Genomic DNA, 57,671 nt, shown 5'->3' on the forward strand with positions numbered 1-57,671 from the left:
TTGGGTAAAATGTTCGGCGGGTTCACCATACTGGCCATCCTGATCGCTTCCCTCGGCTTATTCGGACTGGCAGCGTATACCACGGAACAGCGCCGCAAGGAAATAGGAGTGCGGAAGGTGCTGGGAGCTACCGTCACCAATATCGTCGGACTGCTGAGCAAAGACTATATCAAACTGGTATTCTTCGGTTTTATTATCGCAGTGCCGGCCGCCTGGTACATCATGGACAAATGGCTGGAAGATTTTGTGTACCGCATACAGATACAATGGTGGATGCTGGCGCTGGCAGGCCTGCTGGCTTTGATCATCGCCTTGCTGACAGTAAGCTATCAGTCTGTGAAAGCAGCTTTAATGAACCCGGTTAAATCGCTGAAAGCGGAATAACCGTCAGTTAACCTCTTTTGAATGCGCCGGGCATGCAGCGGCCGGGAGCGTATAGGGGTGACAGTGAGCCGCCGTTTTTTTCATCACATTAAATCTTAAAATTGGTGGTAATAGGTTATCTTGGCGGAACAAACTGCAGGCATGAACACGCAACCATTCCTTATTACCGCCCTGTCTAATTTTAAAGAGCGTGGCAAATTTTCCTATTCCGCATACATGGACAGAGGGCTCAACCCTTCTGATGATGAAACCCGTGACGGACTTGAAAGGTTCTTTAACCATTTCGCTGACAAGCTGATGACGGCAGCCCGGCAAGGCGCCACAGAGAAAGATTACAAGAAGCTGTTGATGGATGCGCTAAACATGTTGAACAAAAATGTTTTTGATACAGAAGACCGCGAATTTATCTGCGACACTTTTTATGAGCTGGCAGGCATTGTAAGGGTGGACCTTAAAGATGAGTTGAGTAAATGGCTCTACGGCAGCTTTTTTTTCAACCTGATGAAAGTGGTAAATTTTATAAGAGGAAAGAAAAAGGAACAGGTCGTGGAAATCCGTTCACAGACATGCACTGGCTGTGGGCAATCGCTGGAAGCGCTGGTGCTGGAGAAAAAGCGCGGCATACCAGATACAGACTGGTGGATCATCCAATGCAATTCCTGCCGGGAATACAACCTGTACAGCATTGGGCCGGATGTGAAAGAACTGCGCCTCAACGGTTTCCACCAGGTGGAAAGCCTTCCCCGGCAAGAGTTCACAGAAGAACAGGCCCTTATCAGGCTGGAGCAGATTAAATATTTCAGACAACGATAGGGCCCAATGCAGGGTACAGCCTGCAAAGCCTGATCACCGCAAAGGACAACCCTATAAGAAAGACTGGTATTGGCAGATGCGTTAAAATTGCGATATTTGTTCCCGTTTGTTAACAGGAACAAATATCATCTATGCAAATTACAATCACTGACGACCGCTTCGCACTGAACGGTACGGACCTGCGCTTTCCACTGGATATAGAACAGTTGAAATCCTTGTTGGGAGAAGCCCGGCATGTGTCCAAAAAATATAACCATATCTATACCTGGGATACGCTGGGAGCCTTGGCCTATGCTAAAGACGGCCGTAAGGTAGAAGGGCTCTCCATCGACTATATATCCGGTTTCCTGGATTTTTCTCCCGCATCAGTTTTTCTCGGCACCTTTACGATCAACGGGATGGACTATCGCGCTTACATTGATAAAAACATACAATCAGCGAGGAAGGTCAACAAATGGGATGAAGGCGGAACGCTGACCATTGGTGATTTGGATGTATGGATAGATATGGAAGACAAGCAGCTGAAGAGCATTGTTATCAGCCAGCACGAACCGCCGGCGCCCAAAGTCTACTCAGACAAATATAAATACCAGCCCATTGCAGGAGAAAAAATAGAGTTTAAGGACTTTAACTTCAAACTGGCCGTGATACAGGAGCTGATGTATAATAAAGAACTCCTGAAGCCTGCATTCGACCTGTATGATTTTGTGAAGAACTACGCCGGCCGGGAAATAGATGTTGAAGAAGAAGGCTACGAATTTATACCGGAGGTCACCGCTTATTTTGAAGCCCTGGAGATCGATAAAAAATATGCACCAGAGATCACCGAGATCTCGCAGGACGGCGGAGATGATATATACCTTCACCTGTTGCGGTTCTGGGATGGGGAAGATGATACCTTCAATATCCGGGATTTTGAAGATGTCAGACATTTCCCCAACCTGAAGCGGATGAATCTTTTTTATGCCGATAACCTTGCGGAAATACAGGTGCAACTGGCGGAAAAAGGTATCACGGTGGAATCCATTTAAATTCCGCTGTCAACGTTAGCGTTGCGCCCATTCCTTTAACCGTGCGTCTGCATCAAATTTAAAAGGAGCATCTGTATGTTCTTTCATGAAGGCCTTGCATTCATGGAGTTGGTCAATGATCCATTGCCGCATAGGCACCGGCACCTCAGCTGACCAGGGCCGGTATTGGTACTGTTTCCCGTCCTGGCTGACAATAAACTGCATGTTGTCTTCTTTACGTTGCTGCGTATAGCCTTGCACGGTATAATACGGAAAGCCCGGTGCAGGCTTTTCCGTTATTTCGAATTGAAGTAGGCGGTCTTTGCGGGGACCGTCTTCATAGTGGTTAACGAGGTTGATATCGTTGATGACATCCAGCTGTTGCAGGCTGTCGATGATTTTCTGCTCCAGGGCATTGTATTGGAACGGGTACGGGTAGTACCGGTCTGCATCTTTGTAATCCTTTGGGTGCCGCTGTGCGCCCGGGTTTACCCGTTCTCCTTTTTTGTTGATCAGATAGCTGACAGCTTTGTTGGATGTTGCTGATATATACCAATGCTCACCGCCTTGCTCATATTTTTTCTGCCATCCGCCTTCATATACCGTAGCATAACCATAGTTGAATGGCGACACGAAATCCCATTTTGCCGGAATTATCTTGTGGCCGCTTCTGTCTGCAAATCCAACCTTCCCATTCTCCACATAGCGGCGCAGCCCTTCTTCCCAGTAATCCGGGCCATTGTCGTACATCAGCGGGTAATAAAGGAATTTCCCTTTTCGGTCAAACACTTCTCCGCATGGCACTGCGGGCGACAGCTTCGGGGTTTTTACAGGCGTGGACACATCATAGAACTCTACCGTAGGGCCGGTAATGGCCTGGTCAAAGTCGTAGTTGATAATGCCGGAAAACTTAGCCGGGATGATAATCTTTCCCTGATCATTTTTTACGCCAACACGGGCGCTGTCGGCCGTCGGGAAGTAATACAGTTTATTCTGGGCACAAACAGTTATCGTTGCACATAACAGGCCGAGGGTCACAACACGCTTTCTCATTTTCTTTTACTGGTTTTTCAGCTGAAAAAATAAAGAAAAATGTGGACCCGGCCTTTTATTTTTTTATTTGGTTATTTAACAAAATATACTTTTTTTATTTTCTCTTTTTCCACCTGGTAAATAGCGGTGCCACCACGTGTGCCGTGGTCGTCTACAATATGCTCTTCGTCGATAACGTAGTTGCCTTCTGTAATTCGTTTCACAATACGGCAGTGCAACAAACGGGCGATGTCGAAAAAGAAATATGCCTTGCGTAAGTCTTCCTTTCCCTTGCGAAGCAGTTTGTCAGGGAAATTGAGCAGTTCCGCGTCTTCGGCATACGTCGAGAGGAAAGCCTCCATATTGCGGCTGTTATAGGCGTTGAGCTGCCGCTGCACCAGCGATGCAGACGTATGATGTATCACCGTGTCCGGGTCAATCACCTGTCCGTTCCGGATAACGCGGTGAATATGCTCCAGCTGATGAAGGTCGGCGATCGGATCACCATCCAGCAGCAGCATGTTGGCCGGTTGTCCGGCCGTGATATTGCCGGTATAACTGGCACGTTTCAGGATGGCGGCAGTATTGACAGTCGCCGACTGCAGCACCTGCCAGCTGCTCATCCCGCTTTGCTGCATTTGCAACAGCTCCGGCAACAGGCTGACAGCATGCAGCGTACCGATATTGCCGGCGTCTGTTCCGCTGACGATCGTCACCCCCGCATCACTGAGTTTTTTGAGGTTCAGTTGACTGATACGGTTGATGGCTGCTGTCTGGGGCGTATGTTCTGCTGCTTTTATTTGGTAGAGGCGCGCGATGGCGGTATCCGGCAGCTGTTTCAGGTCATAGAGGCTGCCAAGGGCAAACGGTTCAGCGTATGTCAGCTCGCGGGCTGTAAACACGCGCGACTGGTCAAACGTGTGCAGGTAGCCATCTTCCATTAACAGGGTAGGGCAAATCACTATCTTTTTCTTTTTGATCAGTGCCACAAAGGCGTCATCCAATACTTCATCTCCCACACTGTGTACGAGAAAATCTGCACCTGCTTCCGCCGCCAGCTGTGCGGCGGTCCGCTCGGTGGCATGCACGGCCACCCTGAGGCCATGAAGATGCGCCTGGTCAATGACTGCCTGCACAACGGGCAGGTAATCGGCTGCTTTGCCTCTGGGCCTGAACACCAGCTTGATAAGGTCCGGTTTGTAAGGTAATTGCTCCTCCACCAGCCTGCGGCCTTCTGTCGCGGTAGTGGCCCTTGCAAACGGTGCGTCGTCTTTCAGGCTGTCATATGCGGGATTGGCCGCCGTCGTGATAATGGGGCCGGCCATGTATACCTGTGGCGCTACGGCCCATTCTCCCATTTCTTTTCTCCGGTTGAGCAGGTGATAGGTGGTACCTACGTCAAAGACCGTGGTAATGCCATTTTGCACATAACGACGCAACTGCTGTTCAAGTCCCTTATGCACTTCTTTTATTTCCTCTTCATAGGGCCGGATTTTGCGCAGGTCGATAAAATCCGGCCGGGTATACAGTCCGCCGCTCTGAAAAAAATGTACATGCGCATCCGTTAGGCCGGGCATGAGGTATTTTCCGCCCGCATCAATGACCACTGCATTTTCAGGAGCTTTCCTTTTATGGACGGCGGTGATCAGGTTTTCTTTAAAAACCACGGTCATGCCGTGTTGGATGGTCTTCCTGGCCGGGTCAACCAGGCTCGCGTTGGTAATCCAGGTTTCCTGCTGCGCAAACACAGTCGTTAACGGCAGACAGGCTGTCAACATCAATATCAATATCGTGAATCGTTTCATAGAGCGCGAAAATATACGCTGCCCGGCGACGCGTCTATGCCAAAATGCTCAATTTTCCGTTGCTGTAAAAGTTTAACTTAAAGTGCTAACTTCATCATGACGATTTTTGTACAGGTCACATGTATTTCACCCGTTTACCAGATCATACGCAGCCTGGGTTTGATGAGGCCCTGCATTTTAATAAATTCAAGAAGCACAATATTATTTTCCATGCGGAGAGTAAACAAAGCCATTGCGACGACCATGTGGGCTGCCTCTCCATTAAAACCGTGCTGAGCGGGGAAGAGACCTATGGTGTTGATGGCCGGCAGATAATTATCCGTCCGGGCCAGTTTCTGCTGCTGAACAATGAACAGCGTTATTCCTGTCGCATTAGCAGTAACGAGAAAGTACGGAGCCTGTCTATCTTCTTTAAAAATGATTTTGCAGCATCGGTGTTATTTGATACGCTTCACAGCGACGAGCTATCGCTGGATTGTCCCGCCTCAGGCGGTGGCTGTGTGCCCGAATTTTTCCAGACGCTTCGTCCCATCACCCCGGATATGGCCAGGCAGTTGGCTGGTCTTGTCGGCCAGCTCGAAACAAACGGCTATAACGAGGCTATGACCGATGAGTACCTTGTTTTCCTGCTGCGTTACCTGATAGGGGCACATCAGCGGGACATAAGGGACACCGTACGCGTCAGCGCCGTGAAAGCCAGCACGCGGAAGGAAGTATACAGACGTTTATGCGTTGCCAGGGATGTACTGCATTCCTCTCACGGGGAGCCTATCGACCTGGGCGGTATCGGCGCGCTGGCAGGACTGTCTGTGCCGCAACTGGTCAGACAGTTCAAGGCGGTATTTCATACCACGCCTTATCAGTACCTGACAACTATCAGGCTTCAGCAGGCTGCCAGCCTGCTGCAACATTCAAATGAGCAGGTACAGGACATTGCCTGGAGATGCGGATTTGAAAATGCAGCGGCATTCAGCCGGGCGTTTAAAGCCGCCTACGGGATGCAGCCTACGCGCTTCAGAGGCAGGCCAATATCATGATAAAAAAGCAATGGCTGTCTTTTCTGAGAGACAGCCATTGCTTTTTATTTTTGGTCAGATGCCTTTGCATCATAGATCACCTTTCCTTTTCGGATGGTATAGGCTATCGCCGCGAAGTTCCTGACGTCCGCATGAGGATCGGCTTTCAGCAGTACCAGGTCCGCATCCAGCCCTTTGGCTATGCGCCCGGACTGTTCCGCCATGCCAAAGCGTTTGGCCGGGGCGGTGGTCAGCGAGGTCAGTATCTGGTCGAAAGTGAGGCCTGCAGCGCCGAGAAAACGAAATTCATCTTCTGTGCTGAAATCTGATATATAACCTACGTCCGTACCGAACAGGATCTCGCCGCCCCCTTTGGCAAACACGCCAATCTGTTCTATCGCAGTTTTCACGAGTTTGTGTTCTTCCGGGTTGGGTACTTTGTTCCTTTCCAGTTCCCATTTGTACAGTTTCAGGGTGGGGATAACGGCCACATGATGCTGCCGTAACATATCCACGTCCGCCTGTTTCCACGCTACATAGCCATCCGGCGACACATGGGCCAATATGTCCACGCCACCGGCGACGGCTACACGCATTCCGGTATCAGAGGTAGGGTGCGCGAATACCGGCTTGTGGTACTGGTGCGCGGTAGTAGTGGCTGCTTTTATGATATCAACCGGCATCGCCACTATCTTGTTGTCGCCTATTGGGGAGGCAGACCATATTTTAATAGCATCAGCGCCGGCATCGAGCTGCTTTTTAACGTAAGCCACAGCGTCCTCGGGCGTACTGATTTCGGGCAGCTTGATAGGGCGTACATAAAAAGGACTGCCATTAGGTGGCACAAACGGTTCGCCGGCACTTAGAATAGCAGGCCCGTCCACTTCGCCAGACCGTACCCGGTCCCGCAAGGCACGCAGATTACGGAAGTTGAGCGTGGCCAGGTCAAATGCATGGGTAAACCCATGACTGGTCAGCATTTCAGTCAGCTGCGCGGTGAGCTGCGCCGCAGGCAGACTGTCGGCATGTTCCCACACCGGGCTCATAAAATGCACATGCGAATTCCAGAAGCCTGCCAGTAACACCAGCCCTTTGCCGTCTACGACACGCAAGTTGGCCGGTACTTTCACCCGCTGCTGGTCACCCACGGCGACGATCTTTCCGTTTTTGATGAGCACCACACCATGTTCAATAGGCGGCGCTCCCGGTGACGGATATACGCGGGCGCCTACAACGGCCAGATCAGACTGCGCATGGGCAGCCAGGAAAAAACAAGAGAACAACGCTAAGAGATACGTTTTCATATGGAAGAGTTGTGCATTTAAGGTACGTTTTTATTCTTTGATTTTCTTAATTTTGAAGTCATGGGAAGAAAGGAAACGATAGCGGCATTTTATGACGACAGAGGCATCATAGGAGAGGGAAGCCGCTTGTTTAATGTATTTGAAAACGGCGACCACTGTACTGTACCTCATATCTACAACCGGCGCGATTATTATAAAGTTTCCCTTCTGCAGGGGCAGTCCCGCCTGAGCTGGCATGACCGGGAGACATTGATCGACCGCCCGGCCCTGGTATTTTTTAATCCGCATACGCCCTTTGGCTGGGAACCGGTGTCCATTGAACAACCCGGCTTTTTCTGTATGTTTCAGCAAGCATTCCTGCAAAACGGGGAACGGAATGAAAGTATGCAGCAGGCGCCGCTCTTCAAACCCGGCAGCAGTCCGGTGTTTTTCCTGGATGCAGTGCAGGAAAAACGCATCACGGGCATCTTTCAGCACATGCTGGAAGAAATGCAGTCAGACTATCTTTATAAATATGACCTGTTGCGCAACTATCTCCAGCTGCTGGTACATGAAGCATTGAAGATAACACCCCATACCATCAGTATCCGTCAGCAGAATGCAGCGGAACGCATTACGGCCAATTTTTTCGAGCGCATGGAGCGTGAGTTCCCGATAGATTCCCCAGGGCGGCAACTGGCGCTACGCGCTGCCGGCGACTATGCCCAGGCCCTGGCGGTACATGTCAATCATCTGAACCACGCGGTGCGGGAAGTGACCGGCAAATCAACGTCCACGCATATTGCTGACCGGATATTACAGGAAGCGAAAGCGCTGTTACGCCATACCGATTGGCCGGTGGCCACTATCGCCAACTGTCTTGGATTTGAATCCCCTAACTACTTCTCTGGTTTCTTTAAAAAACAAACAGGTCACGCTCCCAGGCACGTGCGTGCGCACGCCCTTTGATTTTTATACTTTTTCCATTGATAAGATGAACTTTCATGCCCGTCTGCCCGATAATTTTACGGTCTGAAAAATTCTTATTGTATGACGAAAGTTAGCGGCTACGCAGCCAAAGCGCCTCACGGAAGGCTGGAAAGATATGAATATGAACTGCCTGAGATCGGTGCTGAACAGGTGGATATCAAAGTGGCTTATTGCGGGCTCTGTCACTCAGACCTGAGCATGATCAATAATGACTGGGGTGTTTCACGTTATCCGCTGGTGCCGGGGCATGAAGTGGTGGGAGAAGTAATTCGCACCGGCAGCCATGTGAAAGGCTTACGGGTAGGCGATAAAGTGGGCCTTAGCTGGTTCTCGGAATCGTGCATGCATTGCCATCATTGTCAGGAAGGTAATCAGCAATTGTGCGCCGAGGCAGAACAGATGTTGATAGACCGCCCCGGAGGATTTGCGGATATCGTGCGGGGCCACCGGTCATGGGTGATCCCGTTGCCTAAAGATATTGATATGGCCAAAGCCGGTCCGCTGCTCTGTGCGGGGCTCACTGTCTTTAACCCGTTGCTGTTGGAAGGCGTGAAACCCACAGACAGGGTAGGCGTGATCGGTATCGGTGGTCTCGGGCACCTGGCGTTGCGCATCCTGCAACATTGGGGCTGCGAGGTGGTTGCCTTTAGTTCTAATCCCTCCAAGTACGACGAAATCCGCAGCATGGGCGCCACCCGCGTGATCGATTCCACAGATGCTGCCGCACTGAAAAGTGTGCAGGGACAACTGGATTTTATATTGAGCACCGTGAACGTGCCGCTGGAATGGAATGTATTCCTGAGTTGCCTCGCACCCAAAGGAAAACTGCATATGGTGGGCATCACACAGGAGCCCATCGCCGTTCCTGTTTTTGATATGATCGCCGGACAGAAATCTGTTGCAGGAAGCCCTGGCGGCGGACCGGCAACGATCCGGAAAATGCTCGATTTCTGCGTGCGCCACAACATCTATCCCATAGTAGAGGAGTATCCTATGGAACAGGTGAACGAAGCCATCCGCCACCTGGAAGCAGGCAAGGCACGCTACCGGATTGTGTTGAAAAACAGTTGATTGAACAGAAAAGGAAGTGGTGAATGTGTTTAGTTTTCGTAAATTGACAGCACTATTAACCACATGCTATGTTAAACCAGTCGGCTTCTGCGCGCACGGAGGAAATGGAATATTTCCGCAAGTTTTTTCTATTGTCCAATGATCTGTTCTGTCTGGTAGGCAGCGGCGGCACCTTTGATTTGGTGAACCCCGCCTTCTCAAAGGTGCTGGGCTGGAAACCAGAGGAAATACTGGGCCGCCCGGTGTTTGATATCATTCATCCGGAAGATGCCGACAGTTCAGCGGAACAACTGAAAGGCCTGAACGAAGGCATCAATACGGTCAACTTTGTCAACCGTATGCGTAAGACAAACGGTGAATATGTATGGCTGCAGTGGATGGCTTCTCCCGAAATGGCGAACGGCAATATCTTCGCCGTAGGCAGGGACATCACACAGGAGATCCAGCGGGAACGCCAGTTGCAGGAAAGCGAACACCAGTTCAGGGTGTTTTTTAATAACTCCAGGGGTATGATGTGTATGCATAACCTCGAAGGAAAACTGCTGGCGGTAAACCGCGCGAGCGCTGAAAGCCTGGGTTACCAGCCGGAAGAAATCATCGGCGGTACGCTCTGGGATATCGTCCCCGCTGCATTTGCGGAAGGCGTGTATGAATATCTCGAGGCCATCAAAAAAGAAAAACAGGTCAGCGGTATCATGCATACACGCCATCGCGATGGCAGCATACGCATTTGGCTGTACAACAACGTGCTTGAATACTCTATCGACGGAAACCCTTACGTGATAGCTAACGCGCTGGATATAACGTTGAGGCATGCACTGGAAAAAGACCTGAAGCTGACCACCCAGATGCTGGAACAGACCAATAGCGTGGCCAGGATCGGCTTCTGGCAGTTTGATGTCATGAAACAACTGCCTTACTGGTCGGATGTGACCCGCCATATTCATGAAGTAGATGACGATTTTGTGCCAACGCTGGAAGGCGCCCTCCACTTCTATAAAGGCGCCAACCGTACCGCAATGGAGGAGGTGGTAAACAGAGGAATAGAATTTCATGAGCCGTGGGACATTGAACTGGAGATCGTTACGGCTAAAGGCAGAAATATCTGGGTACGCTCTATCGGCAGCCCTGAAATCAGAGATGGCAAATGCATCCGCCTGTACGGCACATTCCAGGACATCGACCGGCAGAAGCGGCTGGAAGAAGAAATACAGCGGTCACGCAAACTGTTGGAAGACGTTCTGCAGTCCGCCATCGATGTCAGTATCATTGCTACGGCGCTGGATGGCACTATCACCCTGTTCAATAAAGGCGCGGAAAATCTCCTGGGCTATACTGCCCGGGAGATTGTCGGTAAACAAACACCGGCCACGTTTCACGAACCGGCTGAATTGTCCGAAAGGGCCGCGGCGCAGCGCGTCGCCCCCATGGAAATATTTGCAGTGGCGGCTGCCCGGCATCGGCAAACAGCTCAGCAGGAATGGACTTACATACGGAAAGATGGTTCTGCTGTAAACGTGTCCCTCGTCATATCGGCCATCTATAACATGGACAACGAACTGACAGGGTATCTGCACATCGCCACCGATATTACCGACCGCAAGAAAGCGGAACAACTGCTGCTCGATGAAAAATCAAAGCTCTCTGCTTTTGTGGAACATACCCCTGCGGCGGTGGTAATGCTGGACAAAAGACTGCGGATCATCGCCTGTAGCAACGCATGGGAAGAAGACAACCAGCTGAAAGGCCAGGCGCTTTACGGGAAAACCGTCTATGAACTGTTGCCCAACATACCGGAAGGTTTCAAACAGATCTACCGTGATACGGTTGCCGGCAAAACACACAAAAACGGGGAATTCATCTGGCGGCCGCCGGAATGGAAACATGACCAGCATCTGCGCTGGGAGATAAGACCATGGTTTAATCATGATGGCGGCGTAGGAGGGATTACCATTCTGACGGAAGATGTGACCGCCATCGCGCTGCACCAGGAAGAGCTGCGGCAGGCCAAACTGCTGGCGGAACAGGCGAGTGTGGCCAAATCTGAGTTCCTGGCCAATATGAGCCACGAAATCAGGACCCCGTTGAATGGTATCATCGGCTTTACCGATCTCGTACTGAAAACACAGCTCAATGATGTACAACACCAGTACCTGTCTATTGTAAACCAAAGTGCCGGCACCCTGCTGAACATTATCAACGATATCCTGGATTTTTCGAAGATAGAAGCCGGTAAACTGGAACTGGACGTGCAGAAGCTCGACATCTTCGAAGTGAGCGGCCAGGTAAGCGATATGGTGAAGTTCCAGGCGCAAAGCAAAGGCCTCGAAATGATTTATGATATATCCGCTGAGCTGCCCCGGTTCATCTGGACCGACCAGCTGCGGCTGAAACAGATATTGGTCAACCTGCTCTCCAACGCGGTCAAGTTTACGGAAAAAGGCGAAGTAGGCCTGAAGGTATATCCCGTTTCGCCGGCTGATACGGCCTACCGCCGCACCATCCGGTTCGAGGTGTCCGACACTGGTATCGGTATCCGGAAGGAGCGCCAGGAAAAAATCTTTGAAGCATTCTCCCAGGAAGATATCTCCATCACCAAAAGATATGGTGGTACGGGCCTTGGCCTCACCATCTCCAACAAACTGCTGGCATTGATGAACAGCCGGTTGCAACTACAGAGCGAACCGGGAAAGGGAAGCACTTTCTTTTTCGAAATAACGGCGGAAACAGCCGATGGCCCGCCCATGACATGGCAGCATATTGAAGCGGTGAAAAAAGTACTGGTGACAGATGATAATGAACATAACCGCACTATCCTGCAACAGATGCTGCTGCTGAAAGGTATTGAGACAGACATGGCCAAAAGCGGCTTTGAAGCCTTGCAGCTGCTGATGGAAGGCCGCACTTACGACGCTGTATTGATGGACTACCACATGCCGGTCATGGATGGACTGGAAACGCTTCGTAAAATGCGGAAGATGGCCGACCAGCTGGGCACCTGGACCCCCGTGGTACTGTTGTACAGTTCTTCAGATGATGAAACGGTACAACGGGTTTGTGAAGAACTGAAAGTGGAACAACGGCTGGTGAAGCCGGTCAAAATGCAGGACCTGTACAATGCGTTGGCGCATCTGTCCATGAAGAACACGGACCAGGACGGCTCCGGAGAATCCGTGCAGCAAAAGCGGAAGCCGGACCGCGCTTCTTTAAAGGTATTGCTGGCGGAAGACAATAATGTCAATATGCTCCTGATTAAAACCATTATCTCCCGTTCGATACCCACTTCCACCATCATAGAAGCCAGGACCGGCCAGGAAGCGGTATCGCTCTACGCCGGTGAACAGCCCGACCTCATATTTATGGATATTCAAATGCCGGAGATGAACGGATACGATGCCACCCGCCGTATCCGGGAGCTGTTTCCGGAAAAACATACGCCGGTGATAGCACTGACCGCCGGCAATACCAAAGGTGAACGCGAACGATGCCACGCCGCCGGCATGGACGACTTTCTGTCGAAACCTTTTGTGGAAGACGAAATCCTGGAGCTGGTCAATAAATGGGTGAGCAGTGACGACAATGCCACGCCGCAACCGGCGGACATCCATCCGTTAGACCTCTCCGTACTGATGGGCTACCTCGGCAGTGACAACGATCAGGACCCGCTGCTCCGCGAAACGCTCTCTCTGTTGCTGGACGACTGTAAATCGGTCAGACAGGAACTGGCCGAAAAAGACATGACGCAGCATCCGAAAAGGATAGGAGAGATATGCCACAGTATGCGAAGCGTAACTACCTACGCCGGTTTGAGCGGACTGGAAAAAGCTATCCGGGACACCGAAAATAACGGCCCTGCAGCGGAGCAGTTGCAGGTACTGGCAACAGAACTGGATAAAGCCATTATAGCAGTTCAGCTGGCACTGAACAAGTTACCCTGATATTATTGTACATAAATTTCATCACAGCAGATGGCGGGGCGCTTGCTTTCAGGTGCTTCCCGCCACACGGGAATATTCGTTGGACAAACACCGGTGATCCGGATGTAGCGTACAGCCTTCCCCGTTAGTTTGAAGGACACCGGTGTGTTTTTGATATCATAATCTTCGCCCTGCAATGGTGTAACGGCCTGTTCCCCTACGTCCGTGAAATGGGTGTTATCTTCTGATACAGCAATACTTACGCGGGACGGATTAAAAATATAATGACGGGCGTCCTGGAGAAAATGCATAAACACCGTATTGACCGGTTTGGCGGTGCCAAGGTCTATCACGGCAACAAGGTCTTTACCATACAGGTACAGCCAGTTGAGGCTGAAGTCCCTGCCGCCTTCCAGTCCGTCGGTGAGCGTTTGTGCGCCTTTGCCGGGGAACTCCGGGGCCGGCGGGTTCACCAGCGATACCGGTGCCCTGAAAGCCAGGCTGCTGATCCATTTGCGGGCCAGGAGACTATCCCATTCCTGTTGGTAGCCGTCGGGGCTCACGCCGCCTTCGGCCAATGTAGTAACACCTGCTGCTTTACAGGCGGCGGTAAATTTCCGTACTCTTTCCGGCCAGCGCGGATTAACCGCATATTCTTTGCCCTTGGCTTCGAGGTAGCCGTGCGGTTCGGTGCCGAAAAAACGAGACTGTTGCAGAACAGTATATTCCAGTGGTAACCGTGCCGTATACACTCGTTTTAACAATTCAGGCTGTGTTTCCACGGCCGCTTCGGCCTTGTCGAGCAGTTTGCTGTAAGTGTCAATAGCCAGCGGCGAAAGGTAGTCGCGGTGGTGGTTGACCGGGTTGCCGTAAATATCAAGCGGGGCTTTGGTTTGTTTGAGCGTGTTCTCCAGCGCGTCCAGGTAGTGCCGCATGTTTTTGCCGGCTTTGCCATAGTACCCCTGTAAAAAATCATCCTGTAATTTATCAACAGCTGTCTTGGGGTCCCAGAGGTATTTGGCTTGTACGTAGGCGTTGAATTCCGCCATGTCGCTGTGCGTGTCGCCGCTACCTTGTGAGAATACGCCGCTTACTTTGTGGCCCGACAGGTATTGCAGGTTGGGCTGCAGGTTGGCGTAGTCCGGGAAAGGCGCCAGGTAGTTGGTGAACTGGGTGGTATAATCCCAGACAAAGAGACGTGATGTGACCGTGCCCCAGGCATCCAGGTTTTTGCGGAAAGCAGCAGCTGAAGGAATGGTGCTTAGTGGCTCCTGTCGCAGCGCATCTATGGAGCTGAGCATGATGATCACATTGGCGGCCGGCTTGGTACGTTGCGGCGGCTTAGAGGAATACAGATACGACAGCGTGGTGAATTGCCGCTCCGGGAACTGCGCTGCCACCTTGTTCACGAAACGTATCAGCGACCCGGAGGGACCGCCTTCTTCGTCGTCTGCTTTGCGGCAAAGGTCGCAGGTGCAGTAGCCGCCCCCATCTTCCTGTGAAACGGACCAGTACATGGCGTCCGGGTTTTCTTTAATGGCCTGCCGCAATGAATCCACCACCAAACGTAATACGTTTTCGTTGCTGAGGCACAGCTGTGTAGGCTGCCGGATGCCTTTCACCAGGGCGAAGTATTCCGGATGGGAGGAGAACCAGGCGCGGGGCGGCACCAGCTTAAAGAAAGAGTGGCCCCACAGGCCCCAGAGGTCTTCAAAGCGGTGCAGCTTGTGCCATTCGAGGTATTCATTGTCAAACGCAGCAGGGTAGTAGGTTTCACGGTAGATGAAAGCCGGCTCCTGCAGGTCATGTAATTGTGCCGGCACGCGTACGTCTTTAACTTTGGGCACGGTGGCGGGAGCCTGACTGTATTTGCGGCAGCCGAAGTATTGTTCCAGCAGTGTATATACGCCATAGACCACGCCTTTGCCGCTGCCGCCGATCACATACACATCGCGTGAATCGGTGGCCAGCATAAACCCTTCGGGCTTTATTTTCCCGGTATTGATATTAGCCGCATGATCGGTGTGGCCGATAAATATAGCAGGCTGGTTTTTGTCTTTTAAGGTATTTTCTTTGACGATGTTCAGGCTGGCGCCGGACATCCTTTTTACATAGTCTTTCAGCACGTCAGCGGCATGCTGGTCGTTCTTGCCCGCATCAGCGGGCAATACGATCACGTAGTTGCTTTTACCGCCCGATACCAACGCGATATCGCCGCCGGTAAGGGATTGGCAGCCGTAACCGAACAACGTCATAATGTAAAGTAGGTATGTCATCTTCCTGCGCATAAATTTGGTTAGAATTTTCGTTGTACCGTTACAAAGATATCATACTGGTTCTGAAAAATGGTGGGGCTGATCTTTTGGTTGATCCAGGTGCCGTACAACCCCAGTGTAGTGCGGTACCGGATGGTTTTCTGGTAACCGGCGCCTACGCTGCGGGTAAGCAGCCCTGCCAGTTGCGGGAACTGCACCAGCCGGCTGCGGTCATCAGGAGAGGTGCCCAAACCTGCCACCAGCAGCAGATAATCCTGATCACGGTTCATATAGTACCGGGTGGTAAGATTGAAGGAGGTATAAAAATGCGGCTGGTCACTGATGAAGTAGGCGCGAAGGTTCACATAGAAATCGTTGAACCGGTTAGCCACCGATACCACGCCGGAGTATACGTTGGAAGTGTCTGCCTTCAGGTAACGTCCGCCCAGCTCCGCTTCTATGCTTTTTCCAAAAGTATGGAAGAGTGAGTACGCCAGCCGGGCGGTAGGGAACACGTCTGAATTGGCATAACTGGCAAGGGCATACGAATAATTGCGACGGTTATGGGTGTAGTACAATTCTGCTTCGCCCATCACGCCGGTGCCTTCTGCCCGTCCGCCGTAGTTCAGCCTCGCGGCATAGCTGCCGCGCTTCATAAAATGGCGGTATTCCGCGGTGGCAATGTTGTACCAGCGACTGGTGCCATAGTCATAACTGGAGCGCAGGAAGAAGAGCCCGAATTGGTTTTTGAGCGTTTTGCTGCGCAGGTAGTCGGCGTAATCCGTATGTGCCGTGGTGTTGCTGTACCGTAACAGGGAATCTGCTGCCAGCGAAGCGGCGCTATAGTCTTTTTTATTCTCCAGGGTAACGACCCGTTTTTCAAGGAACGCCGCGTTGTCCGGATAATAGCGGAGCCCCTGGTCTGCGTATACCAGTGCGCTGTCATAGTCGCCTTTCCCGTTGTACAGGTTGATGGTATACAGCAATGCAGCAGAGTCTTTCCGGTTGATGGCCAGCACCTGGCGGAAAGTTTGCAGCGCGCTGTCGGGCTGTTGACGGCGCTGTGCGGTGGTGCCGGCGGCAAGCAGATTGTCCGTATAGGCGTTACGGTATTTTACGGTAAAAGGGTATTGCTGCCGCAGGCTGTCGAGGATGGCGCCGGCAGCTGCGTACTGATGTTGCGTGCTAAGGATGCCGGCTTTCTTAAATAACAGCTCCCGGTTATGCGGATCTTGTTGCAATGCCTGGTCCAGCCGTGCCAGTGCGCTGTCCGGCTGTTGCATGGCGCTTTCTGCGTTGATCAGGTATTGCAGCGCCTCGGGCTGGCCGGGCTGTAAGGCCAGTACCGCCTGGAACTGCCTTTTGGCTTGTTCATATTCTTCGTTCTGCATCAGTATTCTGCCGGCGCTGAGATGGATGTCCTGTAGCAGGGATGAGTATTGCGCGTTGACCGGATACTGCTGCAACAGGGATTCCATAATAGCGGTGGCCTGGTCGTACTGGCCCATATCGGCCAGTATGTTGGCTTTTTTCAACAGGAAACGTGCATTGCCGGGATGCTGTTGTAAGGCTTGGTCCAGGACTGTTACCGCCTGCGCGGGTTTTTTCTGCAGCAGGTAGGTATTGGCCAGCAGGTCCGGCGCGGCGGTATCGGCAGGCGTGGTGCGGAGGGCATTTTCGAATGCCGTGAGCGCTTCCGGGTATTGTTGTTGTACGAGGTATTCGCGGCCGCTGGCAAGATAGAGCCGGCCGAGGCGTTCACGTTCGGCGGCGTTGCCAGGTTGCCGCTGTAGCAGCTTTTCAGAGATCATGGCGGCCTCTGTGTACTTGCGGTCGCTCTCCAGCATGTCTGCCTTCAGGCCCAGCAGCCGGGCGTCATCAGGATGGCTTTTCAGGCCAAGGTTGATCCAGTTGAGCGCTTCGCGGTAGGAGCCGCGGGACACGCTCAGGCCGATCAGCTTCTGCAGGGCGTCCTGGTTGCCGGGATTTTTTTCGAGTATGCTGGCATACAGCGCGTATGGGTCGGTGTTGGTATAATAGGCGGCAGCTTCCATGCGTAAAGGCACCTGCTGGCTGCGGGCCTTGGTGTCTCCCGGAAAACGTTTGATGATATTTTCAAGGAGACTGATAGCTTCAGGATAACGGTGCAACTCGTGCAGCATCTCCAGTTTGGCCATCAGCAGATCATAGGAGTTGGGATGGGTGGCCAGTTCGGCTTCTATCCGTTCCAGGGCGGCGCTGTAGTTATTGTTGCGTATGTCCATGCCCGTTAGTGCCTGCCTGGCTTCCTGGTTGGATGGGTCGGTCATCAGTGCCTTTTCGTAGTTGTCACGGGCGAGGTTGTTGTAATTATTTTTACGGAAGTAGCTGCCTGCCAGCAGGAAATGGCCTGTCACGGCCTTCTGCACGGTGGTGTCGGCGCCATACCTGTCCAGCAGGGTATTGGCGTAATTGCTGCCCTGGTAGAATTTGCGGGCTTCGTCCATGACACCTAGTTTTTTCAGCATAAATTCCCGGTCGCCGTTGAAATAACCCAGCGCCATATCTGCATAACATTCGGCTTCCTCGTATTGTTTTTGGGCCAGTTCAATATTGATGGCATAGAGGTAGGCATCGCGGTAGCGGGGCGCGGTGGTCAGCACCTGCCGGATATATTTGCGGGCGCTGTCATTTTGCCCGGTGAGTTGATAGAGCCTGCCCAGCAGCAGCTGCTGGTCCACAAAATCGGGCTGCAGGTCCAGCGCCTGCCGGGAAAGACGGATGGCTTCCGGATACTGCCTGGCCCGCATGGCTTTTACGGCGTCGTCATAAACCGGCTCGGCGGCCCGGCCTTTGTTTTTGTTTTGTGCCATGCCCGGCAGAACAGCTGCGGTAGCGGTTATCAGTAAAACATATTTCAACACGGATGTCCTCATCTATAGAAAAAATTTGTACTAAGCGTTTGCGGTTTTCTTTTTGCCAAAGCCCTGTCGCTGCATATTGCCCCAGGAGTGTTTTTTGCCGGTCAGGAAATAATAATATCCTCTCAGGGCGAAAAAGACGATCAGCGGGTGATAAAACAAAGGCTCCAGGAAAGCCATCAGGGCCAGTCCTATCACTTCCCGCCAGGTTTTATAATAATGATAGGTCATATGGTCCCACCAGATGGCCAGCGTAGTGATCATCACAGAATACAGGTATACAAAAGACAATAATACCAGGGCATAATGCCAGTTGATCTGGCCGGTAATGATCAGGTAGATATAAAACAGGATACCAGTGAACTCAATGATGGGCGCTAAGAATTCGAAAAGGAGGTTATAGGGAAGCACCACCAGCCCCAGTTGTTTGTACCGCGGATGAAACAGCACCCTGCGGTGCATAGTGATGATCTCGGCAAGGCCGCGGCCCCAGCGGGTACGCTGCCGGCTGAAGACTTTCAGGGTGGGAGGCCCTTCTGTCCAGCATTGCGAGGTGGGTATATAACGGATGGCGTATTTCAGCTTGTTGTCGATCATGTACGTACACATACGGGTAACGATGTCCATATCTTCTGCGAACGACTGGCTGTCATAGCCACCGGCTTTGATGGCTATTTCCTTGTCAAACAGCCCGAGGCCGCCGGACACGTTGGGTACGCAGTTGATAAGGCTCCAGCCCATTTTGCCGAGTACGTAGGCGCGGATATACTCCATCTCCTGGAAGCGCGGCAGCCATTGACGTGGCGGCCTTACCCGGGTGATCACGCCTTCGTCCACCTCGCAGGAATTGGCCAGCCGCAGCGTGGCGCCGGTGGCAATTACCCGCACGCTGTCTTCCTCGAAATGCACGTAACCACATTCGGGACAGGGCTCGCCTATGGCCTTGACCCGCTGGTGCTCTTCGTCCATAAAAGGTTTGATCAAACGTAACAGGGTATCTTTCTCCAGGATACTGTCTACATCGGTACAGAGAAAATAATTATAGGCGGCGGCATTGATACCGGCATTGGACGCATCCGCCTTGCTTTTACCATTTACTTTATCGATGACAAGCAGCTTGTCGTAAACATTATTGACCGACTTAAAGACACGTTTGACAGGCTGGGACTTGATCCGCTCGTTATAGGCGAAGTCCACTTCCTGTAACTCAAATTCGCTGATCAGTTTCTCCAATGTGTCATCAGTACTGCCATCATTGATGATGATCACTTCATATTTGGGATACACCAGCGTGAGCAGCGAGCGTACGTTGGAGATGATGGTCACGCCTTCGTTGTAGGCCGGCGCAATAACGGAGATGCCGGGCGCCAGCGGGGAGTCCAGCATTTTCGTATAGTCGACATAGCTGGTCGTACGCTGGAAACGCCGGATGCCCCGCAACGACAGCAAGGCGAGCAAGGCATACATCAGCAGCATCACGCAGCCGAAAACAAATACGAAGCCTTCATAGAAATTTTTGAACCATTCCACTATATCGATAATTTAAAATCTGATCATTGGGCAGCTGCCTGCTGCTTGAAACCACGACGCTGCATATTGCCCCAGCTGCTCTTTTTCCCGGTAAGGAAATAGAAATATCCCCGTAAAGAAAAAAACACGATCAGCGGATGATAGATAAACATTTCCATCAGCGGTGTGGCACAGAGATATATCACTTCCCGCCAGCTCTTGTAGTACCGGAAGGTAAGCTGGTCCCACAGGATGGCGAGCGTGGTGATCATTACGGAATAAGTATATATAAATAACAGCAGCAACAGCGCTGTGGGCCAGTTGATAAGCCCCAGTATGGCGCCGGTGAGATAAAACACGATACCAACAGCTTCTACTAAAGGCGCCAGCAATTCAAAAAAGAAGTTGTAGGGGAAGATGACCATGCCCATACGGCCGTAACGCGGGTTAAGGAACATGCTGAAGTGAGCATGCATCAGCTGGGCAAGCCCTCTGGCCCAACGGGTACGCTGCCTCCCGAAAATGCGGACGGTCACCGGCGCTTCCGTCCAGCAGAGCGTACGGGGCACATACCGGATGGCGTAGTCGATCTTGTTGTCACTGGCGTAGCGGCACATGCGGGTCATCAGCTCCATGTCTTCCCCGAAAGAACTGAAGTCGTACCCGCCGCTGCGGATGGCCACCTCCTTGTCAAACAGCCCGAGGCCGCCGGAGACGTTAGGGACGCAGTTGACCAGGCTCCAGCCCATTTTGCCCAACACAAAGGCGCGGATATATTCCACTTCCTGGAAGCGGGGCAGCAGCTGCCGCGGCGGCCGCATCCTGGTCATTACGCCCTGGTCAAATTCGCAGGAGTTGGCAATACGCAAGGTGGCGCCGGTGGCGATCACCCGCTTATGTGGTTCCTGCATCACCGGCTTGATCAGCTCCATTAATGTATGTTCGTGCAGGATACAGTCTACATCGGTACACACAAAATAATCGTAGGAAGCGGCATTGATGCCGGCGTTAACAGCATCGGCCTTGCTTTTACCGTTTACCTTGTCGATAATGGTCAGCAGGGCATAAGCCGGATTAGTGGATTTATAAATTTTGCGCACCGGCTGCGTAGGGATCTTGACGTTATAGGCGAAATCCACCGCCACCAGCTCAAAGGCTTCGATCAGTTGCTCCAGGCTGTTGTCGGTACTGCCATCATTGATAACGATGATTTCATAACGGGGATAGACCAACGTCATCAGGGAGCGGACATTGTATATAATGGTCAATCCCTCGTTATAAGCGGGTGCCAGCACGGTGATGCCCGGCGCCAGCGGCGATTTGAGCAATATGTCCACCTGTTGCGATTCCCCCTTTTTGGCATAGGCGCGGACGGCGATGATGGAAAACAGCGCCAGCAGGGCATAGGTGCCCAGCAGCACTGCTCCGTAAATAAAGGTGCCGGTCTCAAATATGTCCCTAAGCATTTCCCAGAATGTACTGTCCATCAACGACTAAAATTTGATTAATGGGTTCATGCAATGTTTCAGGATGAGTTTATTCTCCCTGGTGGCGGTATCCACCAGTTCCTGGATAAGGCTGCCGGCAGCCCATTGGTTATTGATCAGCGATTTGGCCGCATGTTTACGGATTTCGAAATCAGAAGAATGCAGAAACTCCTGCCGTAGGAATTCTACCTGTCTGCCGCTGCTGATACGTCCGAAGGCTTTCAGTATTTCAACACGGCAGTGATGAGGCTGGCTGTCGTACATGCTCATCAGTTTGTCTTCCACACTTTCAATTCTCAGTTTACCAAGACAGTTGATGGCATTGGCCCGCAGGTAATGGTCGCGGGTGTCCAGCAGTTTTACGACGGCAGGTACGGCGCTCAGCTGCTGGTAATGCTCTACCAGCTTAAGACAGAAAGAAATAATGCTTTTATTGGAGGAGTAGGTGATCCATTGGGCGAAATTGGGAATCGATATCCGGTCGGTGGTGGAGATAATACGGAACAGCTCCACCTGGTCCCATAGCAGCAACGGTTCCGTGGCTACGTCGAAAAACTTGAAAGGCTCGTTTTTGCTCAGTTTGATGTAGGCATGCCGGGCGGTGGCGCGTAACTCACGGTTACGGCTATTAGTTAGCGGTAGAATGATCACATCGGCAATGGGGATGTCCATGTTGGTCAGTTCGCCCAGTGCCTGGATTTTGTGGTTCCAGTGACTGGATTTCAGCTTTTTCAGGGAGTCTTTGTCCAGTCCCAGTTGTATGTACAGGCTGCGCAGCTGGTTGCCCATGGCGCCCTGCACGTTGTCGCGGTATTGCATGAGCCGCTGGATCAACACCTGCCGCGCCCATTTTTTTTCAAAAACGGGTTTGTCAAAAACCTCTATCGGCACAGCTGTCTCCACCGCTTCATCAGTGTACAGCGCCTCGTTCATCAGGATATGTTCGGTGAGCAGATCATCGATCATCGGATGGAGGGCGGCCAGTTTTTTCTCCCGCCGGTAGCTCCGGTAGCGGTTCAGCAGGATGGAAATATAGGCGATGGCCGTCATCGACACCGCTACGGCAGTGAAGACGACCGCAATCTGTATCACGAGCGGGGCATACCGGAACTGGTCTATAGTAGCCGAAATAAATGCCGGAATGGTTTTCATGGTCGCAGGAAATGGTCAGTAAAATAACGTGTGGACAAGGAAATAATTACTGGTATTGCATCAGTAATCGTTTCACACGGATAAGCAGTTCACCGGGAATGACCGGTTTCTTAAGGAAGTCGTCAGCCCCCAGTTTAAAGCCTTCCAGGATCATATCTTCATTGCCGGCATTGGAAACAATTATCACCGCAATGGGCTTGCCTTCCTTCCTGCTCTTTACCCGGCTGAGGATTTCAAAACCATTGGCATATGGCATCATGATGTCGGTAATGATCAGATCATAGCCATAGTTGGTCTCTTCCAGCTTTTGAATGGCCTCTTTCCCATTCACAACGTGGTCCAGTTGATAGGCTTCCTTATGAAGTATCCGTTGGATGATTTTCGGCATTACTTCATCGTCTTCGATAACAAGTATTTTATGCATATACGAGATTAGCGGTTACTCATGGCGGTTATGGTCCCTGTTGACTCTTTCAATAAAGATAGGAATTATATGTAAATGTCTGCTTTTTTATGCCCTATATTTGCGATGGAAGTATATTGTTATGACGGCGAAGTTCAAGATATTATTGGTAGACGACCACAAAGCCAACCTTTTAGTATTGCAGCGTATGCTCGAGGCAGAGGGGCGGACTTTCGTACTGGCCACCTCCGGCCATGAAGCTCTGGACATAGCCCGGGAACAGGATGATATCGGCCTGGTGATGCTCGATGTGCAGATGCCGGACATGGACGGCTACGAAGTGGCCCGCCAGCTGAAAGCCAATCCGCAGACCAAAGATATCTCCGTCATTTTTGTTACGGCCACCAACAAGGACGAAGAGGATATGCTGAAAGGTTTCGAGAAGGGAGCGGTAGATTACCTCCCCAAACCGCTGCATAAACATCTGACCCGTGCTAAAGTGGACGTCTTCGAAAGACTGTATTATTATCAGCAGGAACTGAAAATGGCCCTGAAGGCCAAAGAGCAGGTCAACGGCCAACTGGAGCGTTTTATGCACGTAGTGGCGCACGACCTCAAATCCCCGCTCTCCGGTATCACCAGCCTGTTGCTGATTTTACGGGAGGAAGAAGCATTGCAGCAGTCCGAAGAGCTGCTGTCTTTTGTGGACATGGCCGTGGGCGCTTCCCATAAACTGGCTGATATGATCTCGGCCATCCTGGACTATAGCCGCGAACACCAGGATAATCAGCCGGAAGAAATGGTAGAGGTGAAAGTGCTGCTGGAACAACTGGTACAGCTGCTGTTTCCGCCGGCGAACGTACACATCCGTGTGGCAGACAATCTGCCTGTCCTGTATACCAGCCGCCAGAAATTGCAACAGGTATTCCAGAACCTGATCAGCAATGCTATTAAATATGTAGACAAGCCACAGGTGGAAATCGCTGTCGGAGGCGAAGACCTGGGCGATTACTACCAGTTTTTTGTGAAAGATAACGGGCCTGGTATAGCAGAAAAAGACAACGAGCGCATTTTCCGCCTCTTCGAAAAAATAGATAATGACGATGATAACGGCAAAGGCACGGGCATCGGACTCAATATCCTGAAGCTGCTGGTGGAAACGCAGGGCGGTAAAGTGTGGGTGGAATCGGTGAAAGGGGAAGGAAGCTGTTTTTATTTCGAATGGAGAAAATAAAATATTGCCCCGGTTTGTTGCCCGGGGCAATAGGTCTCCGGTTCACTTCAATACGGGGTAAACGCCCGCCGCGGCCGCAACAGCTGCTGCTTTATCCACGGGCCTGCCATGATAACGGTAATCAATACACTTAAACCGACGATCATCCACGCGTAATAATCCATCGACGTGCGTAAGCCTGTCTGCTCCTGCAACATACGCCGGACGGCACCTTCCGCCAGCTGCTGCGCGGTGGCCATATCCTTGCCGCCGGCCAGGAAATGTTGCTGGAACTGCCCCAACACCTCTTCCCGTATAGGATTGACACCGGTGAACTGCTCCCTGAATTTATTATAGTGAACACTCTTCCCGTATAACTGGAAATAGTTGGCAAAGGCAATACTGCCGCAAAAACCGGTATAACGGGCGGCGATGCCGATGAAAGACACAGTGCCGGCCATGGCGGCAGGAACGGACGATACCACGTACATCACAATAGGCACAAACAGGGCGCCGGTACCATAACCCTGTATCCACATGGGCAGCAAAAACTGGCTGGTATTGGCCTGGCTGGAAAACAGAAAATACATACAGACATGAAACAGCAACAGCGACAAAAATCCGCTGCCCAGTATCCAGCGTGTATCCGTTTGGTTTAGTACCAGCCGGGAGGCTACCAGCATCCCTGTGATAATGCCGGCTATATTAGCCGTCCACACAGGTGTAAGGTTGAGCGGGTCTACCATCAGCACCCCCTGTAAATACGCATAAACATTGCCGGTAGTGCCTTTGAAGGTATAGTACGCCATTAGCAGCAATAACCCGTTCCTGAAACCGGCAAACCGGAACAGCCGCAGCTGTAGCAGCGGGCGTTTTAACGCCAGTTGCCGTACGCCGAAAAGCAGGCCGCTGGCAAGCCCGGTAAGCAGCAACCAGCGTAACTGCGGACTGGAAAACCAGTTGAGCTGCTGGCCATATACGAAGATATAACCCACAATACATAACAGCACCGTATATAAAATATAACTGGACCAGTCCAGCTGGTACAACGGGAACTTCTTTCGGAAACGCACATTGTTGGTGATCGTCAGCATTAATACCAGGCCAGGTATCTCAGCCAGTATCACGAAATAAAACAGGTTGTTGAATTCAAAGAAGTGTAATATCCGGCTGCAAAAGAACGCGCAGATAGGGATAGATACCTGTAACGTTCCGTAAAACACCGTATAGCCGATCACCCGCATCCTGTCCGAACGCAGCCGGGAGAAGATCATATGCAGGCAAATACTGCAAAATAACGCACATACCGCCCCCTGCACAAAACGGCAGGCCATAAAAACAGCCAGGTTACGGCTGTTGGCGCAGATAATGCAGGTCAGCGTATTGAGGGCTACCGCTATCAGAAAGTACGGCCGCGGCTTCACATACTTTACCAGCCGGTCGTCTATCGGCAGGAAAGTGACGAGCGAGGCATACATCAACACCACGGAATACTGCATGTCTGCCGGCTCCATGCCGTAGTAACCGGTTGTTTCAGCGCCGTTGCTGAAATACAAAGCGAACACGCCCAACGCAGGCAGCAACATCAGGAAGATGGTGGTGCGGATCAGCCATTCCGGCGCCCATGGCTTAAAAAGAGGTAAGTTGACAGATGACATAAGTAGTTATTTACTGACAGATACATTGGCATTCATACCGGCCACCAGGCGCGCCAGTACAGTGGGACTTTCTACCAGCCTGATACGCACCGGTATCCGCTGGATGATCTTCACAAAATTACCGGTGGCATTGTCTGGCGGCAACAACGAATAGCGGGAACCTGTAGCAGGAGAGAAGGAGGCGATCTCTCCGCGGAAAGTCTCTCCGGGAAAGGCATCCACGGTAATGCTCACTGGTTGGCCGGCCCGGAACTGCTGTACCTGTGTTTCTTTAAAATTGGCCACCACCCACTTGGGCGTTTCATCATTGGAGATGAAAGTGAGCGGTTGCCCGGCCTGTATCAGTTGCCCTACCTGGATGTTCTTACGGCCTACACGCCCGTTGTAGGGGGCACGGATAACGGTATAGCCTACACTGAGCTGATGCTGTTCGGCCACCGCCTGCCGGCGTTTGATTTCCGCGGTCACGGCGGCCGACTGATGGGAGGCTTCTGTAATACGGGCCTCCGCGGAGGCATGGTCACGCAGCGCCGCCTGGTATTCTGACGTGGCGATGTCCAGCGCGGCTTTCACATTGTCAAAACGTTGCGGAGTGGTGGATTCTTCCGCCAGCAGGTTGGCAAACCGCTTGTATTCCTGCTGCTGATGCTGCATACGCGCTTTGGCCGCGTCAATCCTGGCGGCAGACACAGCTGCTTCGTTTTTTAAGGTGCTGATCCTGCTTTCTAGCAGGGTGGTCTGCGCCCGAGCATTTTCCAGCGCAGCTTCCGCCTCTGCGGCCTGCGCCAGGTAGTCGCGGTTGTCGATCACTACCAGCGTATCGCCGGCTTTGACGGACTGGTTTTCTTCAAAACGTATCTCATGGATATAGCCTGATACCCTGGCGCTCACGGGATTGATATAGGCTTCCACCTGAGCGTCATTGGTTTCTTCATAACGTACCAGGCGAAGGCAGTACCAGACGCCCCAGCAGCAAAGGCCGGTGGCTAAAAGCAGTGCGAATGCACGTGTGGTATAAATGATAAACCGGTCAGTAGCAGTCAGTTGTTTGTTCATATTTTTCCTGTTAATCTGAGTAATTGATAATGTTGTACCCGCACTTTTACCATAGCGGTGGTAAGATTGAATTTGGATTGCAGTAGCTGTGTCTCTGCATCGAGCAGGTCGCTCAACAGGGACTGCTGATTAAAATAAGAGCTGCGCAGGATGCGGAGGCTTTCAGAAGCCTGTAGCATGTTGTTGCGGGCCACAGTGGTTTGTTGTACAGCTTCCTGGTAATGCAGGAAAGCAGCGTGTATGTCTTGCCTGAGGTTGTCCTGTATGCTGGCGGCCATCGTCAGCTGCTGTTGCCACGCTATGCGCGCCTCGCGTGTTTTATGCCTGTTCTGGTAAAAGGAGGAAACAGGAACACTGACGCTGAAGCCTGCCTGTCCGCCAGACCAGGGCACGCGGGAATACGGATAATAGGCGGTTTGCGGATAGGTATAACGATAGTCGGCAAAGAAGCCCAATTTAGGCAGTGGTGCTGCTTTTACCTGCTCCAGCCGCAAAGCGCCGAGACTGGTATGCTTCAATGCCAGCTTATATTCGATGGCTTCATGGCTGCTGGTGTCTGGAGCCGGGCCCGCTACATCAGGCAGGTCCACGATAGGATAGATGGCGCACGTGTCCGGCCGGCCCATCAGGTAATTGAGCCGCTGCGTATTGATAGCGATGTTGTTATTGATCTCCGTCAACGACAACCGCTGATTGGATATCTTCACTTCTTCCCGTAACACATCGCTTTTTAGCACCAGCCCGTTTTTATACAGTTGCTTTATCTCCGAGAGTTGCAACTCACTGGAACGGATATCCTGTTCCAGCAAAATGCTGAACTGCTGATAACGGTACAGGTCCAGAAAATATACGGCCGACTGATAACGGATATCTGCCACCGAACGTTGCAGCTTCGTCGCGGAGATGGACTGTTCCGCCCTGGCCATGGCTATTTCCCGGGTTGTCTTTCCGCCGTCGTACAGATTGAGGTAGAGATTGCCGCCGATGGTATAGTGCTCGTGGGAGACAGGAAACTGCGTAGGGGCGTGCAGGATGCCATCGGTGTAAAGTGGCATGTTGCTCAGGCGGGAGTAGGCGGCGTCTGTATTTACAGCAGGCAGTCTTGTATCACGGGCCGCCTGCACTTTTTCAGCGTTGCCCGCCAACTCCTGCTGTTGCAGGCTGATCTGCCGGTTGCCGGCTTCGGCCTGCTCCCATATCGCTGCCAGTGTCATGCCGCCGGCATGTGGTTGCTGACCGCTGGCGGGCCATGGAAAAACCGTTGCCAGCAGCAGGGATAAACGTAAAAAACAGTATTTCATCATCTGCAAAAAAATGGTTGATGCAAAATTCATCACCAGCGGGAAGTCTTATTTGATATAACAGGCCAAATATTTACTAATTTTGGCCATGTATGGACATGTTTAAAAAATTCAGGAATGAAATTGACAGCCATCCGGACGCCATTTATGTTTTGAATGAACCGCTTGAAAACCGCTTCCCGATGCACTGTCATGATAAAAGCCAGATACTGCTGGTGGAAGGAGGCATTGCTTACCTGAACACGCACGACAAACAATACTACATTCCTGCGCGGCATTATGTCTGGATACCGCCGCGGGTGGACCATAACATTAAGTTCAACAGTTCTTCGCTGGTGATCCATAATATTTATTTTATGGATGAGGAAGATGCCTGTCATCCTTTTTATGGTAAGCTGAGCATCTATCCCGTAACAGGCGTGGTGAATGAAATACTGCAGCTGTCAGCCTCCTGGAAGGAGCACATCCTGCCTGGCAACTGGCAACATGAGCTGTTGACAACGTTGAAGCATATACTGCCACATACCAGCGGCCGGCCGTTTTCCATCCTGCTGCCTACTACGGAAGACAGCAGGATACAGGACATCCTGCGGTATTTGCATAATAATGTCAGTGAGCCGCTGATGCTACCGGAAGTGGCTGCCCGCTTCGGTTACAGCGTGCGTAACCTGACGCGGCTCTTCAAACAAACACTGAACACGTCTTTCCTGCAATACGTGAAAATGCTGAAGATGATAAAAGCTATGGAGCTGTTGCTGCAAACAGAAATGAATGTGAGCGAGGTGGCCTACGAGGTGGGCTACTCCGGGATAACAGCGTTCAGCAATACTTTCCAGCAAATGCTCAACATGCGGCCCAGCGATTTCCGGCTGCTGAAATAAAAATAATGTCATGGAATTACAGGATGCAATACAACTGATCAAAGCGGATTATACGGCCGGTACCTGGGTGGACCTGGGCTGCGGCAGCGGATTGTTTACCTATGCGCTGGCTAACCTGCTGCCTGCCGGCAGCACGATATATGCCATCGATCAGGAGCCGGTGCGGCTTACGGCCAGGGCCAATCCGGCGGCGCAGAAAATCGTCCCGCTGCAACTCGACTTTATACGGGAACGGCTACCCGTAGCAGCGTTGCAAGGGGTACTGATGGCCAATTCCCTGCATTATGTGAAAGACAAACCGGCATTATTGCGCCGCCTGGCCAAACAGCTGGCTCCCCGCGCGCAATGGGTGATCGTGGAATATGATACTGATGCAGCCAATACCTGGGTGCCTTATCCTGTCCGGCGGAATGCGCTGCAGCAGCTGCTGGCAGACGAAGGGTTTCCGGATATTTCTTTTCTTGGCGAGCGGCCGTCGGTATATCGTTCCGGCAGCATGTATGCAGTGAAGGCAGGAAAGTAAACAAGCGTACTGGTTTACCATGGTGAAATATTACTGCCTGCCCGCGATTGTTGAACTAAGCAGTTACCTATATTTTTGTAGTCCTCAGATGATAAAATGGGAACCCTTCCAATAAAGATGGTTTGTAGGCGCAAATCAATACAGTATGGTAAAAAGAAAAGCATAGCAGACAGCTATGCTTTCTTTGTTGTAACAAGTCATCGGTTAACCCTTATCTATCCATGCTGATTCGTCATTGGTTTGTTCTTCGGTTTTTCCAGGTGTGGCATATAATTATTTCGCGCCGGCTCTTTCCAGAATACCGGCAATTTCTTTAAATCCGCGTTGCCGTGCATGTGCCAGCGGTGTCACCCCGTCTTTGTCTGCCAGGTTCACGTTGCATCCGGCATCCACCAGCATTTGAACGATCTGTATATGTGCCGGGCCGCCGTTGCTGAGGATAATGGCTTCCAGCAGGCCGGTCCAGCCAAGGCGGTTCACATGGTCAATGGGGAAGGTCTTGTCCTGTAACAGGGTACGCACCACTTCCACATGTCCGCGTTCGCAGGCCGGTATCAGCGCTGTGCCGCCGTAGCGGTTGTATCTTTTGTAATTGGCGCCTGCTTTCAGGCACAGTCGTAAAATGTCGGAGTAACCTTCCGCACCGGCATACAGAAACGGGCTGTTAAGGATGTCGTCCTGTGCGTTCACGTCGGCCCCGGCTGCAATCAGCAGGGCCGCTGCCGCGGTGTGATGGTTATAGGTGGCCAGCATCAGGGCGGTACGCTGTTTGTTGTCCCGCGCAGCGATGTCTGCTTTGCCCTCCAACAGCTGCCTGATGACAGCAGTGTCATTGACGGCGGCAGCTTTCAGTAAAAGACTGCTGTTGCCTCCGGAAGGAGCGGGAGTTTGTTTGTCCTGTGTACATCCGGTCATGGCAATCGTCATTGAAAGTATCAGTGATAAAATAAAGTGACAGCTTCGCATGCGGGAAGTGTTTATGCTGCATCAAAATTAAGCCGGCCTTTCTTCCTGAAATGGTAATAATTATCACTATCGTGGTACTTTTCGTTTCTCATTGGCAAAAGCTGTTTTGTGATATGCGTAAACTTGCCTAACATTGCAGCAGCCAACACCACTCATCAAATCCTGTCAATTATGAAGCGACTTAAATATATATCGGGCATTGCCCTCATGGCTGCTTTGCTGCCTTCGGTGGCTAAAACTCAGACAAAAGAAGAACCGCTGAAGATCAACCATCTGGCTGGTAACTGTTACGTATATACGACAAGTGGCACATTGGACGACGGCACCCGTGTCCCGTCCAACAGTATGTACATCGTTACCCGCCAGGGCGCAGTAATGATAGACGTGCCATGGGACACAACACAGCTCGGCCCGCTGTTGAATGCTATCCGGCAACGGCATGGTAAAAAGGTGATTGCCTGCATCGCCACGCATTTCCATGACGACCGTACGCTCGGATTGGCCGCACTGGCGGCAAAAGGAATTAAAACTTATTCCACCGCGCAGACATTGGCGCTGTGCAAGAAAGAACATAACGACCAGGCGCAGTATATCATTCCGGAAGATACCACCTTCCGCTTCGGTGACCGGCGTGTGGAAGTATTTTTCCCGGGCGCAGGACATAGTCCGGACAACATAGTGGTATACGTGCCGGAAGACAAGGTGCTGTATGGCGGCTGCTTCGTTAAAAGCACCGATTCCCGTGACCTCGGCAACCTGTCGGACGCCAAACCATACGAATGGGAAAAATCCATGCTGCGGCTGAAAGCCCGTTACCCGCACCCGGTAGCTACGGTGCCGGGCCATGGCCCGCTCGATGACCGTCGTAACGCCTGCGACTACACGATCAAACTGATTAAAGCCTACGAAGAAAAACACCCGCAGTGAGAACTGTCAACTAAACCATACGTTGCAGAACAGCACCTGACAATAACATCACAAGCGTTGCAGGCGGGCAGGCTGCGTAAATATTATGGCCCCGGGGAACGTTCCCCGGGGCCTTATTTATGCAAAAAATAAAAATTTGTGCAAGTAAATGCTTGCGCGTATATTCGCAATCAAATACTTGCATATTGGAAATCAGAAGAGACGTTTTTCAGGCGATAGCTGACCCTACGCGGCGTCAGATTATTGAAATGGTGGCCCGTCAGCCGCTCAACGTGAACACGATCGCAGAGAACTTTGAGGTAAGCCGCCAGGCGGTTTCACTGCATGTCAAAATTCTCACGGAGTGTGGTTTGATCGTGATCAAAAAACAGGGAAGGGAACGGTATTGTGAAGCCCGGCTGGAGCAGTTGAAAGAAGTGACGACCTGGGTGGACCATTGCCAGCAGTTCTGGGCCACACAATTCAAGTCGCTCGACAGCTATCTGCAAAAAGTTCAAAGCGGAAAAAAATCAGACAAATGAGCAATAACACACCCGTAGATTTTAAGATGGAATACCGGTTCAAAGCACCCCGTGACCTGGTATTTAAGGCTTTTTCCACAGCGGAAGCGCTGAACGAGTGGTGGGGACCAGTAGAAACACATAACAGCGTGGTCAGCCTGGATTTCAGGCCTGGCGGCATTTTCCACTTCAAGATGGAAGGAGCGGGACAGGTGAGCTATGGCCGTTTTCTGTTCCGGGACATCCAGCCGCCTCACCTGCTGGAGTTTACCAATGCTTTTGCAGATGAACAGGCACAGGTGGTGAAAGCGCCGTTTGATATGCCTTTCCCGCTGGAAATCCTTTACCGGATCACGCTGCATGAAGAAGGAGAGGAAACGGTACTGTCCCTGGTCGGCCAGCCACTGGCTGCCAACACGGAGGAAACGGCGTCTTTTCTGTCTATCAACGGCAGCATGCAGAAAGGTTTCGGCGGCACCTTCGGTCAACTGGTCATTTATCTCCGTAAAATCAACAACATATGAGAAAACTGAAATTACAGATGCAGATCTCGATGGACGGTTTTGTTGCCGCAGGCCCTAATGATGAGCAGCATTGGGTTACCTGGGCCTGGGAAGAAATACGGCCGCAGGTATTGGAATTAGCCGACAGTTGTGATACGGTCCTGATCGGACGTAAACTGGCGGTGGACTATATTCCTTATTGGCAGGAGGTATTTACCCGCCCGGAAGATACAATGCATGAAGTGGCGCAGCGTATTATGGCCATGCAAAAAGTGGTGTTTAGCAAAACGCTGGACCGTTCCGTCTGGGAAAATACCACTGTGGCAAATGGTGAACTGGCAACGGAAGTGGACCGGCTTAAACAGCAGCCTGGCAAAGACCTGATCGTGTATGGCGGTACTTCTTTTGTGTCTGATCTGTTGAAAGAGGACCTGGTAGATGAATACTACTTCTTCGTAAACCCGGTAGCATTGGGGCATGGCGATCCTGTTTTCAACGGGCTGTCCGATTTCCGCCAACTGACGCTGAAAAACAGTACCCGCTATAATTGCGGCATTGTGCTGATGCATTACGCTCCCCGCTGAGGCACAACGTATAGCGATAACAGTTATAGGGCTTATCCTGAAAGTTAAAAAACAGAAAATGTGGGTTATTATGTTTAATATTACGGCTTGTCAACCGTAATATGTAAACCTATATCGAATACCTGCAACCTGTCAACTTAAACCCGCTATATACTGTTATCGATGAAAAAATTATCCCTGTTATTTATGATGAGCGCCCTCGCTTTTGGGGTAAAGGCGCAAGACAAAGACGTGCCCCGTTTCCGGATCGCGGTAAATGGCGGCTACAGCTACCGCATAGGTAAGGTTCCTTCTTCCTTTTCCGGTGACGCCCGTGACTATATGAAAAAACTGAAATCCGGTTTTAATGTGGGCGCGGACGTGCAGTATTATTTCAATGATGAATGGGGCGTAGGGGTGAAATACCTGCGGTTCCAGGCTTCCGGAAGTGGCGTGGTGGTCGCCGAAAGCCCTTCGGACGGTTATATGCGCACCAATGTGGCTGACAATATCGGGATTACTTTTTATGGCGCTACCTTTTGCGGCCGCGTATACACAAAAAGTGACTATAGCCAGGCTTTCCTGATTGGTGCTTCACTCGGCTATATGCGTTACCGTGATAACGGCCAGGTGGCCGCGTATCCGGTAACGATCAAAGGTGGCGCTTTGGGCTCCGGCCTTGATGTGGGGTACGATATCCGGATTGCCCGTAAACTGTACGCAGGGGCACAGTTTTCCTATCTGGCCGGAACAGTAGGCCGGGTCACTATTGAACGGGCTGGCATGACCGAAACAAGAGAGCTGAAAGACGACCAGCGGGAAAACCTGTCGCATCTCAGCTTGTCTGCCGGTCTGCGGTTCCATCTCTGATCAGTCTTTCCAGTTGTATTGTGTCAACTGGTTGGTAAGCCGCTGACTGGCAACTTCTGGCGCGCTGAACCCATCTGATTGATGCTCTAAGATCAACATACATCCTTCCGGCAGAATCCCGCTGGGGCCAAACTCCAGTTCACTGACTTTCACGGACTGCGTAATGCCGTTGGTATCCGCTTCCTGCCGGAAGGGTTCTCCTGTGTGGCCATAGAAGTGATAAAGTACCGGTACATGGTCCAGTACCTCGCGGATGGCTCTCATGCCGTAACCCCGCTGGCTGCTGTCGTCTTTGTCATGGGTAAGGAGAATATCCAGATGCCCGCTGCTTTTGAGCAGCCTTTTTACTTCCCGTTGCTCATATTCCTGGATGAAACGTTTATCCGTTCTGCCTTTGGCATCGCCGATACGACCGATGCCTGCCAGGTAGATAACTTCCTGTTCTTTGCGCAGTTCCTGTTTTACACCGGACCGGCACACAAACACGCGGTGATATATATCTATCGGAAAGCGGGGAAGTGCAGCGTTGGCTTGCTCCAGGTTGTCCAGAAAATCATGGTCTTCGTGATTGCCGCGTACACAGATCATATCTATATTAAGGCGGTCCAGCAACTGCCGGACAGCAGGTTGCTCCCTGATAAAATCATCATGAAAACCTAACTCATCACGGTTTTGCCGCGCATGTTTCAAGGTGGCCTTGTCAAGGTTATGGATATCCGGATAGGCGCCCATGTCGCCGCATTGCAGGATAAAATCAATCTTTTTGCCGGTTTGTTGCTGGTAAAGGTCCACCAGTTTAAAGGGTAACAACAGTTTGCCGTGAACATCGGCGAATATGGCTAGTCTCATCGTTGAACAAACAAATAAGCGGCAAAGCTACGAAAAATACAGCTCAGCCAACAGAGAGCGTGCTGCCGTAACAAAGGAGACCTGCTTTACGCGCCACGCTGCGGGAGGCATGATTGCTCCAGGAGGTGCTGTACAATGGCAATGCGCCGGCCTTGCGGACCAGGGCTGCCCAGCAGGCGAGTGCCGCGGCGGCATATCCTTTTCCTCTGAAAGGCGCCAGTGTTTCAATGCCTGCTTCATGTGCAGCCGCTGTGATACGCACGCTGCGGCAAACAGCCGCCACCTGCCCGTCTGCCACCACGGCGGCACAGGGCTGTACGTAATCCAGCTCCGGTCCAAGCCTGGCAAAACCAGTTCCTAACAGGGAGGTGTGCTCCGGTGTCAGCTGTATACCGGATATAACGGTGCTAAAGTTTTCCGGCACAAGAAAGGAGGGACCCGCTTCCCATTTGTCAGCCTGTAACAAATGCTGGTATTGTGCCATATCCGGTGGAGGGCCTGCCGGCATGCCGGCGGATGAGGAGAGGAGGGCCTGTGCTGTCAGGGCCTGTGCCAGCTCGTCGGGCACATCATGCCGGTATTTGCATATAGGCGTCCCCGTTACAGGGATGCCCAGGAAAAACAGGGGAGCAGGGCCGCGGTCAGGCCATGGCTCGTTGGCCTGTTGCATCCTGCCATGGGAATCATAAGTGAAAAGAACGTCGGCATGTAACTGCATCAACGCCGTTGTTGTCAGGTCATTCGTGGTTTTCATCACTGCAAGTTATCCTAATTAATATTTATCTTCCGGTAAAATACTTCATCTGATGAATAAAACCATGTGCCTGTTAGTCTGCATCTTACTGACTGCCACGACCGTAGCAGCTCAGAACAAAGCCTCCATCAGAGAGGCCGTCCGGCAGATCAACCGTGACAGTACCCTGAAACAGGTTTCGCTGATGAACGAGGACTGGATGAAGGAGATGAGCGACGGTGGCAGCAGCCTGACAGGGTACTATAAAAATAAACTGTTGATGAAGGCCGTCCGTTGGATAGGATACTCTAGCGGTGTGGAAGTGGTGGAGTTCTATTTCAAAAATAACGAGCTGATATTTGTGTATGAACAGTCGGATGTTTTCTATTATGATGAAAAAAAGGGAGCCCTTAGAACGGACTCCCTTGAACGGAATTTTGAGGGAAGGTATTATTTTTTCCGTAAAAAAATGATTGATAATACAACGTTGGGGCATAACCGTTTTGAGGATGATACACTCGACCCTGAAAAGGTATGGCCTAAAGAAGCAGCCACCTGCAGGCGTTTGCTGGCCCGCAGGGTGCCCCGGTGATTTATAGCAGGATATCGATGTCTGCGGACGTAAAGTACCGGGGCACTTCATGTCCTGAATAAACGGCGCCATATCGCAGCTTCAATGGCAGCAGGTACTGAAGCGGGATACGTGCCCAGCTTTTCATATTTTCCACATTGATGTTCAACAAAGACGATAACTGTATGCCGATGGAAGGCACGAAAATAAAGGTGGTACGGCTGCGGGTGAACTGTGCGCCGGTTTCTGCATAAGTGTACAGCCCGATGAACCGTTTGTTGCTTACCCAGTAGTCAAAGTTGCCCTTAATACCAACCCTGACCTGTTGTGCAGACCTGGTGGGCTGCTCTGCATCCTTGTCCTTCAGGTTGGCGAAACTGCCGGAAACCGTATAGCCGAGCCAGTAGTCCATCAGACCTTTTTTACCACCGTCACTGTTATAATCAAAATGTTTAAGGAAGTTGCCTGCGTTGATCCGTATTTCCGGCCCCAGCATATAATGGTCTGCGGAGGCTGTGCCGCTGACAAGTCCTATGGAAAGGGAGTTGCCTACGCGGGCGCGTACGAAGTCGCGGTAACGTAACGGTGCATTGGCTTGCCGCATGGCGGCGGTAATAGTGCCGCGGTTTTCAAACAGCGCGTCCATATCGGAACGGTAAGGAATGGGGACCCAGGCCAGGCTGGGGATATGAAAGATGAGATAAAGCGGTTGATCGGCGCGGTTGTCAGGGATCTTATCCAGAAAAGCGGTGAAGCCTTTGTCTGCCGAGCCTCTTTGAAAAGCATCACTGAGGTCTTGTAGAGACAGGGTGACGGCGTGAATGATCCGTTCGGCTTCCGGCGTAAAGGTTTCGTAGTGTATGGCCCCGAGCGTGGTGTTCTTCTGCCAGCTGTGATGTGGGTTGTTGAACTGCCCGTCACCATAGGCGTACCATATCTGGCCTTTACGGTTTACCACGGTGCAGCCATTGGCGGAATAGAAGTCATGCAACGATTTGTTGTTGGTGACAGATTCAAAGATGGTACGGTTCACTACCAGGTGGCCGGAGGAGAACGCATCTTCCAGGAAGTGGTCGGCGAATGCGTTAAAGAGCATGGCATAAAAGAACATTTGCCTGGAGGCGTCGTCATTTTTCCCGGACAGCTGTCCGCTTTGTTCTGCCAGGTCTATCGCCAGTACATGGAGTGTCACATACATATTGATGGCGTTGGTGCGTCCCAGCCTTTTAAAAATACTGTCCACCAGCACCGGTTTTTCACAGAGGCGGACAGAGGCTTTGCTGAAGTACCGCAACTGTTCCCGGAACCCTTTACGATATTCATAAAAGTGTGAAAGGTTGAGGGCGGCTTTGAGGGCATAACTGAAGTCCTGCTTGGACAGTTTACCATCAGGGGCAGCGGTGTAGCCCATAGCAATGTATTGATCATGCAGCTTGATGATCCGTTCCATAACGGAATGCTGGTAATGCAGCTGCTCTTCCAGCAACATGGGGTTGCGTTCATGGTCGCCGCTGAGGCCGTTCAGAACGCCGTAAGAGATGCGGCTTTGGTCAGGACCGGAAAAAGTGCCGAAATAATAACGGCCCTGATCGTCAGACCGGATGTCCAGGTAACGCAGCAGTTGTGCTTTGTTATTCTCCGGTAATGACTTTAAAAAACGCAAAAACGCCGCGTCGCCGATCAGTTTGTGCTCTCCGTAGTTGTAGGCAAATAAACGCCCGGATGTAATGGTTAATGTAATGGCAATAATGAGTAGTCCCTTCATATTTTGGGTTGTAGTTCACAGATAGAAATTTTGCCGCGACAGTTAAAGGGACGAAAACTTAAAATAAAGGTATTTTCAGGGGATGGCAATGGAAAATGAATAACATTTTTGAACAACGGGAAAAATCCCGGTATGCCCTACGAAATGTCCCTGAAAAATAATAGCATGAAAATCCAGCGGAAAAGAATGGACACGAATATCATGGTGGTTATCTTAAAAAATAGTACATTTGGCCTAAATTTAAAGTTATGACCGAATATACCACCACGAACAACGAAGAGGAAGAAGACAAAAAGTCTTTTATTCAACGGTTGAGAGACAGTGTATTGCCGATCAAACCGGAAGATTCCGGTATAAAAAAAGCAATGAAACAGGTCGGTTTTGCGGCTTTTTTGGGAGTAGCAGGCGTGGTAACAGCCCTGCTGGCCATTGCGGTGTCATTTGCGCTGTAACATGAAACGGCTGTTTTACATATCCGGTATCAGCGGTTTGTCATGGCTGATGGTCCATATCGCCCGATGGAGCGGTCACCCGTTACCTTGGCTGAACGGTCACCTGACAGACCTCGTCGTGGTGCCGCTGATAGCGCAGGTATGCCTGGTAGTGGTACAACGTTGGATAGTGAAGCGCAGCGATTATCTGCTGCCGCTCGCATATGTGCTGTTTATTGCGTGTTATGTGGCTGTGGTGTTTGAATGGATAATGCCCCATTATTCGCCCCGTTATACGGGCGACTGGCTGGACGTAGCGGCGTATTTCGCCGGCGCCGCAGGGTACTATGGCTGGCAGCACTGGCCTGTGGCGTTGCATGGCACTAACGGTGAAGGATATAGGTAATGATCGCAGTTCCTTGCCGCTGCCCGTAGAAACAAGGAACTGCGTGATCAATGAATTAACCGTGTTGGCCCACGGAGTAGCCGCCAGGCACCGTCCTGAATGCAATGTTTAATTTGTTCCAGGTGCCAATCATCGCTACTGATAACGCGATATCGGCAATTTCTTCTTTACTGAAATGTTTGGCCAGTTCATCATAAGTTTCATCATCCATATGATTGGCGTTCAGCGCTTCTGCAAAGGCTAATGCAGCTCTTTCTGCTTCACTGTAATAAGGCGTCTCACGCCATGCCGGCAGGGAATATAACCTTTGTGCAGTTTCCCCAATGTGAGTAGCATCTTTAAAGTGCATGTCCAGGCAATAAGCGCAACCATTGATCTGGGACATACGGGTGTTGATCAGTTCATGCAGCTTCTGGTCCAGCCCCTGACGGAGATAAGCGCCTGTTTTAAACAGTCCGTCTGCAAATCCTTTTTTAACATCTCCGAAAGAAATTCTTGCTTCCATTTTGTATCGTTTTAATTTTGATTAATATTTGTTTTGATAAGATGACAACCCGATATTTCCATTTAGGACATCATTTTTAAATATTTTTTAATTTTATTTAAAATAGATTGTTTTTAAATTTGTTAGATGGATTTTGGCGAGTGATTAAAACCAGTAAATGAAAGCGGTACACACGGATACACAGGAGTTGCTTTTCGGTCTGCAACAGGAGGCGTCAGCCGCATGGTCGCAGCCGGTACAATTTGCGGAATATGTTGTTTTATTTGTTCCCGCAGGCAGCGGGATATTTCATGCCGATTTTTCCGTGACGGCCTTCAACGGGCCGGTACTGTTGTTTGCCACCCCGTTTCAGCTGTTGCGCCTCGAGGCAGACACGGACCTGCCTTATTTCCAGCTGCGTTTCCACGGTGACTTTTATTGTATTGAACATCACCGTGCGGAAGTAGCCTGCAATGGATCGCTATTTAATAATATCTATCAGCAGCCTTTTATACAGTTGTCCAAAGATGACTCCCTGGGCTTTTTTCAATTGATCACCCAACTGGAAGCAGAGTTCAAACAACAGGCGCCTTCTGATATGGTGCTCAAAGCGTATCTCCAGCTGCTGCTGGCCAAGTCCAGCGCTATCCGGCAGAAAACGCAGGTAATAAAGCCGGACGGACCGCAGCCGGACGATCAGATGGAACGTTTCCGCGTGTTGCTGGACCAACATTACCTTACCTTGCACAAACCGGCTGACTATGCTGAACTACTGGCAATTTCCCCGAACCACTTCACCAAAAAATGCAATCGCTATTTTGGTAAATCACCTTCCCGCCTGATCCAGGACCGCCTGGTACTGGAAGCCAAGAAACAACTGCACCTGACCCGTAAGAGCATCAAGGAAATCGCCTACGCGCTGCGGTTTGATGATGAGTTCTATTTCAGTCGCTTCTTTAAGAAAAATACCGGCGTATCGCCGCAGACGTTCCGCCAGCGGACAGGCATATCTATCGTGGCAGATTTGTCCATGCAATAGCCTTTTCCCTCCATGGCCCGGCGCTGATGCCCGTTCTACATTTGTATCGTTATTCATCCATAAAAAACGAACAAATGAAAGCCATGAACAGAGTCCTGCAGGCCATTGCCAACCTTGATCAATTGGGAAAAAAAGTCGTACGCTGGGGAATCGTCATCGTGTTTGTCTGGATAGGCGCCTTAAAATTCTTTTCCTACGAGGCAGACGGCATCGTTCCCTTTGTGGCCAACAGTCCTTTTATGTCCTTCTTTTACAATACCCCGGGCGAGTATAAGACACACATGAACAAGGAAGGGGAACTGATTGAAGCGAACCATACCTGGCATGAAAACAACAATACATATGGCTTCTCCCGCGGCCTCGGCGTTTTCCTGATCACGTTGGCCGCACTGGTGGCCATATACCGCATGGCGCCGCTGGCCAGTGTAGTGGGCAGCCTGCTGGTGTTTGTCATGGCATTGGGCACTTTATCTTTCCTGGTCACCACGCCTGAATCCTGGGTGCCGCACCTGACAGACCATCATTGGGGATTCCCCTATCTCTCCGGCCGTGGCAGGCTGGTGATCAAAGATGTGATGATCATGGGAGGGGCGCTGGTCACCATGAGTGAGTCTGCCGGTATTTATCTTCAGCGTAAAGGCATAATGTAGTGTAGCCCTGCGCGTTTTTTAATATCTTTACCGGCTACAAAAAAGTAACTACCTATGCAACTCCAAATAACAGACGTTCACACCAAAACGATATCCTGGCGGGGAAATGATCTCGTAGACTGGGCCACAAGCACAAAAATACATGGCGACGGCGCATGGCCTGCCCAACAAATACATTACGCTTATAATTTCGATGCTGCCATCACTTCAACGGACGGACAATATGCACTGATTTTTACTAAGCAGGGCACCAAAGGGTTGCTGCTGAAAAACGGTAAAATGCTTCGGGAAGTTAACCGGTCATACTATCAGGCGGAGGTGTACGAATATCCGGCAGCGTTTTTTGTAGCGCCCAACGGCAGGACCTACCTGGCCCATTGCCCGCAAGCCTACTGCCAGCTGGACTTTGAAGACGTGGAAACAGGAGAGGTGATCACCCGCGTGGAAGGTCGCGAGCCGCAGGACTATTTTTACTCCCGCCTCGAAGTAAGCGCAGATAACAAATGGCTCATCAGTAAAGGCTGGGTATGGCACCCCTGGGACATGGTGGTGGCTTTTAATATCGAAGCATGCCTGCAGGACCCTAAGCTGCTGGACCAGGTTAAAAAAAGTCCGGATGTTGATGCAGAAGTGGGCGTGGCAGGCTTCATCAGTAACCATGAGGTACTGATCGGCGCCATCGGAGATGGAGAACTGATGGACGAAGAAGCTGAAAATGCGGAGGCGCTGCAACCAGGCCAACTGGTGGTCTGGGACCTGGAAACAGATGCTCTGTCTGCACCTGTCACCGTTAAAGGGATCTTCGGTAATATCTTCCCCATAGATGATACGTACACCTGGGACCTGGCCGGCTGTCCCCGTATTATCAATTACCGCACCGGTGAGGTGGTGGACCAGCTGGAGGAATTTCTTGTCAACCCTCAGGTATCTTCTATCATTCATCATATAGAAGCGCCACAGATTTCGTATAACAGGGAAACGAAAGCCGTGGCTGTCATCACGAAAGACCGGAAAGTAGCTTTACTGACCCGTTGACGATAGTGATTGAATTATATCAATAAGAAAAGCAGCTCCACGGAGCTGCTTTTCTTATTGTGGCTAAATACACTGTTATTGTTTGTAGACAATGCGGTAGATGGTGCCCATCTTGTCGTCAGACACGTACAGGGAGCCATCGGGACCTTGCGCGAGGCCACAGGGGCGGTGGAGCGCATCACCGGGCGCGGCAATGTTTTCTTTGCCGGCGAAACCTTTGGCGAATACTTCCCATTTACCGGAAGGCGCTCCGTCTTTAAACGGCACAAAAGCCACAAAGAAGCCCTGTTGCGGTTCAGGGGCCCTGTTCCAGGAACCGTGGAACGCGATGAACGCTCCGTTTTTATAACGCTCAGGGAACATGTTGCCGGTATAGAACAGCAGCGCGTTGGGAGCGAGGTGGCCCGGGAAAGTGGCTACCGGGTCGTCATATTTGTCAGTGACAGCTTTTTTACCATCGCCACCATATTCGGGACAAACGATTTTTTTCTGCTGTATATGGTCGTAGTAAATGTACGGCCAGCCGCAGTTGGAGCCGTCATGCAGTTTGTACATGGTTTCTGCGGGCAGCTCAGCTGATTGTTTGGCGTCGTACAGTTCAGGGAAAAAGTCGTGCAGGTTGTCGCGGCCGTGCTGCATTACAAAAAGCGCATTGGCCTGGTTGTTCCAGTCGAGGCCCACCACATTGCGAAGGCCGGTAGCGTACCGTTTGCCGTTATGATATCCCTGGTTCAGTTCATTGGCTTTGAACACCCAGATACCGCCGGCAGAATCCAGCAGGGGGCATGGCTGCATGCCCGGGGAACCTTTGGTACGGTCTTTTTCCTGGCATATATTGGAAGGTGCCCCGATATTCACATATAGGTTACCGTTATTGTCCAGGGCAATGGATTTTGAATTGTGTTGCCCGCGGTCTATCAGCCCACTGACGATGGTGTCCGGATGTTGCGGGTCTGCCACTTCCTGCTGGTCGTTCAGTTTGTAACGGAACACGCTGGTGTTGGAGGAAGCATACAGGTAACCGTCTTTAATGGCGATACCGGTGCCGCCGTAGGGAGCAAACGCGGAACGCTCATCTGCACGACCGTCGCCGTTTTTATCTTTCAGCACCACAATGGCGTTGCCGTTGACCGGGTTTTCCAGTTTAACATACACCACGCCGTTTTTATTCACAGTCAGGTGACGGGCATTACCGGTGCTGTCGGCAAAACGAAGCGCGCCAAATCCCTGCGGCAGCTCCAGGCCAACGTTACCATTGTCGGCAGCGGGGCCTTTAGGTGCTTCCGTACCGGGATTGTTATTGCAGCTGTGCAGTACCAGCATGGCAGACGGCATTAAAAGGCTCAGGGCCATTGTCCTGAAAACCCGCTTGTCTGACCGGATAGGCCATAATCCTGTTTTCATAGTATTGTGTTTAGTGCAAAATAATGGACTTTCGGATGTCCGTGACCGTTGAAGGCCATAAAAAGTACGAAAATAATGGAAGATGCTGAAAAAAATATGACGCACGGAGAGGCACTCAGTGAGCAAATGATCAAATAAACAAATGACTGTATTAATTATCAGACCGGCGTCTGGAAACGGGGCAGGTGCGCGGCCAGCGCCTGGTAGAGTTCATTGAAATGCACAGGCTTTGAAATATAGGCGCTGGCGCCTGCCTGTAACAGCTCTTCTTTTACGGAAACGAAAGCGTCTCCCGAAACAACCAGTACAGGGATGTCTTTCAGAAAGCTGTCACTGCGTAACAACCGTAGCAGTTCTTTGCCGCCCATGCCAGACATGTGCAGATCGGTGATAACGATGTCCGGTTTCTCCAACTGTATACGCTGTAGGGCTGCGGCCCCGTCGTGGCAGAGGATAGGCGCGATGCCCATATGGGCCAGTATTTTGCTGAGCAATGCACTGCTTACCAGATCGTCTTCAATGATCAGCGCAGTAGCACCGGGAAACACGTCCCGGCGATAATGCTGCCGGATGGAAGTGGTGTTGTTCTCCCTGGCCGTCTCCAGCGGCAAGGTGAAGGTGATGATGGTATGGGTGCTCATCTCGTCCGGTTCCATATAGATCCTGCCACCCAATAAGGTGACCAGGTGTTTGGTGATAGACAGGCCCAGGCCGGTGGCTTCTGTGATCTGGTTTCGCTCGGACACAAACGCTTCGAAGATATGCCTGGCTTTCTCAGGATGAATGATGCCTTCATTGATCACCCGGAAAATGATCTGTTGCCCGTAACGTTCTCCTGTGACAGACACTGTACTGTTGCCGGTGGCGAATTTCACCGCATTGGACAACAGGTTGTTGATGATTTTGGTGAGAATGATTTTATCACTGTAGATGATGGCCGGGAGTTGTTTGTCGAAGCTCTCGCGGATAGTGATGCCCCTTGAATGCGCAATATACCGGCTGATAGCCGCGCAATGCCCCACGCACTCCCGGAGGTCCAGCGATTCCCGGGTAACCGTGTTAAACCTGCCGGCATCAATGCGCGACATGTCCAGCACATTGTTGATGATATTGCGCGCAATATAACAGGCGGAATAAAGGTCGTCTATTTCTTTATGCTCTTCACTGTCTTCATCGCTCTTGCGCAATTGTAACAGCTGGGCGATACCATAAATAGCGTTGAGGGGTGTCCGTAGTTCATGATAGGTTTCCCGCAGGAACGTGCTTTTGGCCATGGAAGCTTCTTTCAGTTTTCTTTCTGATTGCAGCAGGGCATGTATTTTACCAATGTAAAACGACATTACCAGCACCATCATGGTCACAAAACCGGCCGCTGTCAGCACATGCATCATATACATCGCTTTTTCAGTCAGCTCCAGCGGCACAATCACCGGATGACGGTGATTAATATGCACCAGTGCCATTAATGAAAGCGTGATGGCCAACGTAGACACCAGTACTTTCCGTTCCCTGTTCAGGAAGAAAGTATTGCAAAGATGGAAAACGATCACCGCAAGGAAAGCGATCACCAGGTCCGTCGGAATGGCGTCTTCCAGTAAACAGCTCCAGTATACCGCAAAAATGCCATGTATCAGCAACATCACCAGGCTGGCCCTGAAGTATTGCCGGAAGTGATTAAGCAGCACCACCGACATGAATCCGGTAGCTTCCATTACCACAGGCGCCAGGATAAAAGGCGTAGGATGCAGTACATAAAAGTAAGAACCGATAACCAGCACCATTATCGTAACAATAAGGGCCAACGCATTGGCTAGGATGACGGGTCTTCTTTCTTCCGGACTGGTAAGGCTTGCCGTACCGGCGAACAGCGGCGCTCTTAAGGACTTTAGGAGGCGGGGTTGGGTTGATGTGTACATGTGACAGCATTAAATAAGATTTTCAATAGTCATTTGAGGTGTTTTCATGTTCGTTGTTATTATGCGCTATCAGCGCTTCATAAGCATGTTCTGTCGGGCTTTGGTTCAATGATCTGTTGTAAAACGCAATGTGTTAAAAATCACCTTAAAAATAGGAAAGCAGAAGAGAGGTAAAACAGCAGGCAGCAAATTATTTAGTCATTTAATCATTTTAAATAATTAAAGGTTAAATGACTAAATGATTTCGAATTGTTTTATTTTGTTTTCTTTTTTAGTTTTTATTTATTATTTTTCTGTTCTGTATTCAACCAAAATAGAAAGCGGGCCGCAGTGGGTCAATGTGAATTTTACGTTATGAATCGGCCCCGGAATTTGATTTTCATAATACCAGCTATATTTTCGCCCACTTGAAAAGTTCAAAACCATATGAAACCTATCTGTCACTTTCTTTTTCTTTTGTCTTTACTGACATGCCTTTTCCTGCAGCCATCGGTAGCACAGACCACACAGGCGTCTATACTGGGGATGATCACGGACGAAAACAAACAACCGGTGCCCGGCGCTTCGGTAGCGGTCCGCAATGAATCCACCGGTTTTACCAGCCGTACCATTACCAATGCCAAGGGAGAGTTTACCTTCCGGGAAATGCCGCTGGGTGGCCCCTACACGGTCAACGTGACCTCGCTGGGCTTCCAGGAACAGAAACGCACCGGCTACGCGCTTAACCAGGGCGACGTGGTAAGGGTCAATATCGCGCTGCAATCGGCCGCGGTAAGCATGCAGGAAATAAAAGTGGTAGGCTCCGGCCTCAAAAACAAAACGGAGAACTTCGGCGCCGCCACTACGGTCTCTGCAAAGGACATCGCGCGGCTGCCGGTAAACGGCCGTAACTTCACCTCGCTGATCGATCTGTCGCCCCTCAGCAGCGGCAACAACCTCGCTGGTCAGTTAGGGTCGTCAACAAACATTACAATCGACGGTACTTCTGCCAAGAACCCGACTTCCAGCAGTGGCACCAACACCAGGATAGGCGGCCCTTACGCCATATCCATGGAAGCGATCCGGGAATTTAAAGTGGTGACCAACCAGTATGATGTGACCTATGGCCGCAGCGGCGGAGGCACCATCAGCACGGTGACCAAATCCGGTACCAACACATTCTCAGGAAGCGCTTTCGCCTTCATGCGGCACGATAAATTATCAAGCCCTAATGATATCCGTGGTAATAAACGGCAGAACGACTTCTCCACCTACCAGTACGGTTTTTCTCTCGGCGGCCCTATCATCCGCAATAAAGCTCATTTCTTCATTGCATGGGACCATCAGGCTGACGCCCGCCCGCTGCAGCTGGCTGACATTAAAACACCGGAAGACGAAAAACGGCTGAACGTCACACAATCCACACTGGATAATTTCCTGGAGATCGCCCGTGGCAAATACGGCGTGGCAGAAACGCCGCAGTTCGGCTCCTTCAACAAAAAGAGAGGTACCGACGCCGCCTTTGCCCGCATCGACTGGCAGCTGAATGAACGCAACCTCCTGACTATTCGCGACAACTATGTCAATGACCGCGCTCCGCTGGGCCGCGATGATAACACCGCTATCAACCTGTATGAGGTGTACGCCAATGCGAAGGCAGTCAACAACAGCCTGCTGGCCACCCTGCGTACCACTATCAGCCCTAAAATGACCAACGAGCTGAAAGTACAGCACCTGTACACTTTTGAAGAAAGCTCCCCCGGCGCTCAACTGCCTGCACAGAACATTCCACGCGGCATTGTGGAAAGGGTGAAGTCTAATGTGAATGGCAAAGATGTGTTCACCAGCATACAGCTCGGCGGGCAGCGGTATTCTCCCGAGCACTTCTACAACAATGTGTTTCAACTGGTCAATAACCTGTATTACAATACCAACAAAGCCAACTTTACTTTCGGTGCAGATGTCATGTACAGCCACATGAACTCCCTGTATGGCAGCGAAATGAATGGCCGCTTCTATTTTACCGGTATGGACAACTTCAATAACATGACGCCGTACCGTTATGCCCGCGAAGTAGCCCTGGCAGATGATCCCAGCGTGAAACAAAACATCGTTAGCGCGGCGCTGTACGCTCAGATGCAGACAGAATTGTTTAAAGGTTTTGAAATGATCGCCGGGCTGCGTGCTGACTATACCACTTATCTCAATAAGCCCAATTTCAACGAAACCGTATACCAGGAACTGGGCCTGCGCACCGACAATTCCCTGCGTACTTTCCAGCTGCAGCCCCGCCTGCAATTCAACTGGGACATCAATGAGCAGCATCGTGACTACCTCCGTTTTGGCGCGGCCATCTTTGGCTCCGATATCAACAACTATGCAATGATCAACAACATGTTGTTCGACGGTACCAAGGTGCTGACCGTAGACGTGCAGGGCGCCCAGGTGCCTGCCCCTAATTTCGTGGAATACCGGAAAAACCCTTCTACTGCGCCAGGTAAGGAACTGTTCGATAAACTCGGCCTGCCCCGCATTGGTACTATTAACATGAACGGCAAAGATGCCCGCATACCAGTGGTATATAAAACCAACCTCTCCTATAACCACTTCTTTACTGACCGTTTCAAAATGGGACTGACATTCTTCGCCACGCTGGCGCGCCACAACTATATGTACGTGGACCGCAACATGGTGGACCAGCCCTATTTCCGTCTGGCAAACGAAGGTGACCGGGGCGTATACGTGCCAGCCAATACCATTAACCCGGGCAATGGTTATGCGGACTGGCAGAACGGGCGCAAAAGCACCAAAGTGGGCCGTGTGCTGGAATTGAACAGCGAAGGCAAGGTAAACCAGTTCGCCTTTGTGGTGGACGGTACCTACCGTTATTTCAGAGATGGTGAAATTTCTTTCAGCTACACCTGGAACGATTCAAAGGACAATACCTCTTATAATGGTGACGTGGCCAATACCGCTACACTGTCCCTGATGGTGAAAGATGATCCGCGCAACCTCAGCGTCATGTCCTATTCCGACAACCAGTTCCGCCACAAAGTGGTGTTCTACGGCACTGCGCCCAGCTTCTGGGGTATCAACGTGGGCGTACGCTATTCCGGTATAGGCGGTACACGTTACTCTCTCGCAGTAAATGGAAATGTGAACGGGGACTTTGTAAGCTCTAACGATCTCGCCTATGTGTTCGACGTGAATGATCCTGGTGTACCGGCCGCTATCCGCAACGGCCTCAAATCCATCCTCGATAACCCCAACGTAGATAACAGTATCAAGGATTATCTGCGTAAAAGCAGCGGCAAGGTAGCGGAAAGAAACGGTGGTATCAATAGTTTTTACGGTGTGTGGGACGTGCGTATTGCAAAGAAATTTAATTTCGGTAAATCACAGTTCGTAGAGCTTTCCGGTGATTTCTTTAACGTAGCCAATATGTTCAACAAAGCATGGGGCGCCAGCAAGGTGCTGGGCAAACAGAACCTTTACTCATTGGGCGGCTTCGATCCTGCTTCATCCACCTACAAGTACGACGTAAACGTCAACTCTGGTGTAGTAGTGCCCTCCGGTAACCCGTGGCAGATACAGCTGGGTATCAGGTACGGCTTCTGATGTCATCCTGAAAAAAGATAAAACAGCCCGGGGAAAGCACCCCGGGCTGTTTTATTTTGGCCTTGCTAAACTCCCGGCTTTTTAGAATCTTTGTAAGGAATCAATACCGCTAACATTGGAAGCAACAGATGAACAAGTACTGGACAACCCCGTCTGGAATGCGCTGACAACCGTGCAGGCCGCAATGTCGGAAGGTACGCGTCACGTAAAAAGATATCGCCGGAACATTCTTTCCTTCATCGGCTACGATCACGCATCGGCGCATCAGCCGGAGGACTTACAGCCATGGCTAAACGAAGGGGAGTACTGTTTCCTGGTAGGAAAATTACCTGTGCTGCCGGCCAACTGGCAGGTAGTGCTGGAGCTGCCCTGCGCACAGATGGTGCTGCGGGAAATGGTGGAGCTACCGGTTAAAACACCAGTGGAAATCTGCCTGCTGACCGCCGCCGACAGGCCGGAAATGTATGAACTGGTCAACCGGGTGCAGCCGGGCTACTATAATCTGGACACGCCGTCGCTGGGTTCTTATTACGGTATCCGGCAGGAAGGCCGCCTGGTGGCCATGAGTGGGGAACGGATGCGCATGGCGGGTTTTTCGGAGCTGAGCGCTATTGTTACCGATCCGGCATATACCGGCAGAGGATATGCGCAGCAGTTGATCACCCGCCTGTGTCGGCAACATGCGGAGGAGGGCATCACTTCTATGCTGCATGTGTCGCTGGCCAACGAAAGGGCGATTCGTCTCTATGAGCATATGGGCTTCGTTACCCGCGGAGAAATCGTGTTTAGAAAGATCATCAAATCATAAAAACTGTTATAATAATAAAGGCCTGCCAGTACTAGCATACTGGCAGGCCTTTATTTTATATGTCGCTTTGCGGGCACTAGTATTTTGCCGGCTGTCCGGCTTTCGGCAGCGACTTCCGGATAAATTCCCGGATATCTTCGTTGCCCGTTGCCAGATCATCTTTACGGAGATACATCATATGTCCGCTGCGGTAGCCTTTCCAGGACAACCGGTTCTTCAGCCTTCCGCCCGGATCAAGTTGCCACATGCTGTATTTCGCATTGAAATAATCACACGCGCCGTCATAATACCCTGACTGTATCATCACATGGAGATAGGGGTTCGCTGCCATCGCCTGACGAAGGTTTTCGCCGGTGCGGTCGTTGCTGCGGTCCCACGGATGTACCGGGCCAAACATCATGTATTTGAGATCTGTGCTGAACTTCAGCTCCTCGCGCAGGTAGATGTTCATTGCCGGTGTAAAGGCATGGAGCCAGGAAGTCAGTTCTGCATTGTAGTCAGGGGAAGCGCCGGCATCTTCTTTATCCTGGCCCAGGTAGCGTGAATCCAGGCGGCCTACGGTATAACCGCGGTCACGGAGCAGTTCTTTCCAGAAGAAATCTACCGGTATGTTGAGGTTGTGCTGCAGGATCACTTTTTCGGAGAGGCCGGAATAACGGGCCATGTGGGCGGCGATGTCTTTTCTCTTTTGGTCATCGAGGAAGCCCCCCTGGCTGATGGCAGGTATCAGTTCCTGGATCGTGAAGTTCTCCACTTCCGGCAGTACGGCTGTCAGGTCTTTCTGTTGAAGGTCAGTGCCCAGTGCCTTGTGGTACCAGGCGGTGGCGGCAAAGTAAGGCAGTGACAATGCGGCATCTACCGGCCCGCTGCGTGCTATGCCCAGATCAGTTGGCGATACTAGGATGACGCCGTTGAGGTACATCCATTGCGCGTTTTGCAGTTCCAGCGCCAGACCGGACACACGGGTGGTGCCATAACTTTCCCCGATGAGGTACTTCGGCGATGCCCAGCGGTTGTGGCGGGAAACGAACGTGTTGATCCATTCTGCGAGGTATTTTATGTCGGCGTTGGTGCCGAAAAATTTGTCGCGGGGCGCGTCTTTATTAATCCGGGAATAGCCGGTGTTGGCAGGATCGATGTAAACGATGTCCGCAATGTCGAGAATAGACTGTGGGTTTTCACGTATGCCGTAAGGCTGTACGGGATATCCTTCATCATCAATATTCAACAGACGGGGACCGGTATACGCGATCTGCATCCATACAGAGGGTGTGCCGGGGCCACCATTGAAGGAGATGACCAGTGGACGGGAAGCCCGGTCTTTTACATCGGTCCTTTCATAATAGGTGTAAAAAAGCCCGGCGACGGTTTTGCCGTCCTGGTCCCATACCGGCTGTGTGCCGGCAATGGCTTTATAGGGGATCTTCTGTCCTTTAACGGTAACATCATGATAACTGGTGACAGCAGTGTCCGCACTGAGGGATAATGTCGGGTTGGCGCCGGTGATGTCTGCTTTAGGCGCCGGTTTGCCGGAGGGCGGCGCCTGCTGGGCCTGTACTGCGGATGACAGACTGGTGAGTCCAGCCACAAATAAAGGCATCCAGGCCTTGTTGAATACGCTCATAATTAGATCAGATATTTGGTGATAAGCTGTTGTAGGCTGCTATTTATAACCAAATATCGGGAAATCCAAACCGGTCATCCCTTTCCTGTTTCCTTTAGCTGAAAGTCGGACGGACGTTTGCCCACCAGTTTAAAGAAAGTATTGCTGAAAGCGGACACGCTGTTGTAGCCGGTATCCCAGGCTATTTCACTGATGGTCTTTTCTGTCTCCAGCAGGTAACCCATAGCCTTGATCATCCTGGCCAGTTTCAGGTACTGAAAAAAAGAGATGTCCATGGTAGACCGGAAAAGCCGAGTCAGCGTACGTTCGCTGATGTTAAACTCAGTGCTGATGGATTCAAGCGTCAGCGGCTCGCCCAGGTTCTCGTTGATATGCCGCAATACAGGCTGCAGCCGCTTGTTATCAGTAGTCGGCAGGTTGATCGGCAACGGAGAAGTACTGATGTCCGGCAGGATGTTCTTAATAGCCTTTACAAAACGATAACCGTTGGAACCGGGCAACACGTCTTTGTCCCATTTGGCCGTGTACAGTATCATCTCCAGCAGCAACGTATTCACCGGATAGATGCCCGTCTGACGGTAAAACGGCACCTGCTCGTCATCTTCATCCTTAAAGAAGTAGATCGTGCGGACAAAGTTGGCCGGATAGCGGTGCGCAAAATAGTGCTCTACGCCTGCAGGCACCCACATGTAATGTCTTGCCGGCAGGAAATAGGTCTTGTCTCTGGTATATAAAAAAGCGACGCCCCCCTCAACATAGGTGAGTTGTCCTTTGTTATGTTTATGGAAGGGAAAGTGATGCTCCGTTTTCCAGTGCCATATGTAGGCGGATTCTGGTATCCTGTCCACTTGCTCGATGATCAGTTCGGGTTTAAATTCTTCCATTTGGCCGGATTTAGCAAATTAATGGCAATTTATAACAAATAATTTAACCGGGATGAATTGAACTTTGCAACTTCATCAGAATCAATATGTCTTCAATTAGCAATAAATGGCTTGCGGGAATAATGCTCTCTGCATTATTGGCCGGCAAAACAGCCGTTTGTCAGAACCCTGAGCAGAGCCCCTTAACCTTAACGGATGTATGGAATAAGGCTGCCGTGTACAACAAACAATTACAGATGCAACAGCTGCGGGTGGCCGGCGCCCAACAACAGGTCAAAGCTGCCATGGACGAGCGGCTGCCGGAGATAAAAGCCAGCGGCTCCTATTCCCGGGTATCCAATCTGCCGATGTATGAAAAAGGGATTTTTAATGCTCCTACACAGTTTCCGGTCGTACATCAGGCTTACTCCGTTGGCGCGGATGCCTATCTCAATGTATACAATGGCGGCAAAACATCCCGCGAAATCACCGTCAGGCAGACAGAAAGCGAGCTGGCAGCAGAACAGCGCAATATGACCAACGCTGAAATTAAATACAAGGCAGCGGCCTTTTATCTGGACATATACCGGTACCGCATGTACGAAAAAGTGTTGTTACAGGATATCCGTGACCGTGAGAAAGAGCTGGAAGAGATAAGGCAGCTGCTGAAGAACGGCGTAGTGCTGAAAAGCGATGTGTTGCGCGCGGAACTGAAACTCTCCAGACAAAAAATGACACTGCTGGAAATCAGGAACAGTCTTCTCATCGCCAATCAACGGCTCAATATTATGATCGGCCAGCCGGACAGTATCGATAACCGCCTGGCACTGGACACACTGGCACTGGCCGCCGTTCCGGAAAAAGACTACGACGGTTACCTCGCAGAGGCCTATGAACACGCTTTCTCCTTTAAAATTTCAGAGAAGGAAACAGCCTTGAGTGAGCTCAGGCTCAAAGAAGTAAAATCGAACATCCTGCCTAAAGTCGGGTTGTTTGCAGAATACTCCTACGCCTACCCGCAGATCCTGTTTTATCCATACGCCATTAGCCTGTACGGCCTCGGACAGGTAGGCGTAAAAGCAGGACTGCCTATATCGGCTTTATATCAGAACAAACACAAAAAACAAGCTGCCAGGATAGCGCTGGAACAACAGGAGATAGAGCACGCCGATACGAAAGATAAGGTCCGTGAAGAAGTGCGGGCCGGTTATCTCCGTTATACAGAAGCACTGGAACGTATCCGCGTGGCACAGGAGAACATCCTGCAGGCACAGGAAAATTTCCGGATCGTCAACAATACCTATTTTAATCAGCTCTCCCTGCTGACCGACCTGCTGGACGCGGAAACACAGCTGCTCCAGTCCCGCTTTGATCTCACCAATGCGGAAGTAACGGCGCAATTACAATACTATCAATTATTGAAAGCAACAGGCAACCTTTAATATATGAGCAACACACACACCAACACGAACACGAACAAAACAGACAGGATTATATCGAGGATCACGACCGTGGTTGCCTCCATTGTGGTGATATGCCTCGCCATATGGGGCATAAGAACGCTGTTGCATCAATGGAAATACGAAGAAACCAACGACGCGCAGGTCGATGAATATATCAACCCCGTAGTCGCTAAAGTTACCGGCTACGTAGCGTCTATCCGTTATGAGGAAAACCAGGAAGTAAAGAAAGGAGACACGCTGGTGATCATAGATAACAGCGAATATGCCGCGCAGCAACAGGAAGCGGATGCGGCGCTGTTAAACGCCAAAGCACAGGTCGGCGTTATCCAGAGCAATGTGTCCACTTCTGCCGAATCGGCCAAAGTATACCAATCACAGATCGCCGCAGCCAAAGCAAAGCTGCATAACCAGGAACAGGAATACGACCGCTACAAAAAACTCTACGATGCGGAGTCTGCGACCAAACAGCAACTGGAAAAAGTGGAAGCTGCCCTGGCCGTGGCCCGCTCTGACTATAATACTGCCATAGACGCCTACAATGCGTCCCTTGCCAAAATCAATGACGCCCGCGTGCAGCAGAGCGCGCTGGAAGCGGAAATCAAAAGGAGAGAGGCCGTCGTAAAAAACAGGGCCCTCACTGTTTCCTATACTGTCATCACAGCGCCGTATAACGGTAAAATGGGCCGCCGTACTATCCAGCCGGGACAGCTGATCCAGGCAGGCCAGACACTCGCCTACATCGTGGACTGGGAAGCCGGTAAATGGGTAGTGGCCAATTTCAAGGAAACACAGATCCGTCATATGTTTATCGGAGAAACGACCAACATCGTCGTAGATGCCTTCCCGGGAAAAACTTTCACCGGCAAAATAGAATCCCTGTCAGGCGCTACCGGCAGCCGGTTTTCATTGCTGCCGCCAGACAATGCTACGGGCAACTTCGTGAAGATAGCACAACGTATCCCCGTACGGATACGCCTAAACGGTACGCCGGAAGAACTGAAAGCGCTGTCGGCCGGTATGAGCGTCAATGTATCTGTATCTAAAGCCCGTCACTGATCATGAGCAAAGGTAATTCCATATTCAGGTCATGGGCGCCGGAATGGCTGACCAGGCTCACCATCTTCCTCGTGATGTTTCCTACGGTCATGCTGTTTGCGCTGTCAACTGCCAACATCAGCGCGGCAACAGGGTTCTACGGGGTGGAACCGGCCGACATACAGTTTTCCATGCTGTTGTATTACGCCGCCCTCGCCAGCTTTACACCGCTGGAACGCCGCTTTTTCAGCCGCGTGTCAACCAAGGAATATTTTCTGATATGCCTGGTATTACAGGTACTGATAAGTTATGCGTGTTACAATACCCGTTCACTGACCGTACTCTTTGCAGGCCGCTTTCTGCAAGGGATGGTGAATTGCGGCGTGACCAGTATCTGTCTGACATTACTCTTCGGACGGCTAAAATCAGAGCACGCGCGGGAAACCGGGTATGCCATTTTTTACACCATGATCCTGTGCTCGGCGTCCCTGACTTCCCTGGTGACCGCTCCGCTGGTAGACAACTTCGAATACAATGTGCTCTATAAGATGATCATCTACACATTTGTGCCTGGCGGAATATTGCTACTCCTGCTGATGAACAAAGTACACCTGGTGAGGAAAACACCACTGTACCAGCTGGACTGGGCCAGCTTCTTCCTCTACAGCCCTATGCTTATTCTCATCGGGTATGTGGTCACCTACGGACAGCAGTACTATTGGCTGCAGGATGGCTCCATCGTCTGGAGCCTCATTGCCATCGTTTTACTGGCGATTGTATTTGTAACAAGACAACTCACACGTAAACGGCCTTTTATACACCAGGAAGTATTTCAGTCGAGGGCATTTCTGTTTGGTATTTTTCTGATTGGCATGTTGTACCTGATCAGAGGTGCGTTCTCTATTACCACCAGCTATTTCTCCACGGTGCTGGGCATGGACCCGATCAATCTGTACGAACTGCTCATTTATAATATTGCGGGGATTATCATCGGGGCCGTTATCTCCGGCAGGTTGATCGTTAAGAAACGCCCGCTGCAGTTTATCTGGCTGGCCGGTTTTTTCCTGTTATTATTATTTCACGGGGGGATGTACTTTCTCTTTGCGTCCGAAGCAGATATGAATACTTTCATACTGCCGTTACTGCTACAGGGAATGGGAGCGGGTATGGTATTTACGCCGATACTGCTGTTCACTATTTCTTCGGTGCCGACAGAGCTTAGCCAGTCGGCCGCAGCAGTGGGCGTATTTATCCGCTTCGCTTTCTTCGGCATCAGTACGGCGTTGATCAATTATTTCTCGTTGTTCTATTCAGGCACACATGCCATGCGCCTGAGTGATCATGTTTCCCGGGCCGACAGTGGTTTGCAGGAAAGGCTTCATCTGTACGAGTCTGCATTGCATGCGCGAGGCATGGAGCCGGACATGGCCGGCCGTGCTGCCACAGGGCTGTTGAACAAGGCGATACAGAAACAGGCTTTTCTGAAATATGCGATGGATTATAATGAGATGGTCGTGATATTGATCCTTGGATTAATGTTGTTGATCATTATGGCGCCGTTCATTAATCGTACGATCATTGACGTGAAAGCTAAACAGCCAGCTGCGGCCACGTTCTAGCTTTGTTTGAAGTGAAAAAATATAACGAACTGATTTTGATTGTTATATAGCTATTAAAAGAAAAGACGCATGAACTGCGTCTTTTCTTTTTTTGAATGGTTGGTATTGGTTTCTACTATGGCAAAAGCTCTTTCAGTTTTTTGTCGAGTGCTTCTCCTTCGAGTTTTTGGGCGATGATTTTGCCTTTCGGGTCCAACAGGAACAGGGTGGGCAGCACCTGTACATTGAACGTGTTTTTAGATACTTCGCCTTTGTCATCATGGGCTTGTGGCCATGGATTGTTTTCATCCTTTACGGCTTTAAGCCAGGCGGCTTTGTCGCGATCGGTGGAGATGCTGAGTATTTCAAAATTTTTGTCTTTATACTGTGCGTACAGTTCACGCATGTGCGGGAAAGCGGCGCGGCAGGGGCCACACCAGCTGGCCCAGAAATCAATGAGCACGTATTTGCCTTTGTAATCAGACAGCTTAACGGCTTTTTCCACTTCGTTCTTCAGCGTAAAATCCGCCGGCGTAGCACCGTTGACGCTGAGTTTGCGGGCAGCGATCTCTGTTTTAACGGCTTCTCCTTCACGCAGCGCCTTTATGGCCGGGGTGAGCTGGGTATATAAAGCAGTCAGCGTTTTATCGTCCAGGGAGCCGCTGTTACGTTGCAGGATCACCGCTGATGCATAAGAGCCCGGGTTCTTGCTTACATAATGTTGCACCAGTTTGTTGATCGCGGCTTTTTCCATGGCCTCCATTTCGGCGCCAGCTGCGGCATTGGCGTTTTTGCCATAGAGGCTTTTCATGACATCAGCACCATACTTGTCCTTCATCTTTTTTTCGATGCCGTCCCAGGTTTTGTCCATTTCCTCATTGAAAGCGGCATACACCTGTTGCGCGGCGCCGTCGGGAGAAGAGTAATGGGTACCGGTACTGTCTATGCGGGCCACTACGCGATAGGTGCCGGGTTTGTCGATCAGGATGGCCTGAGGCGCGTAGCCGCCACGTACTCTTGAATCGTACAGCGATGCGAATAACTGTCGGTAGGGCGCTTCAAAAGGGACTTCACCGGAGAAAGTTTTATTGGTGACCGTCATAGAGTCGTAGCGGTCCGGGTTACGGGAGTACATGTCTATGCGGTCATAGCCACGGGTATCGCCTACCACGGTACCTTTAATGACAACAGTCTTTTGTTGTGCATAGGCTCCTGTGCTTAAAGCGGTGAACAGCAACAGGATACGGGCGCTGGTTGTAATTTTTTTCATATTGACTGATTAAATGGTTGGCACTCTAAGTTAATCCCATTCCGGGTTTTGTTTCAATTCTTTTCCTGCCGGATATTTGTTCATCACATCCAGGGGAATAGGGAACATGTACATTTTAGGCGCCACAAATACCCGGTCTTCG

The 57,671-nt window shown here is 51.0% G+C and carries 49 protein-coding genes (2 of these 49 only partly in view); 26 read left to right on the forward strand and 23 right to left on the reverse strand.

The annotated features are described in order from the left end of the window. The 3 genes from ACTJJS_RS26650 to ACTJJS_RS26660 form a co-directional block, all read left to right on the forward strand. On the forward strand, window positions 1–384 hold the end of the coding sequence (locus ACTJJS_RS26650; RefSeq protein WP_440666403.1) for an ABC transporter permease. The gene continues 2,118 nt to the left of window position 1, outside the view; 384 of the gene's 2,502 nt are visible here — the last part of the coding sequence; the start codon falls outside the window, past its left edge; the stop codon is at window positions 382–384. A 141-nt stretch (window positions 385–525) separates the two neighbouring features. Beyond that, window positions 526–1,197: a DUF4844 domain-containing protein gene (locus ACTJJS_RS26655; RefSeq protein ID WP_440666405.1), complete on the forward strand. Its 672-nt coding sequence runs from the start codon at window positions 526–528 to the stop codon at window positions 1,195–1,197. A gap of 131 nt (window positions 1,198–1,328) precedes the next feature. Continuing rightward, a complete protein-coding gene (locus ACTJJS_RS26660; RefSeq protein WP_343746616.1) occupies window positions 1,329–2,228 on the forward strand; it encodes a DUF6892 domain-containing protein in 900 nt (299 codons plus the stop codon). Window positions 2,229–2,243: 15 nt separating this feature from the next. On the opposite strand, the gene ACTJJS_RS26665 is transcribed toward ACTJJS_RS26660, so the two are convergent. Continuing rightward, a complete protein-coding gene (locus tag ACTJJS_RS26665) occupies window positions 2,244–3,260 on the reverse strand; it encodes a WG repeat-containing protein (RefSeq protein WP_440666406.1) in 1,017 nt (338 codons plus the stop codon). Window positions 3,261–3,331: 71 nt separating this feature from the next. After that, entirely contained in the window at window positions 3,332–5,044 is a 1,713-nt protein-coding gene (locus ACTJJS_RS26670; protein WP_440666407.1) for an amidohydrolase family protein, read from the reverse strand. Window positions 5,045–5,163: 119 nt separating this feature from the next. Here ACTJJS_RS26670 and ACTJJS_RS26675 point away from each other — a divergent pair, with 119 nt between their 5' ends. After that, entirely contained in the window at window positions 5,164–6,081 is a 918-nt protein-coding gene (locus tag ACTJJS_RS26675; protein WP_440666409.1) for a helix-turn-helix domain-containing protein, read from the forward strand. Window positions 6,082–6,125: 44 nt separating this feature from the next. Here the strand turns inward: ACTJJS_RS26675 and ACTJJS_RS26680 are convergent, their stop codons facing one another. Beyond that, window positions 6,126–7,364: an amidohydrolase family protein gene (locus ACTJJS_RS26680; RefSeq protein WP_440666411.1), complete on the reverse strand. Its 1,239-nt coding sequence runs from the start codon at window positions 7,362–7,364 to the stop codon at window positions 6,126–6,128. A gap of 60 nt (window positions 7,365–7,424) precedes the next feature. Here ACTJJS_RS26680 and ACTJJS_RS26685 point away from each other — a divergent pair, with 60 nt between their 5' ends. The 3 genes from ACTJJS_RS26685 (at window position 7,425) to ACTJJS_RS26695 (ending at window position 13,342) form a co-directional block, all read left to right on the forward strand. Beyond that, a complete protein-coding gene (locus ACTJJS_RS26685) occupies window positions 7,425–8,312 on the forward strand; it encodes a helix-turn-helix domain-containing protein (RefSeq protein WP_440666413.1) in 888 nt (295 codons plus the stop codon). Between the two features lie 81 nt (window positions 8,313–8,393). Beyond that, window positions 8,394–9,404, forward strand: a complete 1,011-nt coding sequence (ahr, locus tag ACTJJS_RS26690; RefSeq protein WP_440666415.1) for an NADPH-dependent aldehyde reductase Ahr — start codon at window positions 8,394–8,396, stop codon at window positions 9,402–9,404. A gap of 68 nt (window positions 9,405–9,472) precedes the next feature. Then, the gene (locus tag ACTJJS_RS26695; protein WP_440666417.1) at window positions 9,473–13,342 is read left to right on the forward strand and encodes a PAS domain S-box protein; all 3,870 of its coding nucleotides are present in this window, start codon (window positions 9,473–9,475) and stop codon (window positions 13,340–13,342) included. A 2-nt stretch (window positions 13,343–13,344) separates the two neighbouring features. Here ACTJJS_RS26695 and ACTJJS_RS26700 read toward each other — a convergent pair whose 3' ends face one another. From ACTJJS_RS26700 to ACTJJS_RS26725, 6 genes are read right to left on the reverse strand one after another with little or no spacing between them, the layout of a single operon-like run. Then, the gene (locus ACTJJS_RS26700) at window positions 13,345–15,597 is read right to left on the reverse strand and encodes a DUF4838 domain-containing protein (protein ID WP_440666419.1); all 2,253 of its coding nucleotides are present in this window, start codon (window positions 15,595–15,597) and stop codon (window positions 13,345–13,347) included. Window positions 15,598–15,617: 20 nt separating this feature from the next. Continuing rightward, the gene (locus tag ACTJJS_RS26705) at window positions 15,618–18,491 is read right to left on the reverse strand and encodes a tetratricopeptide repeat protein (protein WP_440666421.1); all 2,874 of its coding nucleotides are present in this window, start codon (window positions 18,489–18,491) and stop codon (window positions 15,618–15,620) included. Between the two features lie 18 nt (window positions 18,492–18,509). Continuing rightward, on the reverse strand, window positions 18,510–20,006 hold the full coding sequence (locus ACTJJS_RS26710; RefSeq protein WP_440666423.1) for a glycosyltransferase family 2 protein: 1,497 nt from the start codon (window positions 20,004–20,006) through the stop codon (window positions 18,510–18,512). A gap of 23 nt (window positions 20,007–20,029) precedes the next feature. Continuing rightward, window positions 20,030–21,472, reverse strand: coding sequence for a glycosyltransferase family 2 protein (locus ACTJJS_RS26715; protein ID WP_440666424.1), 1,443 nt, complete (start codon window positions 21,470–21,472; stop codon window positions 20,030–20,032). A gap of 6 nt (window positions 21,473–21,478) precedes the next feature. Continuing rightward, window positions 21,479–22,624 carry a HEAT repeat domain-containing protein gene (locus tag ACTJJS_RS26720; protein ID WP_440666426.1) on the reverse strand — a complete coding sequence of 382 codons (1,146 nt, stop codon included), beginning with the start codon at window positions 22,622–22,624 and terminating at the stop codon, window positions 21,479–21,481. A 46-nt stretch (window positions 22,625–22,670) separates the two neighbouring features. After that, the gene (locus ACTJJS_RS26725; protein WP_168874077.1) at window positions 22,671–23,048 is read right to left on the reverse strand and encodes a response regulator; all 378 of its coding nucleotides are present in this window, start codon (window positions 23,046–23,048) and stop codon (window positions 22,671–22,673) included. Window positions 23,049–23,169: 121 nt separating this feature from the next. Between ACTJJS_RS26725 and ACTJJS_RS26730 the strand changes: the two genes are divergently transcribed. Next, the gene (locus tag ACTJJS_RS26730; protein WP_440666428.1) at window positions 23,170–24,261 is read left to right on the forward strand and encodes a sensor histidine kinase; all 1,092 of its coding nucleotides are present in this window, start codon (window positions 23,170–23,172) and stop codon (window positions 24,259–24,261) included. A 47-nt stretch (window positions 24,262–24,308) separates the two neighbouring features. Here the strand turns inward: ACTJJS_RS26730 and ACTJJS_RS26735 are convergent, their stop codons facing one another. The 3 genes from ACTJJS_RS26735 to ACTJJS_RS26745 are packed head-to-tail and all read right to left on the reverse strand — an operon-like array spanning window position 24,309 to window position 28,258. Then, window positions 24,309–25,898, reverse strand: coding sequence for an MFS transporter (locus tag ACTJJS_RS26735; protein WP_440666430.1), 1,590 nt, complete (start codon window positions 25,896–25,898; stop codon window positions 24,309–24,311). A 6-nt stretch (window positions 25,899–25,904) separates the two neighbouring features. After that, window positions 25,905–26,954 carry an HlyD family secretion protein gene (locus tag ACTJJS_RS26740; RefSeq protein WP_440666432.1) on the reverse strand — a complete coding sequence of 350 codons (1,050 nt, stop codon included), beginning with the start codon at window positions 26,952–26,954 and terminating at the stop codon, window positions 25,905–25,907. Then, the gene (locus ACTJJS_RS26745) at window positions 26,951–28,258 is read right to left on the reverse strand and encodes a TolC family protein (protein ID WP_440666434.1); all 1,308 of its coding nucleotides are present in this window, start codon (window positions 28,256–28,258) and stop codon (window positions 26,951–26,953) included. Before ACTJJS_RS26745 ends, ACTJJS_RS26740 begins: the two co-directional genes overlap by 4 nt. A gap of 89 nt (window positions 28,259–28,347) precedes the next feature. Between ACTJJS_RS26745 and ACTJJS_RS26750 the strand changes: the two genes are divergently transcribed. Next, window positions 28,348–29,136 (forward strand): AraC family transcriptional regulator, encoded by a 789-nt coding sequence (locus tag ACTJJS_RS26750; RefSeq protein WP_440666435.1) that lies wholly within the window; start codon window positions 28,348–28,350, stop codon window positions 29,134–29,136. A gap of 10 nt (window positions 29,137–29,146) precedes the next feature. Continuing rightward, window positions 29,147–29,659, forward strand: a complete 513-nt coding sequence (locus ACTJJS_RS26755) for a class I SAM-dependent methyltransferase (protein ID WP_440666437.1) — start codon at window positions 29,147–29,149, stop codon at window positions 29,657–29,659. A gap of 273 nt (window positions 29,660–29,932) precedes the next feature. On the opposite strand, the gene ACTJJS_RS26760 is transcribed toward ACTJJS_RS26755, so the two are convergent. Continuing rightward, a complete protein-coding gene (locus ACTJJS_RS26760; protein ID WP_440666439.1) occupies window positions 29,933–30,625 on the reverse strand; it encodes an ankyrin repeat domain-containing protein in 693 nt (230 codons plus the stop codon). Window positions 30,626–30,796: 171 nt separating this feature from the next. Here ACTJJS_RS26760 and bla point away from each other — a divergent pair, with 171 nt between their 5' ends. The 5 genes from bla (at window position 30,797) to ACTJJS_RS26785 (ending at window position 33,988) form a co-directional block, all read left to right on the forward strand. After that, window positions 30,797–31,552, forward strand: a complete 756-nt coding sequence (gene bla / locus ACTJJS_RS26765; protein WP_440666440.1) for a subclass B1 metallo-beta-lactamase — start codon at window positions 30,797–30,799, stop codon at window positions 31,550–31,552. A gap of 185 nt (window positions 31,553–31,737) precedes the next feature. Continuing rightward, complete coding sequence (locus ACTJJS_RS26770) at window positions 31,738–32,073, forward strand: ArsR/SmtB family transcription factor (RefSeq protein WP_440666442.1); 336 nt, start codon at window positions 31,738–31,740, stop codon at window positions 32,071–32,073. Beyond that, on the forward strand, window positions 32,070–32,576 hold the full coding sequence (locus tag ACTJJS_RS26775; protein WP_440666444.1) for an SRPBCC family protein: 507 nt from the start codon (window positions 32,070–32,072) through the stop codon (window positions 32,574–32,576). Before ACTJJS_RS26770 ends, ACTJJS_RS26775 begins: the two co-directional genes overlap by 4 nt. Then, window positions 32,573–33,139 (forward strand): dihydrofolate reductase family protein, encoded by a 567-nt coding sequence (locus tag ACTJJS_RS26780; RefSeq protein ID WP_440666446.1) that lies wholly within the window; start codon window positions 32,573–32,575, stop codon window positions 33,137–33,139. Before ACTJJS_RS26775 ends, ACTJJS_RS26780 begins: the two co-directional genes overlap by 4 nt. 162 nt (window positions 33,140–33,301) lie before the next feature. Then, entirely contained in the window at window positions 33,302–33,988 is a 687-nt protein-coding gene (locus ACTJJS_RS26785; RefSeq protein ID WP_440666448.1) for an outer membrane beta-barrel protein, read from the forward strand. On the opposite strand, the gene ACTJJS_RS26790 is transcribed toward ACTJJS_RS26785, so the two are convergent. Both ACTJJS_RS26790 and ACTJJS_RS26795 read right to left on the reverse strand, forming a co-directional pair. Then, entirely contained in the window at window positions 33,989–34,837 is an 849-nt protein-coding gene (locus ACTJJS_RS26790; protein ID WP_440666450.1) for a metallophosphoesterase family protein, read from the reverse strand. Between the two features lie 43 nt (window positions 34,838–34,880). Beyond that, window positions 34,881–35,591, reverse strand: a complete 711-nt coding sequence (locus ACTJJS_RS26795) for a hypothetical protein (RefSeq protein WP_440666452.1) — start codon at window positions 35,589–35,591, stop codon at window positions 34,881–34,883. 52 nt (window positions 35,592–35,643) lie between these two features. On the opposite strand from ACTJJS_RS26795, the gene ACTJJS_RS26800 reads away from it, so the two are divergent. Then, window positions 35,644–36,162 carry a hypothetical protein gene (locus ACTJJS_RS26800; protein ID WP_440666454.1) on the forward strand — a complete coding sequence of 173 codons (519 nt, stop codon included), beginning with the start codon at window positions 35,644–35,646 and terminating at the stop codon, window positions 36,160–36,162. 1 nt (window position 36,163) lies between these two features. Here the strand turns inward: ACTJJS_RS26800 and ACTJJS_RS26805 are convergent, their stop codons facing one another. Then, a complete protein-coding gene (locus ACTJJS_RS26805) occupies window positions 36,164–37,906 on the reverse strand; it encodes a hypothetical protein (protein ID WP_440666456.1) in 1,743 nt (580 codons plus the stop codon). A gap of 248 nt (window positions 37,907–38,154) precedes the next feature. On the opposite strand from ACTJJS_RS26805, the gene ACTJJS_RS26810 reads away from it, so the two are divergent. Both ACTJJS_RS26810 and ACTJJS_RS26815 read left to right on the forward strand, forming a co-directional pair. Next, on the forward strand, window positions 38,155–38,358 hold the full coding sequence (locus tag ACTJJS_RS26810) for a hypothetical protein (RefSeq protein ID WP_168874095.1): 204 nt from the start codon (window positions 38,155–38,157) through the stop codon (window positions 38,356–38,358). A 1-nt stretch (window position 38,359) separates the two neighbouring features. Next, window positions 38,360–38,743, forward strand: a complete 384-nt coding sequence (locus ACTJJS_RS26815) for a hypothetical protein (RefSeq protein ID WP_440666458.1) — start codon at window positions 38,360–38,362, stop codon at window positions 38,741–38,743. A gap of 55 nt (window positions 38,744–38,798) precedes the next feature. On the opposite strand, the gene ACTJJS_RS26820 is transcribed toward ACTJJS_RS26815, so the two are convergent. Continuing rightward, complete coding sequence (locus ACTJJS_RS26820; RefSeq protein ID WP_440666460.1) at window positions 38,799–39,248, reverse strand: carboxymuconolactone decarboxylase family protein; 450 nt, start codon at window positions 39,246–39,248, stop codon at window positions 38,799–38,801. A gap of 157 nt (window positions 39,249–39,405) precedes the next feature. Between ACTJJS_RS26820 and ACTJJS_RS26825 the strand changes: the two genes are divergently transcribed. The 3 genes from ACTJJS_RS26825 (at window position 39,406) to ACTJJS_RS26835 (ending at window position 41,951) form a co-directional block, all read left to right on the forward strand. Beyond that, window positions 39,406–40,266, forward strand: coding sequence for a helix-turn-helix domain-containing protein (locus tag ACTJJS_RS26825; protein WP_440666462.1), 861 nt, complete (start codon window positions 39,406–39,408; stop codon window positions 40,264–40,266). Window positions 40,267–40,349: 83 nt separating this feature from the next. Continuing rightward, entirely contained in the window at window positions 40,350–40,916 is a 567-nt protein-coding gene (locus ACTJJS_RS26830; RefSeq protein ID WP_440666464.1) for a DUF417 family protein, read from the forward strand. A gap of 54 nt (window positions 40,917–40,970) precedes the next feature. Further along, window positions 40,971–41,951 carry a hypothetical protein gene (locus ACTJJS_RS26835; RefSeq protein ID WP_440666466.1) on the forward strand — a complete coding sequence of 327 codons (981 nt, stop codon included), beginning with the start codon at window positions 40,971–40,973 and terminating at the stop codon, window positions 41,949–41,951. 75 nt (window positions 41,952–42,026) lie between these two features. On the opposite strand, the gene ACTJJS_RS26840 is transcribed toward ACTJJS_RS26835, so the two are convergent. Both ACTJJS_RS26840 and ACTJJS_RS26845 read right to left on the reverse strand, forming a co-directional pair. Then, a complete protein-coding gene (locus ACTJJS_RS26840) occupies window positions 42,027–43,355 on the reverse strand; it encodes a PQQ-dependent sugar dehydrogenase (RefSeq protein ID WP_440666468.1) in 1,329 nt (442 codons plus the stop codon). A 158-nt stretch (window positions 43,356–43,513) separates the two neighbouring features. Continuing rightward, the gene (locus tag ACTJJS_RS26845; protein WP_440666470.1) at window positions 43,514–45,271 is read right to left on the reverse strand and encodes a hybrid sensor histidine kinase/response regulator; all 1,758 of its coding nucleotides are present in this window, start codon (window positions 45,269–45,271) and stop codon (window positions 43,514–43,516) included. Window positions 45,272–45,697: 426 nt separating this feature from the next. Here ACTJJS_RS26845 and ACTJJS_RS26850 point away from each other — a divergent pair, with 426 nt between their 5' ends. Next, the gene (locus ACTJJS_RS26850) at window positions 45,698–48,868 is read left to right on the forward strand and encodes a carboxypeptidase regulatory-like domain-containing protein (protein WP_440666472.1); all 3,171 of its coding nucleotides are present in this window, start codon (window positions 45,698–45,700) and stop codon (window positions 48,866–48,868) included. A 115-nt stretch (window positions 48,869–48,983) separates the two neighbouring features. Further along, entirely contained in the window at window positions 48,984–49,676 is a 693-nt protein-coding gene (locus tag ACTJJS_RS26855; protein WP_440666473.1) for a GNAT family N-acetyltransferase, read from the forward strand. A 76-nt stretch (window positions 49,677–49,752) separates the two neighbouring features. Here the strand turns inward: ACTJJS_RS26855 and ACTJJS_RS26860 are convergent, their stop codons facing one another. Both ACTJJS_RS26860 and ACTJJS_RS26865 read right to left on the reverse strand, forming a co-directional pair. Next, window positions 49,753–51,300, reverse strand: coding sequence for a S10 family peptidase (locus tag ACTJJS_RS26860; RefSeq protein WP_440666475.1), 1,548 nt, complete (start codon window positions 51,298–51,300; stop codon window positions 49,753–49,755). A gap of 74 nt (window positions 51,301–51,374) precedes the next feature. After that, window positions 51,375–52,184, reverse strand: a complete 810-nt coding sequence (locus ACTJJS_RS26865; RefSeq protein ID WP_168874105.1) for a helix-turn-helix transcriptional regulator — start codon at window positions 52,182–52,184, stop codon at window positions 51,375–51,377. Between the two features lie 122 nt (window positions 52,185–52,306). On the opposite strand from ACTJJS_RS26865, the gene ACTJJS_RS26870 reads away from it, so the two are divergent. From ACTJJS_RS26870 to ACTJJS_RS26880, 3 genes are read left to right on the forward strand one after another with little or no spacing between them, the layout of a single operon-like run. Continuing rightward, window positions 52,307–53,605 carry a TolC family protein gene (locus ACTJJS_RS26870; RefSeq protein WP_440666476.1) on the forward strand — a complete coding sequence of 433 codons (1,299 nt, stop codon included), beginning with the start codon at window positions 52,307–52,309 and terminating at the stop codon, window positions 53,603–53,605. A gap of 3 nt (window positions 53,606–53,608) precedes the next feature. Next, entirely contained in the window at window positions 53,609–54,682 is a 1,074-nt protein-coding gene (locus ACTJJS_RS26875) for an HlyD family secretion protein (RefSeq protein WP_440666478.1), read from the forward strand. Between the two features lie 2 nt (window positions 54,683–54,684). Next, complete coding sequence (locus ACTJJS_RS26880) at window positions 54,685–56,280, forward strand: MFS transporter (protein WP_440666479.1); 1,596 nt, start codon at window positions 54,685–54,687, stop codon at window positions 56,278–56,280. A gap of 115 nt (window positions 56,281–56,395) precedes the next feature. Here the strand turns inward: ACTJJS_RS26880 and ACTJJS_RS26885 are convergent, their stop codons facing one another. Beyond that, the gene (locus tag ACTJJS_RS26885; RefSeq protein WP_343746651.1) at window positions 56,396–57,529 is read right to left on the reverse strand and encodes a TlpA family protein disulfide reductase; all 1,134 of its coding nucleotides are present in this window, start codon (window positions 57,527–57,529) and stop codon (window positions 56,396–56,398) included. 30 nt (window positions 57,530–57,559) lie between these two features. Beyond that, a protein-coding gene (locus tag ACTJJS_RS26890) for a RagB/SusD family nutrient uptake outer membrane protein (protein ID WP_440666481.1) crosses the window boundary here: on the reverse strand, window positions 57,560–57,671 show its 3' portion. Its footprint extends 1,469 nt past the window's final position; 112 of the gene's 1,581 nt are visible here — the last part of the coding sequence; the start codon falls outside the window, past its right edge; it ends in the stop codon at window positions 57,560–57,562.

The organism is Chitinophaga sp. 22308 (assembly GCF_052045305.1).
Taxonomy (GTDB): Bacteria; Bacteroidota; Bacteroidia; order Chitinophagales; family Chitinophagaceae; genus Chitinophaga; species Chitinophaga varians_A.

What these genes read in the sequence shown, in the direction of transcription:
- ACTJJS_RS26670 (WP_440666407.1), bottom strand. Translation starts at nt 5,044, where the DNA reads ATGAAACGATTCACGATATTGATATTGATGTTGACAGCCTGTCTGCCG.
- ACTJJS_RS26750 (WP_440666435.1), top strand. Translation starts at nt 28,348, where the DNA reads ATGGACATGTTTAAAAAATTCAGGAATGAAATTGACAGCCATCCGGAC.
- ACTJJS_RS26790 (WP_440666450.1), bottom strand. Translation starts at nt 34,837, where the DNA reads ATGAGACTAGCCATATTCGCCGATGTTCACGGCAAACTGTTGTTACCC.
- ACTJJS_RS26745 (WP_440666434.1), bottom strand. Translation starts at nt 28,258, where the DNA reads ATGATGAAATACTGTTTTTTACGTTTATCCCTGCTGCTGGCAACGGTT.
- ACTJJS_RS26700 (WP_440666419.1), bottom strand. Translation starts at nt 15,597, where the DNA reads ATGACATACCTACTTTACATTATGACGTTGTTCGGTTACGGCTGCCAA.
- ACTJJS_RS26825 (WP_440666462.1), top strand. Translation starts at nt 39,406, where the DNA reads ATGAAAGCGGTACACACGGATACACAGGAGTTGCTTTTCGGTCTGCAA.
- ACTJJS_RS26780 (WP_440666446.1), top strand. Translation starts at nt 32,573, where the DNA reads ATGAGAAAACTGAAATTACAGATGCAGATCTCGATGGACGGTTTTGTT.
- ACTJJS_RS26760 (WP_440666439.1), bottom strand. Translation starts at nt 30,625, where the DNA reads ATGCGAAGCTGTCACTTTATTTTATCACTGATACTTTCAATGACGATT.
- ACTJJS_RS26720 (WP_440666426.1), bottom strand. Translation starts at nt 22,624, where the DNA reads ATGAAAACCATTCCGGCATTTATTTCGGCTACTATAGACCAGTTCCGG.
- ACTJJS_RS26705 (WP_440666421.1), bottom strand. Translation starts at nt 18,491, where the DNA reads ATGAGGACATCCGTGTTGAAATATGTTTTACTGATAACCGCTACCGCA.
- ACTJJS_RS26805 (WP_440666456.1), bottom strand. Translation starts at nt 37,906, where the DNA reads ATGAAGGGACTACTCATTATTGCCATTACATTAACCATTACATCCGGG.
- ACTJJS_RS26730 (WP_440666428.1), top strand. Translation starts at nt 23,170, where the DNA reads ATGACGGCGAAGTTCAAGATATTATTGGTAGACGACCACAAAGCCAAC.
- ACTJJS_RS26680 (WP_440666411.1), bottom strand. Translation starts at nt 7,364, where the DNA reads ATGAAAACGTATCTCTTAGCGTTGTTCTCTTGTTTTTTCCTGGCTGCC.
- ACTJJS_RS26665 (WP_440666406.1), bottom strand. Translation starts at nt 3,260, where the DNA reads ATGAGAAAGCGTGTTGTGACCCTCGGCCTGTTATGTGCAACGATAACT.
- ACTJJS_RS26815 (WP_440666458.1), top strand. Translation starts at nt 38,360, where the DNA reads ATGAAACGGCTGTTTTACATATCCGGTATCAGCGGTTTGTCATGGCTG.
- ACTJJS_RS26865 (WP_168874105.1), bottom strand. Translation starts at nt 52,184, where the DNA reads ATGGAAGAATTTAAACCCGAACTGATCATCGAGCAAGTGGACAGGATA.
- ACTJJS_RS26655 (WP_440666405.1), top strand. Translation starts at nt 526, where the DNA reads ATGAACACGCAACCATTCCTTATTACCGCCCTGTCTAATTTTAAAGAG.
- ACTJJS_RS26830 (WP_440666464.1), top strand. Translation starts at nt 40,350, where the DNA reads ATGAACAGAGTCCTGCAGGCCATTGCCAACCTTGATCAATTGGGAAAA.
- ACTJJS_RS26775 (WP_440666444.1), top strand. Translation starts at nt 32,070, where the DNA reads ATGAGCAATAACACACCCGTAGATTTTAAGATGGAATACCGGTTCAAA.
- ACTJJS_RS26880 (WP_440666479.1), top strand. Translation starts at nt 54,685, where the DNA reads ATGAGCAAAGGTAATTCCATATTCAGGTCATGGGCGCCGGAATGGCTG.
- ACTJJS_RS26785 (WP_440666448.1), top strand. Translation starts at nt 33,302, where the DNA reads ATGAAAAAATTATCCCTGTTATTTATGATGAGCGCCCTCGCTTTTGGG.
- ahr (WP_440666415.1), top strand. Translation starts at nt 8,394, where the DNA reads ATGACGAAAGTTAGCGGCTACGCAGCCAAAGCGCCTCACGGAAGGCTG.
- ACTJJS_RS26695 (WP_440666417.1), top strand. Translation starts at nt 9,473, where the DNA reads ATGTTAAACCAGTCGGCTTCTGCGCGCACGGAGGAAATGGAATATTTC.
- ACTJJS_RS26725 (WP_168874077.1), bottom strand. Translation starts at nt 23,048, where the DNA reads ATGCATAAAATACTTGTTATCGAAGACGATGAAGTAATGCCGAAAATC.
- ACTJJS_RS26860 (WP_440666475.1), bottom strand. Translation starts at nt 51,300, where the DNA reads ATGAGCGTATTCAACAAGGCCTGGATGCCTTTATTTGTGGCTGGACTC.
- ACTJJS_RS26740 (WP_440666432.1), bottom strand. Translation starts at nt 26,954, where the DNA reads ATGAACAAACAACTGACTGCTACTGACCGGTTTATCATTTATACCACA.
- ACTJJS_RS26675 (WP_440666409.1), top strand. Translation starts at nt 5,164, where the DNA reads ATGTATTTCACCCGTTTACCAGATCATACGCAGCCTGGGTTTGATGAG.
- ACTJJS_RS26870 (WP_440666476.1), top strand. Translation starts at nt 52,307, where the DNA reads ATGCTCTCTGCATTATTGGCCGGCAAAACAGCCGTTTGTCAGAACCCT.
- ACTJJS_RS26685 (WP_440666413.1), top strand. Translation starts at nt 7,425, where the DNA reads ATGGGAAGAAAGGAAACGATAGCGGCATTTTATGACGACAGAGGCATC.
- ACTJJS_RS26845 (WP_440666470.1), bottom strand. Translation starts at nt 45,271, where the DNA reads ATGTACACATCAACCCAACCCCGCCTCCTAAAGTCCTTAAGAGCGCCG.
- bla (WP_440666440.1), top strand. Translation starts at nt 30,797, where the DNA reads ATGAAGCGACTTAAATATATATCGGGCATTGCCCTCATGGCTGCTTTG.
- ACTJJS_RS26795 (WP_440666452.1), bottom strand. Translation starts at nt 35,591, where the DNA reads ATGAAAACCACGAATGACCTGACAACAACGGCGTTGATGCAGTTACAT.
- ACTJJS_RS26715 (WP_440666424.1), bottom strand. Translation starts at nt 21,472, where the DNA reads ATGGACAGTACATTCTGGGAAATGCTTAGGGACATATTTGAGACCGGC.
- ACTJJS_RS26850 (WP_440666472.1), top strand. Translation starts at nt 45,698, where the DNA reads ATGAAACCTATCTGTCACTTTCTTTTTCTTTTGTCTTTACTGACATGC.
- ACTJJS_RS26810 (WP_168874095.1), top strand. Translation starts at nt 38,155, where the DNA reads ATGACCGAATATACCACCACGAACAACGAAGAGGAAGAAGACAAAAAG.
- ACTJJS_RS26840 (WP_440666468.1), bottom strand. Translation starts at nt 43,355, where the DNA reads ATGAAAACAGGATTATGGCCTATCCGGTCAGACAAGCGGGTTTTCAGG.
- ACTJJS_RS26755 (WP_440666437.1), top strand. Translation starts at nt 29,147, where the DNA reads ATGGAATTACAGGATGCAATACAACTGATCAAAGCGGATTATACGGCC.
- ACTJJS_RS26820 (WP_440666460.1), bottom strand. Translation starts at nt 39,248, where the DNA reads ATGGAAGCAAGAATTTCTTTCGGAGATGTTAAAAAAGGATTTGCAGAC.
- ACTJJS_RS26735 (WP_440666430.1), bottom strand. Translation starts at nt 25,898, where the DNA reads ATGTCATCTGTCAACTTACCTCTTTTTAAGCCATGGGCGCCGGAATGG.
- ACTJJS_RS26660 (WP_343746616.1), top strand. Translation starts at nt 1,329, where the DNA reads ATGCAAATTACAATCACTGACGACCGCTTCGCACTGAACGGTACGGAC.
- ACTJJS_RS26875 (WP_440666478.1), top strand. Translation starts at nt 53,609, where the DNA reads ATGAGCAACACACACACCAACACGAACACGAACAAAACAGACAGGATT.
- ACTJJS_RS26835 (WP_440666466.1), top strand. Translation starts at nt 40,971, where the DNA reads ATGCAACTCCAAATAACAGACGTTCACACCAAAACGATATCCTGGCGG.
- ACTJJS_RS26885 (WP_343746651.1), bottom strand. Translation starts at nt 57,529, where the DNA reads ATGAAAAAAATTACAACCAGCGCCCGTATCCTGTTGCTGTTCACCGCT.
- ACTJJS_RS26800 (WP_440666454.1), top strand. Translation starts at nt 35,644, where the DNA reads ATGAATAAAACCATGTGCCTGTTAGTCTGCATCTTACTGACTGCCACG.